Origin of the sequence: Sphingomonas fuzhouensis, from assembly GCF_034659795.1 — a bacterium.
GTDB classification, from domain to species: Bacteria; Pseudomonadota; Alphaproteobacteria; order Sphingomonadales; family Sphingomonadaceae; genus Sphingomonas; species Sphingomonas fuzhouensis.
The window spans coordinates 112958-169387 of record NZ_JAXSQY010000004.1 but is presented as its reverse complement, the minus strand read 5'-3'; the positions used below and the strand labels follow the sequence as shown (position 1 = coordinate 169387).

General features: G+C 66.7%; 54 protein-coding genes (2 of these 54 only partly in view). 28 read left to right on the top strand and 26 right to left on the bottom strand.

The genetic code is table 11. The annotated features are described in order from the left end of the window. The 3 genes from U1H82_RS10780 to U1H82_RS10770 form a co-directional block, all read left to right on the top strand. Positions 1-261, top strand: the end of a protein-coding gene (locus U1H82_RS10780; RefSeq protein WP_322964922.1) for a sulfite exporter TauE/SafE family protein. The gene continues 654 nt to the left of window position 1, outside the view; the window shows 261 of its 915 coding nt (coding positions 655-915); the start codon falls outside the window, past its left edge; the stop codon is at positions 259-261. Between the two features lie 41 nt (positions 262-302). Further along, positions 303-1022 (top strand): TIGR02186 family protein, encoded by a 720-nt coding sequence (locus U1H82_RS10775; protein WP_375339524.1) that lies wholly within the window; start codon positions 303-305, stop codon positions 1020-1022. Positions 1023-1091: 69 nt separating this feature from the next. Then, a complete protein-coding gene (locus tag U1H82_RS10770) occupies positions 1092-2726 on the top strand; it encodes an ATP-binding protein (protein WP_322964920.1) in 1635 nt (544 codons plus the stop codon). A gap of 6 nt (positions 2727-2732) precedes the next feature. Here the strand turns inward: U1H82_RS10770 and U1H82_RS10765 are convergent, their stop codons facing one another. Beyond that, on the bottom strand, positions 2733-4202 hold the full coding sequence (locus U1H82_RS10765; protein ID WP_322964919.1) for a M23 family metallopeptidase: 1470 nt from the start codon (positions 4200-4202) through the stop codon (positions 2733-2735). Positions 4203-4424: 222 nt separating this feature from the next. Between U1H82_RS10765 and U1H82_RS10760 the strand changes: the two genes are divergently transcribed. The 6 genes from U1H82_RS10760 to U1H82_RS10735 all read left to right on the top strand — a co-directional run bounded on the left by U1H82_RS10760 (position 4425) and on the right by U1H82_RS10735 (position 10335). Beyond that, complete coding sequence (locus tag U1H82_RS10760) at positions 4425-6917, top strand: helicase-related protein (RefSeq protein ID WP_322964918.1); 2493 nt, start codon at positions 4425-4427, stop codon at positions 6915-6917. Between the two features lie 214 nt (positions 6918-7131). Further along, positions 7132-7455 (top strand): S4 domain-containing protein, encoded by a 324-nt coding sequence (locus tag U1H82_RS10755; protein ID WP_322964917.1) that lies wholly within the window; start codon positions 7132-7134, stop codon positions 7453-7455. Between the two features lie 29 nt (positions 7456-7484). Then, a complete protein-coding gene (fdxA, locus tag U1H82_RS10750) occupies positions 7485-7826 on the top strand; it encodes a ferredoxin FdxA (RefSeq protein ID WP_125959090.1) in 342 nt (113 codons plus the stop codon). Positions 7827-8198: 372 nt separating this feature from the next. Further along, positions 8199-8732, top strand: a complete 534-nt coding sequence (locus U1H82_RS10745) for a CarD family transcriptional regulator (protein WP_042486954.1) — start codon at positions 8199-8201, stop codon at positions 8730-8732. A 114-nt stretch (positions 8733-8846) separates the two neighbouring features. Further along, on the top strand, positions 8847-9596 hold the full coding sequence (locus U1H82_RS10740) for a head GIN domain-containing protein (protein ID WP_322964916.1): 750 nt from the start codon (positions 8847-8849) through the stop codon (positions 9594-9596). Positions 9597-9651: 55 nt separating this feature from the next. Then, a complete protein-coding gene (locus tag U1H82_RS10735) occupies positions 9652-10335 on the top strand; it encodes a GIN domain-containing protein (protein ID WP_322964915.1) in 684 nt (227 codons plus the stop codon). Here the strand turns inward: U1H82_RS10735 and U1H82_RS10730 are convergent. Then, positions 10298-11275, bottom strand: coding sequence for an alpha/beta fold hydrolase (locus U1H82_RS10730; protein WP_322964914.1), 978 nt, complete (start codon positions 11273-11275; stop codon positions 10298-10300). The genes U1H82_RS10735 and U1H82_RS10730 overlap by 38 nt on opposite strands. A 121-nt stretch (positions 11276-11396) precedes the next feature. Between U1H82_RS10730 and U1H82_RS10725 the strand changes: the two genes are divergently transcribed. Beyond that, positions 11397-13778 (top strand): membrane-bound PQQ-dependent dehydrogenase, glucose/quinate/shikimate family, encoded by a 2382-nt coding sequence (locus tag U1H82_RS10725; RefSeq protein WP_322964913.1) that lies wholly within the window; start codon positions 11397-11399, stop codon positions 13776-13778. Between the two features lie 189 nt (positions 13779-13967). Here the strand turns inward: U1H82_RS10725 and U1H82_RS10720 are convergent, their stop codons facing one another. From U1H82_RS10720 to U1H82_RS10710, 3 genes are read right to left on the bottom strand one after another with little or no spacing between them, the layout of a single operon-like run. Next, positions 13968-15335, bottom strand: a complete 1368-nt coding sequence (locus U1H82_RS10720) for a family 43 glycosylhydrolase (protein WP_322964912.1) — start codon at positions 15333-15335, stop codon at positions 13968-13970. Next, positions 15335-16894: an alpha-N-arabinofuranosidase gene (locus U1H82_RS10715; RefSeq protein WP_322964911.1), complete on the bottom strand. Its 1560-nt coding sequence runs from the start codon at positions 16892-16894 to the stop codon at positions 15335-15337. Before U1H82_RS10715 ends, U1H82_RS10720 begins: the two co-directional genes overlap by 1 nt. A 56-nt stretch (positions 16895-16950) precedes the next feature. Further along, positions 16951-20145, bottom strand: a complete 3195-nt coding sequence (locus tag U1H82_RS10710) for a glycoside hydrolase family 2 TIM barrel-domain containing protein (RefSeq protein ID WP_322964910.1) — start codon at positions 20143-20145, stop codon at positions 16951-16953. 205 nt (positions 20146-20350) lie between these two features. Here U1H82_RS10710 and U1H82_RS10705 point away from each other — a divergent pair, with 205 nt between their 5' ends. Further along, on the top strand, positions 20351-21841 hold the full coding sequence (locus U1H82_RS10705) for a glycoside hydrolase (RefSeq protein ID WP_322964909.1): 1491 nt from the start codon (positions 20351-20353) through the stop codon (positions 21839-21841). A gap of 260 nt (positions 21842-22101) precedes the next feature. Here U1H82_RS10705 and U1H82_RS10700 read toward each other — a convergent pair whose 3' ends face one another. The 11 genes from U1H82_RS10700 to U1H82_RS10650 all read right to left on the bottom strand — a co-directional run bounded on the left by U1H82_RS10700 (position 22102) and on the right by U1H82_RS10650 (position 28962). Further along, the gene (locus U1H82_RS10700) at positions 22102-22590 is read right to left on the bottom strand and encodes an MmcB family DNA repair protein (protein WP_322964908.1); all 489 of its coding nucleotides are present in this window, start codon (positions 22588-22590) and stop codon (positions 22102-22104) included. Between the two features lie 85 nt (positions 22591-22675). Continuing rightward, a complete protein-coding gene (locus tag U1H82_RS10695; protein ID WP_322964907.1) occupies positions 22676-23293 on the bottom strand; it encodes a cell wall hydrolase in 618 nt (205 codons plus the stop codon). A gap of 191 nt (positions 23294-23484) precedes the next feature. Next, positions 23485-23811 carry a DUF1491 family protein gene (locus tag U1H82_RS10690; protein ID WP_322964906.1) on the bottom strand — a complete coding sequence of 109 codons (327 nt, stop codon included), beginning with the start codon at positions 23809-23811 and terminating at the stop codon, positions 23485-23487. Positions 23812-23816: 5 nt separating this feature from the next. Next, positions 23817-24275, bottom strand: coding sequence for a PaaI family thioesterase (locus U1H82_RS10685; RefSeq protein WP_375339516.1), 459 nt, complete (start codon positions 24273-24275; stop codon positions 23817-23819). Then, positions 24259-24729 carry a PTS sugar transporter subunit IIA gene (locus U1H82_RS10680; RefSeq protein ID WP_322964904.1) on the bottom strand — a complete coding sequence of 157 codons (471 nt, stop codon included), beginning with the start codon at positions 24727-24729 and terminating at the stop codon, positions 24259-24261. Before U1H82_RS10680 ends, U1H82_RS10685 begins: the two co-directional genes overlap by 17 nt. Positions 24730-24794: 65 nt before the next feature. Then, the gene (hpf, locus tag U1H82_RS10675) at positions 24795-25385 is read right to left on the bottom strand and encodes a ribosome hibernation-promoting factor, HPF/YfiA family (RefSeq protein WP_322964903.1); all 591 of its coding nucleotides are present in this window, start codon (positions 25383-25385) and stop codon (positions 24795-24797) included. A gap of 55 nt (positions 25386-25440) precedes the next feature. Then, entirely contained in the window at positions 25441-26136 is a 696-nt protein-coding gene (gene dnaQ, locus U1H82_RS10670; protein ID WP_322964902.1) for a DNA polymerase III subunit epsilon, read from the bottom strand. 7 nt (positions 26137-26143) lie between these two features. Then, the gene (gene coaE, locus U1H82_RS10665) at positions 26144-26737 is read right to left on the bottom strand and encodes a dephospho-CoA kinase (RefSeq protein ID WP_322964901.1); all 594 of its coding nucleotides are present in this window, start codon (positions 26735-26737) and stop codon (positions 26144-26146) included. Between the two features lie 10 nt (positions 26738-26747). Beyond that, positions 26748-27560, bottom strand: a complete 813-nt coding sequence (gene aroE / locus U1H82_RS10660; RefSeq protein ID WP_322964900.1) for a shikimate dehydrogenase — start codon at positions 27558-27560, stop codon at positions 26748-26750. Beyond that, complete coding sequence (locus tag U1H82_RS10655) at positions 27560-28147, bottom strand: Maf family protein (protein ID WP_322964899.1); 588 nt, start codon at positions 28145-28147, stop codon at positions 27560-27562. Before U1H82_RS10655 ends, aroE begins: the two co-directional genes overlap by 1 nt. Continuing rightward, the gene (locus tag U1H82_RS10650) at positions 28144-28962 is read right to left on the bottom strand and encodes a pyruvate, water dikinase regulatory protein (RefSeq protein ID WP_322965078.1); all 819 of its coding nucleotides are present in this window, start codon (positions 28960-28962) and stop codon (positions 28144-28146) included. The genes U1H82_RS10655 and U1H82_RS10650 overlap by 4 nt, the downstream gene beginning before the upstream one ends. Positions 28963-29280: 318 nt before the next feature. Here U1H82_RS10650 and hemE point away from each other — a divergent pair, with 318 nt between their 5' ends. The 3 genes from hemE to rho all read left to right on the top strand — a co-directional run bounded on the left by hemE (position 29281) and on the right by rho (position 32218). Next, on the top strand, positions 29281-30303 hold the full coding sequence (hemE, locus tag U1H82_RS10645) for a uroporphyrinogen decarboxylase (RefSeq protein ID WP_322965077.1): 1023 nt from the start codon (positions 29281-29283) through the stop codon (positions 30301-30303). Further along, complete coding sequence (locus U1H82_RS10640; protein WP_322964898.1) at positions 30300-30761, top strand: CopD family protein; 462 nt, start codon at positions 30300-30302, stop codon at positions 30759-30761. The genes hemE and U1H82_RS10640 overlap by 4 nt, the downstream gene beginning before the upstream one ends. A 200-nt stretch (positions 30762-30961) precedes the next feature. After that, positions 30962-32218 (top strand): transcription termination factor Rho, encoded by a 1257-nt coding sequence (gene rho / locus U1H82_RS10635; RefSeq protein WP_042486922.1) that lies wholly within the window; start codon positions 30962-30964, stop codon positions 32216-32218. A 236-nt stretch (positions 32219-32454) separates the two neighbouring features. Here rho and U1H82_RS10630 read toward each other — a convergent pair whose 3' ends face one another. Further along, complete coding sequence (locus U1H82_RS10630; protein ID WP_375339515.1) at positions 32455-32946, bottom strand: outer membrane protein assembly factor BamE; 492 nt, start codon at positions 32944-32946, stop codon at positions 32455-32457. 147 nt (positions 32947-33093) lie between these two features. On the opposite strand from U1H82_RS10630, the gene U1H82_RS10625 reads away from it, so the two are divergent. Together U1H82_RS10625 and U1H82_RS10620 are read left to right on the top strand one after the other, a co-directional pair. After that, complete coding sequence (locus U1H82_RS10625; protein ID WP_322964896.1) at positions 33094-33627, top strand: ubiquinol-cytochrome C chaperone family protein; 534 nt, start codon at positions 33094-33096, stop codon at positions 33625-33627. Further along, complete coding sequence (locus U1H82_RS10620) at positions 33624-34151, top strand: YceD family protein (RefSeq protein WP_322964895.1); 528 nt, start codon at positions 33624-33626, stop codon at positions 34149-34151. The genes U1H82_RS10625 and U1H82_RS10620 overlap by 4 nt, the downstream gene beginning before the upstream one ends. Before the next feature lie 35 nt (positions 34152-34186). Here U1H82_RS10620 and U1H82_RS10615 read toward each other — a convergent pair whose 3' ends face one another. Both U1H82_RS10615 and U1H82_RS10610 read right to left on the bottom strand, forming a co-directional pair. Next, entirely contained in the window at positions 34187-34720 is a 534-nt protein-coding gene (locus U1H82_RS10615) for a SixA phosphatase family protein (protein ID WP_322964894.1), read from the bottom strand. Next, a complete protein-coding gene (locus tag U1H82_RS10610; RefSeq protein WP_322964893.1) occupies positions 34717-37452 on the bottom strand; it encodes an ATP-dependent DNA helicase in 2736 nt (911 codons plus the stop codon). Before U1H82_RS10610 ends, U1H82_RS10615 begins: the two co-directional genes overlap by 4 nt. 218 nt (positions 37453-37670) lie before the next feature. On the opposite strand from U1H82_RS10610, the gene U1H82_RS10605 reads away from it, so the two are divergent. After that, on the top strand, positions 37671-39245 hold the full coding sequence (locus U1H82_RS10605) for a lysine--tRNA ligase (protein ID WP_322964892.1): 1575 nt from the start codon (positions 37671-37673) through the stop codon (positions 39243-39245). 111 nt (positions 39246-39356) lie between these two features. Here U1H82_RS10605 and U1H82_RS10600 read toward each other — a convergent pair whose 3' ends face one another. Next, positions 39357-40058 (bottom strand): dienelactone hydrolase family protein, encoded by a 702-nt coding sequence (locus U1H82_RS10600; RefSeq protein ID WP_322964891.1) that lies wholly within the window; start codon positions 40056-40058, stop codon positions 39357-39359. A gap of 69 nt (positions 40059-40127) precedes the next feature. Between U1H82_RS10600 and U1H82_RS10595 the strand changes: the two genes are divergently transcribed. The 6 genes from U1H82_RS10595 (at position 40128) to U1H82_RS10570 (ending at position 45872) form a co-directional block, all read left to right on the top strand. Further along, positions 40128-40352: a DUF6489 family protein gene (locus U1H82_RS10595; protein WP_322964890.1), complete on the top strand. Its 225-nt coding sequence runs from the start codon at positions 40128-40130 to the stop codon at positions 40350-40352. A 7-nt stretch (positions 40353-40359) separates the two neighbouring features. Further along, positions 40360-41646: a tRNA uridine-5-carboxymethylaminomethyl(34) synthesis GTPase MnmE gene (mnmE, locus tag U1H82_RS10590; protein ID WP_322964889.1), complete on the top strand. Its 1287-nt coding sequence runs from the start codon at positions 40360-40362 to the stop codon at positions 41644-41646. A gap of 68 nt (positions 41647-41714) precedes the next feature. Then, positions 41715-43550 carry a tRNA uridine-5-carboxymethylaminomethyl(34) synthesis enzyme MnmG gene (gene mnmG, locus U1H82_RS10585; RefSeq protein ID WP_322964888.1) on the top strand — a complete coding sequence of 612 codons (1836 nt, stop codon included), beginning with the start codon at positions 41715-41717 and terminating at the stop codon, positions 43548-43550. Then, positions 43547-44161 carry a 16S rRNA (guanine(527)-N(7))-methyltransferase RsmG gene (gene rsmG, locus U1H82_RS10580; protein ID WP_322964887.1) on the top strand — a complete coding sequence of 205 codons (615 nt, stop codon included), beginning with the start codon at positions 43547-43549 and terminating at the stop codon, positions 44159-44161. The genes mnmG and rsmG overlap by 4 nt, the downstream gene beginning before the upstream one ends. After that, a complete protein-coding gene (locus U1H82_RS10575) occupies positions 44158-44949 on the top strand; it encodes a ParA family protein (protein WP_322964886.1) in 792 nt (263 codons plus the stop codon). Before rsmG ends, U1H82_RS10575 begins: the two co-directional genes overlap by 4 nt. Further along, on the top strand, positions 44946-45872 hold the full coding sequence (locus tag U1H82_RS10570; RefSeq protein ID WP_322964885.1) for a ParB/RepB/Spo0J family partition protein: 927 nt from the start codon (positions 44946-44948) through the stop codon (positions 45870-45872). Before U1H82_RS10575 ends, U1H82_RS10570 begins: the two co-directional genes overlap by 4 nt. A 193-nt stretch (positions 45873-46065) precedes the next feature. Here U1H82_RS10570 and U1H82_RS10565 read toward each other — a convergent pair whose 3' ends face one another. Then, the gene (locus tag U1H82_RS10565) at positions 46066-46734 is read right to left on the bottom strand and encodes an HAD family hydrolase (protein ID WP_322964884.1); all 669 of its coding nucleotides are present in this window, start codon (positions 46732-46734) and stop codon (positions 46066-46068) included. Beyond that, complete coding sequence (locus U1H82_RS10560; protein WP_322964883.1) at positions 46731-47390, bottom strand: YggS family pyridoxal phosphate-dependent enzyme; 660 nt, start codon at positions 47388-47390, stop codon at positions 46731-46733. Before U1H82_RS10560 ends, U1H82_RS10565 begins: the two co-directional genes overlap by 4 nt. Positions 47391-47412: 22 nt before the next feature. Between U1H82_RS10560 and U1H82_RS10555 the strand changes: the two genes are divergently transcribed. Beyond that, entirely contained in the window at positions 47413-47916 is a 504-nt protein-coding gene (locus U1H82_RS10555) for a thiamine phosphate synthase (RefSeq protein WP_322964882.1), read from the top strand. Positions 47917-48006: 90 nt separating this feature from the next. Here U1H82_RS10555 and U1H82_RS10550 read toward each other — a convergent pair whose 3' ends face one another. After that, entirely contained in the window at positions 48007-48717 is a 711-nt protein-coding gene (locus U1H82_RS10550) for a porin family protein (RefSeq protein WP_322964881.1), read from the bottom strand. A 219-nt stretch (positions 48718-48936) separates the two neighbouring features. On the opposite strand from U1H82_RS10550, the gene U1H82_RS10545 reads away from it, so the two are divergent. The 4 genes from U1H82_RS10545 to holA are packed head-to-tail and all read left to right on the top strand — an operon-like array spanning position 48937 to position 53440. Then, positions 48937-49371: a DUF3576 domain-containing protein gene (locus U1H82_RS10545; RefSeq protein WP_056439008.1), complete on the top strand. Its 435-nt coding sequence runs from the start codon at positions 48937-48939 to the stop codon at positions 49369-49371. A 12-nt stretch (positions 49372-49383) separates the two neighbouring features. Further along, the gene (gene leuS / locus U1H82_RS10540) at positions 49384-51885 is read left to right on the top strand and encodes a leucine--tRNA ligase (RefSeq protein ID WP_322964880.1); all 2502 of its coding nucleotides are present in this window, start codon (positions 49384-49386) and stop codon (positions 51883-51885) included. After that, on the top strand, positions 51882-52424 hold the full coding sequence (gene lptE / locus U1H82_RS10535; RefSeq protein ID WP_322964879.1) for an LPS assembly lipoprotein LptE: 543 nt from the start codon (positions 51882-51884) through the stop codon (positions 52422-52424). Before leuS ends, lptE begins: the two co-directional genes overlap by 4 nt. Then, positions 52421-53440, top strand: coding sequence for a DNA polymerase III subunit delta (gene holA / locus U1H82_RS10530; protein ID WP_322964878.1), 1020 nt, complete (start codon positions 52421-52423; stop codon positions 53438-53440). The genes lptE and holA overlap by 4 nt, the downstream gene beginning before the upstream one ends. Before the next feature lie 144 nt (positions 53441-53584). Here the strand turns inward: holA and ribA are convergent, their stop codons facing one another. The 3 genes from ribA to U1H82_RS10515 form a co-directional block, all read right to left on the bottom strand. Then, complete coding sequence (ribA, locus tag U1H82_RS10525; RefSeq protein ID WP_322964877.1) at positions 53585-54634, bottom strand: GTP cyclohydrolase II; 1050 nt, start codon at positions 54632-54634, stop codon at positions 53585-53587. Then, positions 54631-55413, bottom strand: a complete 783-nt coding sequence (locus U1H82_RS10520; protein ID WP_322964876.1) for an exodeoxyribonuclease III — start codon at positions 55411-55413, stop codon at positions 54631-54633. The genes ribA and U1H82_RS10520 overlap by 4 nt, the downstream gene beginning before the upstream one ends. 416 nt (positions 55414-55829) lie before the next feature. Then, positions 55830-56430: the 3' portion of a LolA family protein gene (locus U1H82_RS10515; RefSeq protein WP_375339514.1), read on the bottom strand. The gene runs 32 nt beyond the window's last position; 601 of the gene's 633 nt are visible here — the last part of the coding sequence; its start codon lies beyond the right edge, outside the window; the stop codon is at positions 55830-55832.

Genomic DNA, 56430 nt, shown 5'->3' with positions numbered 1-56430 from the left:
TCGCTGTTCCAGACCCTGTTCGTCACCGCCGCCGCCACGATGGTCCATGCGACGACCACCAAGGCGGTCGATATCGTGCTGGCCGGATTGCTTTTGGTGGGATCGGTAACCGGGGCACAGGTCGGCGCGAAGCTCGCCACCAATGCCAAGCCCGAATATCTGCGCCTGGCGTTGGCGGTCATCGTCCTGCTGGTGGGCCTGCGCATCCTGCTGGGGCTGGTGTGGCGGCCTGAGGAAATCTTCACGGTCCAGCCGCTGTGAAGCGCGCCGCCGTCATCCTGGCGTTGTTCGCACCGCTATTGATGGCACAGGCCAAGCCGGTGCTGGTGCCCGACGTGTCGCAACGCGATATCCAGATCGCCTACAGCTTCACCGGTGCCGAACTGCTGCTGTTCGGCGCGATCCTCTATCCCGGTGGCCGCCCGCCCCAGGATGACAAGCCGACCGACATCGTCGTCGTGGTCAAGGGCCCGACCCAGTCGATCCTGATCCGCGAGAAGGAGAAGATCGCCGGACTATGGGTCAATGCCGGGCGCCTGCGCTATCAATCGGCCCCGTCCTTCTACGCCATCGCCTCGTCCCGGCCGATCGCGCGGATCGTCGACGATCGCACCCGCGCCATCTACGAACTCGGGCTGGACAGCCTGCAACTCTCCCCCGCTTCCGCCGCGCCCGCCAATGTCCAGGCCCGGTTCCAGCAGGGGCTGGTCGACCAGCGCCGCCGCAGCGGCCTGTATGTCGAGGCACCGCACGCGGTCGAGATCACCGACGACGTGCTCTACCGTGCCCGCGTCACCATTCCGGCGCGGGTGCCCGTGGGCCGCTTCACCGCCGAGACTTTCCTGATCCGCGACGGCCGTGTGCTGGCCGCCGCCGTGCGCGATATCGATATCCGCAAATCGGGGTTCGAGCGCTTCGTCGCGCGCGCCGCCGACAAGGCCGCCATCCCCTATGGCCTGACGGCGGTCGCCCTGTCGATCCTGCTCGGCTGGACCGCCGGATGGATCGCGCGGCGGGTATAGGGGCGGTAAATCTTAAGGTTCCCGCGCTAGCGTCCGGCCCTCTCCTCCTATGGAATGACGGCGCGCCCCATGTCCTCCCAACCGTCTGCCGACCGCCCCACCATCGACACGCCGGTCATCGGCTGGCTGCTCGCCATTGCCGGATCATCGGGGCGGATCGTGCTGGATCGCGAGGCGCTGGCCGCGCTGGCGGGCGAGGCCGACCCGGTGCTGGCGGCGGCGGGCCAGGTGGCGATGCCGGTCAAGGTGAAGCGCGGCGACCGCTGGATCATCGGTACGGTCCGCTCGCTGACCCTCGACCCCGCCAGCGACGCTGCCGCGCTGACCACCGAGATCGACCTGATGGGCGAGGGGCTATGCCACCCCGAAACAGGCGCGTTGCATGACTTTCGGCGCGGCGTCACCGCCTATCCCCTGCCCGGCGCGACGATCCACCCGATCACCGATGCCGAGCTGGCGGGCATCCATCTCAACCGCGCCGAGGCCACGATCACGATCGGCACCGTCCATCCGGCGCGCACGGTCCCGGCGACGCTGGCGGTCGATGCGCTGCTCGGGCGGCATTTCGCGATCCTGGGATCGACCGGCACCGGCAAGTCGACCGCGACCGCGATGATCCTTCACCGTATCTGCGAATCGGCGCCGCTCGGCCATATCGTGATGATCGACCCGCATGGCGAATATGCCCAGGCCTTTGGCGACACAGGCGCGATCCATGACGTCGGCAATCTGCGCATGCCCTATTGGTTGATGAATTTCGAGGAGCATTGCGAGATCCTGCTCTCCGCCGAGACGGCGCATCGCCGGACCGATGTCGATATCCTCGCCAAATGCCTGCTGGCCGCACGGATGCGCAACCGCGCTGCCACCGATCTGCCGCGCGTCACCGTCGACACGCCCATCCCCTATCTGCTGTCCGACCTGACCGCCCAGCTGACCCAGGAGATGGGCAAGCTGGAACGGGCGGGCGACACCGCGCCCTATCTGCGGATCAAGACCAAGATCGACGAGATGAAGGGCGATCCGCGCTATGCCTTCCTGTTCTCCGGGATGCTGGTCGCCGATACGATGACCGATTTTCTCGGCCGCATCCTGCGCCTACCCGGTGACGGGCGGCCGATCTCGATCATCGACGTGTCGGGCGTACCGTCGGACGTGACCAGCGTCGTCGTCGCAATGCTGGCGCGGATGATCTTCGACCATGCCATCTGGTCGCATCCCGGCGAGCGTCGCCCCGTGCTGATGGTCTGCGAAGAGGCGCATCGCTACATCCCCGCACAGGCCGAACGCGATTCGGCGGTGGGACGCATCCTGTCGCGCATCGCCAAGGAGGGGCGCAAATATGGCGTCTCGCTGGGCCTCGTCACCCAGCGCCCCTCCGACCTGGCCGAGGGGGTGTTGTCGCAATGCGGCACGATCATCGCCATGCGCCTGAACAATGAACGCGATCAGGCGCTGGTCCGCTCGGCAATGCCAGAGGGTGGGCGCGGCCTGCTCGACACCGTCGCCGCGCTGCGCAACCGCGAGGCGATCCTGTGCGGCGAAGGCGTGAGTTTTCCGATGCGCGCGAGCTTCGATTCGCTGGAGGCGGATAAGCGCCCCTCGTCCAACGATCTGTCGATCACCACGCTATGGGCCAATCCGTCGGGCGGCAACCGGGTGTTGAACGAGACGGTCGGCCGCTGGCGCGCGGCGGGGAAGTAAGCGGACTTACCGCCCCGGCCTGACCGCCAGCAGAGCCTGTACTTCGCGCCGGAAGGTCCGCAGCTTCGCGCCCGACAGCACCGCCACGCTCGCCAGGTTCAGCGTGCGCGGATTCACCACCGCGCCGTTCTTCCACACTTCCCAATGGAGGTGTGGGCCGGTCGACATGCCGGTCGATCCGACATAGCCGATCACCTGTCCCTGTTTCACATGCGCGCCAGAGCGGACGGCGAAACGGCTCATATGGCCGTAACCGCTGACGATCCCGCCAGCATGCGCCAGCTTGACGAAATTGCCATAGCCGCCCGACCGCCCCGCGAACCGGACGACCCCGTCCATCATCGCATGGATCGGCGTGCCATAAGGCGCGCCGATATCAGTGCCCTTGTGCATGCGCATCAAGCCCAGGATCGGGTGCATCCGCTTGCCATAGGATGAGGTGATCCGCCCTGCGACCGGCATGCCCATCGTGCCGCGCCGTTCGCTCTGGCCGTTGACGTCATACCATTGGCCGTCCTCGTCCCCGGCCAGCCGGGCGAGTTGGACCTTGCGCCCGCCATGGTCGAGCCCGGCGAACAGCAGCTTGCCGAGCCGCGTCTCGCCGGTCGCGGCGCGCTCACGCTCGATGATGAGGTCGAAACTGTCGGAACGCTTCACGTCACGGCCGACCGACATGCGTGCGGCCAGCGCCTTGATATAGGCCTCAACCGCCTTGGCCGGGGCCCCCGCCGCGCGGACCGAACGGTACAGGCTCGATCCGGCCAGCCCTTGCAGGCGCAGCGGCGTGCGGTCGATCGCGATCGGGGCCTGCGTCATCTCGAACCCCTGCGGCGTCCGGGTCAGCGTGACCGCCAGGTCGAAGCGCGCGCGCAGCTTCATCGTCTCCAGCGGTCGCGCGACCGAGCGGCTGGGTCGCCGTCCCAGGGTCAGCGCGACGCGGGTGCCCGAGGGGATGGCCTCGCCATCCGTCACCGGGGCGATCATATCGGCGGCGGCGCGTGCCTGATCCTTGGCGACCCCGGCGCGTTGCAGCACCCGGTCCAGCCGGTCGCCCGCGCCGACCGTCGCCGACAGCTCGACCATTGGCCGTTCGGGCGCTTCGGCCAGATGCGCGACCATGTCGTTCGCGGCCAGCCGCCGTCCGCTATCCGCCCCCAATGCCAGCGGCGCGATGGCCTGCGCTCGTGCATTGCTCCACGCCTCGCCGGTCAGCGGGGCCGGAGCCTGGCCGATGATCGGGCGGTGAAAGCCGGGCGCCATCGCGATGGTCGCGGCGCAGAGCGCCGAACAGGTCGCCAGTCCGCGCCACCAGCTGCGGCTGCCGATCTGGGTCCCCAGATCGGGCACCCAGTCGATCTCGCGCACCGCCATCCGCCACCGCGCGAGACGTCCCATGGGCAGGCTCGGCACGCCGCCGATCGGCCGCGCGGCGGTTCCGCCGGAAAGGATGAAGGCTTCGTCGGTGGCAAGAAACATGAAGAGCGTCGCGTCCGTAGAAATCGTCGAGCAGCGTCGCCGATCTCCCCCCGGCGCACAGGATTTTGCGGTGTCGGTTCGCCCCCGCAAAGTCAAAGCCGCTGCGCCCCGCCGCCCCGATGCTGCGGCAAGACGTGGCCGGACCGGGCCGAATGTCGAAGATCCGCGCACCTCTTGCTTCATGCCGTTGCAACCGCGCGCACGAAGCCCGATGTAGGGTCCATGACAAGCCGCGTATCGGGCGCCGTGACGGCCGTTCTCGGGCCGACCAACACCGGCAAGACGCACCTCGCGATCGAGCGGATGTGTGCGCATAGCAGCGGCATCATCGGCTTTCCCCTCCGCCTGCTCGCCCGCGAGGTCTATGACCGGGTCGTGGCATTGAAGGGCGCGGACAAGGTCGCGCTGGTGACGGGCGAGGAAAAGATCGTGCCGCCCGATGCGCGCTGGTTCCTGTGCACCGCCGAATCGATGCCCGACCGCGACGTCGCCTTCGTCGCGCTGGACGAGGCGCAGCTGGGCGCCGACCTGGAGCGCGGTCATGTCTTTACCGATCGGTTGCTGCATGTGCGCGGCCGCGACGAGACGATGATACTGGGGTCCGAGGCGCTCAAACCCATGATCCGCGCGCTGGTCCCGGATGCGGAGGTCATCGCGCGGCCCCGCTTCTCCACCCTGACCTATGCGGGCGCCAAGAAGATCAGCCGGTTGCCCAAGCGTTCGGCGATCGTCGCCTTCTCAGCCGAGGAGGTCTATGCGGTGGCCGAGATGCTGCGGCGCCTGCGCGGCGGGGCGGCGGTGGTGATGGGCGCGCTGTCCCCGCGCACCCGCAATGCGCAGGTCGAGATGTTCCAGGCGGGCGAGGTCGATTATCTCGTCGCCACCGATGCGATCGGCATGGGCCTGAACATGGATGTCGCGCATGTCGCCTTCGCCGGGCTGCACAAGTTCGACGGCCGCCGTCACCGTCGCCTGACCGTTGCGGAAATGGCGCAGATCGCCGGGCGTGCCGGGCGACACCACCGCGACGGCACGTTCGGCGCGCTGGCCGAGGAGGGCCCCGATTCCTTCCTGCCCGAGGAAGTTCTGGCGATCGAGGAACATCGCTTCCCCCGGCTCGACCATCTCTACTGGCGTGACGGCGATCCCGATCTGTCGAGCATCGACGCGCTGATCGCCAGCCTGGAGCGCAAGCCCGAACCCGGCGTGCTGCGCGCGGCACCGCTCGCCACCGATTTGCAGGTGCTGAAGCGGCTGGCCGACGAGCCCTGGGTGCGCGACCGGGTGCGGCGGCCCGCCATGGTCGCGCGGCTCTGGGCGGCGTGCGGCATTCCCGATTTCCGCAAGGTCGGCATCGATCCCCATGCCCGCTTCGTCTCGCGCGTGTTCGGCCATCTGTCCGAGGGGCTGGGCCATATCCCCCATCAATGGTTTGCCGACGAGATCGCGCGTCTGGACAGCATGGCGGGCGATGTCGAGACGCTGGCGGGCCGCCTCTCCGCGATCCGCAGCTGGGCCTATATCGCCCAGCGCGCCGACTGGCTGGCCGACCCGCGCCACTGGGCCGAACGCACCCGCGAGATCGAGGAGCGGCTGTCCGACGGCCTCCATGCCAGCCTGACCCAGCGGTTCGTCGACAAGCGCACCACCGCCCTTATCCGCCGCATCGGCGCGGATGCGGGCGCGCTGCCCGTCACCATCGGGCCCGAGGGCGAGGTGCTGGTCGAGGATCACCCGATCGGGCGGCTGGAGGGATTCCGCTTCACCGTCGAGGCGGGCGCGCGGGCCAACGACAAGAAGATGCTGCTCGCCGCCGCCGAAAAGCGGCTGGGCACCGAACGTGCGCGCCGCGCCGAAGCGCTGATCGCCGCCGGGCACGACGCGATCACGCTGGTCGAGGACCGGCTGATCTGGGAGGGGCATGGCGTCGCGCGGCTGGTCGCGGGGCCGTCGCTCGGGCGGCCGGTGGTGCGGCTGGAGCGCGATCTCGACTGTCTGCCCCAGCCATTGCGCGACAAGGTGAAGGCGCGGCTGGAGGCATGGCTGACCCGCTCGCTCGACCGGCAACTGCCCGCGCTCGTCCGGCTGGCGGGGCTGGCGCGCGAGGCCAAGGCGTCCCCGGCGATCCGCGCGGTCGCCGCCGCGCTGGAGGATGCGGGCGGCATCGTGCCGCGCCAGCCACTGCGGCTGATGATCGATGCGCTGTCGCCCGAGGAGCGGCGGCGGTTGCGGGGACTCGGCATCACCATCGGCACGCTGGATGTGTTCGATCCGCGATTGCTCAAGCCGGGTGCCGCGACGTGGCGGCGCACGCTGATGACCCTGTGGGGCCAGACGCCCGACCTCGCCCGGCCCGGCGCCACCATCCTGCGCCGCGACGAGCCGGGGCGCGGTGTCGCGTCGGGCTATCGACCTTTGGGCGAGCAGGCGGTGCGGGTCGACCTGGTCGAACGCATTGCCCGCGCCGCGCATGATGCGCGGGCCGGGCGCGGGCCGTTCACCCCCGACGCGTCGCTGGCGACCTCGATCGGGTTGGAAGCGGCGACGCTCGACCGGCTGATGGGCGATCTGGGGTTCCGCAAGATCCGGGGTGGGGAGAGTGAACCTGTCCGCTGGATCTGGCGGGGCCGTCCGCCCGCCCGGCCTGCGCCGCGTGTCGAAGCACGGCCCGGCAATGCCTTCGCCGCGCTTGCCGACTGGGGTCGGCCTTCGTGACCCCCATCCTCCCCATCTCCGATGGGGAGGGGGACCGCGCCCGGAGGGCGTGGTGGAGGGGCGATGTCCTGCGGCTGGCGCCAAGCCCCGCAGCGCTCCGCCAAGCCCCTGCCCCTCCACCATCCTGCGGATGGTCCCCCTCCCCAAGCACAGCTTGGGGAGGAATGGGAATATGTCCGCCTTCCCTTCCCCACCGAAAGGACCGTCCCGCCCCATGACCACCCGCGCCCCCGCCGCCCTCGAGTCGATGCGGCTCGACCGTTTCCTCTGGTGGGCGCGGATCGCCAAGTCACGCGATACGGCGCAGGCGATGGCGTGCGACGGGCATTTCCGGATGGATGGGCGCGCGATCGACCGGGCCCATGCGCCGGTTCGAGTCGGCAGCATCCTGACCTTCGCGCAATTCGGTCAGGTGCGGGTGCTCCGGGTGGAACAGCTTCCTTCACGCCGTGGTCCGCCCGCCGAGGGGCGCGCGTGTTATTGTGATCTGGTCACTTCCCCGGCTTCGGGCGTTGACGGATCGCCCCATGCGGCATAGCAGCACGCATTCGTACCTTGGGAGTTGTCATGACCTACGTCGTCACCGATGCCTGCATTCGCTGCAAGTATATGGACTGTGTCGAGGTGTGTCCCGTCGACTGCTTCTATGAGGGCGAGAATATGCTCGTCATCAACCCGTCCGAATGCATCGACTGCGGCGTGTGCGAGCCCGAATGCCCGGCCGAGGCGATCCTGCCCGATACCGAGAGCGGGCTGGAACAGTGGCTGGAGCTGAACAACACCTTCTCCGCCCAGTGGCCCAACGTCACCCGCAAGCTGGACCAGACGCCGCCCGACGCCGATGCGATGAAGGGCGTCGAGAACAAATATGAGCAGTTCTTCAGCCCGGAACCCGGCAAGGGCGACTGATCCAAGATCATTCCTCCCCTGTAAGGGGAGGAGGACCATGCGCAGCGAGGGGTATCACCCCTCTCGATAGCGGGACACCCCTCCGTCGCGCTACGTGCGCCACCTTCCCTTACAGGGGAGGAAAAGTGGGAAGTCCGATTGCGCCATGGGCTGCGGTATCTGCCACCCGTGCCATTGGTTCCCCGAAGCCTGCACATATGCTGGTAATTTTGTTGCGACCATGCTATATGGTTCCGTGACGGGCCTAGCTGTTTTCGCGACCGCCCGCCTTTGATGTGTTCGACCCTTCCTTCCCGAGGCCGATGAGAACAGTGGACCCATTTCCGCTCGTCCGGCGCTCGTGCGAAGGCCTTTGACCCGGAAAGGCCCCCAATGGCTGCCAAGGCGCTCCACTTCGACGTCGGTGACTATGTCGTGTATCCCAAGCATGGCGTGGGCCGCGTTATCGAGCTGCAAAAGCAGGAAATCGCAGGGATGCAGCTCGAACTCTATGTGCTGCGGTTCGAAAAGGAGCGCATGACGCTCCGCGTTCCCACCAACAAGGCCGAGTCGGTCGGCATGCGCAAGCTGTCCTCGGACAAGACCATGCGCGAGGCGATGGAAACGCTGAAGGGCAAGCCCAAGGTGAAGCGTACCATGTGGTCGCGCCGTGCCCAGGAATATGAAGCCAAGATCAACTCGGGCGACCTGGTGTCGATCGCCGAAGTGGTCCGCGACCTGTTCCGCGCCGACGACCAGCCCGAGCAGAGCTATTCCGAGCGGCAGATCTTCGAGGCCGCCACCAGCCGCCTCGCCCGCGAACTCGCCGCGATGGAAGAGGTGGACGAGCCGCGCGCCCAGGAAAAGATCCTGGAAATCCTGCGCGCTGCCGCCGCCATCTACAACAAGGAAAAGCCCGCCGCCTGACGCGGTCGGTTCTCCGATACGAACAAGGGGCGGTCCCATCCGGGGCCGCCCCTTTTCATTTGCGCGAAGCCTTGCGGCATGTGTATTATTTAATCAACACACAGGAGGCTGCCCATGACGAAACCCGCCATTCTTCCCTCGCTCCTCGGATTGATCGCGCTGGCCATGCCCACCGCCGCCTGCTCGTTCGAAAGCGACGCCAGGGGACGGGAGATTCCCGCACAGGGTTCGGGCGATGCACGCAGCTATGCCGCACGCGACTTCACCGCCGTCTCCAGCAGCGGCAGCGACCCGGTCGATGTCCGGGTCGGCGGCGCCTTCTCGGTGCGGGCCGAAGGGGCGGCCGCCGATCTCGACCAGCTGCGCATCGCGCGCGACGGCGACACGCTGCTGATCGGCACCAAGAAGGGTATGCATTGGGGCAGTCGCCGCAACGTCCGCGTCCTGGTGACGCTGCCGCGCCTGACCCAGGCGGGCGTCGCGGGATCGGGCCGGATGCGCATCGACCGGGTGGAAGGGGCCAGCTTCAAGGGCGGGATCGCGGGGTCGGGCGATCTGACGATCGGCACGATGCGGGTCGGACAGGCCGATCTGGGCGTGGCGGGCTCCGGCTCGGTCAGTGCCAGCGGTACGGCCGACGCGCTGAAGGTCGGGATCGCCGGGTCGGGCAATGTGCTTGCCACCGGTCTCCACGCCAAGCGCGCCGAGGTCGGGATCAGCGGATCAGGCCGCGTCGCCGTTCAGGTCGATGGCCCGGCCAAGGTGGGGCTCAGTGGCTCGGGCGATGCCGATCTAGGGCCGAACTCGGTCTGCACGGTTCATAAGGCCGGGTCGGGCACCGCGCGCTGCGGGCGTACCCAGTAAGCCGATGGGCGCGGACCGCTTGCGGCGGTGCGGGTGCGGTGCGAGGATGGCAGAGATGTCGATCCGCACCGCCGCCCTTTTCCCGCCCCTGTTGCTGATCGCGGCGGTGGCCCCCGCCGCCGAACGGCGGGTCGATCTGAGCAGCTTCGACAAATTGCGGGTCGAGGGGCCGTTCCGCGTCACGCTGACCACCGCGACATCACCGCGCGGCCGTTTTTCGGGCGATGCCCAGGCGCTGCGGCAGGTCGAGGCGCAGGTGACGGGCACGACCCTTGTCGTGCGACGCGTGGCGGGCGGCAGCGGCGGCGACGCGCCGGTCACCCTGACCCTCGCCGCGCCGCCGATTGCCAGCATCACCGTGATCGGCGGCGCCCAGGTCACCGCGCAGGCGCTGAAGGGCCCCTCGCTCGCCCTCGCGATAACCGGCACCGGCGAGGTGCGGATCGGCCAGGCCGATGGCGATCAGCTGACCGCGACGCTGTTCGGCCCCGCCAGGCTGGCGATCGATGGCGGGCGGGTGGGCAAGGCGCGGCTGTCGGCAAAGGGACCGGCGACCATCGCCGCCGATGCGCTGGAGGCGGGCGATCTGACCGTGATGCTGGATGGACCAGGCGAGATCGGCGCACGGGCCCGTTATAGCGCGGCGGTCGCCAATAGCGGGCTGGGGCGCGTCACGGTGGCGGGCTCACCCAAATGCCGGGTCACGGGTGGCGGTCCGGTGCGCTGCGGGGCGAAATAACCGGCGCCCGCCGATCGAGAAAGGCGGTGATCGCGGCAAAGGCATTGGCGCGGATCGGAGCGGCCTCGCGCAATATCTCATGTGCGCAGCCCCGGCCGAAGGCGACCAGCTCGCCATAGGGCAATCGGTTCGCCACCCGCGCCGCCGCCCGCGCATCGACCAGCCGATCGGCGAGCGCGACCAGCATCAGCACCGGTGTCTCGATCCGCGACAGCGCCGGATCATCGCGCAGCGCCGCCGTCGCGCGAAACGCCTCGGCCACCCAATGCCAGCTCGGCGATCCCAGGCACAGATCGGGCTGCGCCTGACGAAAGGCCTGCTGATCGGCGAAGCGGGCGCGGTCATGGGTCAGCCTTTTCTGCCGGGCGGTCGCCGCAGCCGCGGTTTCCAGCCGTCGCCAGGCAGGACGAAGTGGATCGCCGCGTCCCACCTGCCAGCGCGCGAACCGCGCTCCGGCCCATTGCCCCACCGGCGAGCGCAGCGCGAGCATCGGCGCGACCAGCACCACCGCGTCCGGCGCGATCATACCCGAGGCCAGCGCCGACAGCGTGACAAACCCGCCCATCGAATGGCCCAACACGACATGCGGCCCCTCACCTGGCCGCACCCACCCGGCATAAAAGGCCGCCAGGTCTTCGCTCAGTCGATCGAAGCGGTCGATATGCCCGGTCCCGTCGGTCGTCAGCCGCCCCGATCCACCCTGCCCGCGCCAGTCGAAGGCGGTGACATCCCAGCCCTGCGCCCGGAAATGATCGATCGCGTCGCCATATTTCTCGATCATGTCGGCGCGGCCCGTCTGGAACAGCAACCGCCCGCGCCGCGCCGTACCGGGCCTATGGGGCCGGTCATAGCGACGATGCACCCAGCCATCGGGCGCCGTCCAGCGCGACAGGAAAGGCGCCAGCGCATCGGTCGGTGATCCGGGAGAGGAAGATGCCATGCCAAGTCCTTCCATGCTCATTGCCAAATAATAGCCGCGATCCGGGACGTAAGCGAACCAAGACCGTCCAGGCGCGTTCATCGGAGAGCAATATTTCGTTACAATGATGAGGGGATCGCCTGTGCTGGGTCGCGCCTTGGCGAAGATATTGGGCTGGGCGCTGGCCCTGCTGGGGGGATTTTTCGCGGTCGCGGGCGGCTATCTCGCCCTGCTGGGCGGGTCGCCTTATTATGTCTTGGCCGGGCTGGCGATGATCCTGTCGGGGGCGCTGATCGGCCGCGGCGATCCGCGCGGGCGCTGGCTCTATGTCGCGATCTGGGTCGCGACGGTCATCTGGGCGGTGTGGGAGATCGGTTTCGACCCGTTGCAGCTGGTGCCGCGCGTCGTCGCCCCCAGCGTGCTGCTGATCCTGGTCGCCATGCCCTGGATCATCGCCGGGGTCCGGGCGATGATCCACACGCCCAAGGCCCGGACGCGCGCGATGCCCGCCGCGCTGGGGATCATCGCCCTGGTCTTCGCCATGCCCGTCCTCCGCACCCGCCCGGCCGAGGCGCAGGACCCCGCGATGTCACGCGGCCTGCCGATCGCGGCCCAGGCACCGGTCGGCGACTGGACCGATTATGGCGGCACCCTGTCGGGCCAGCGTTATTCGGCACTGTCGCAGATCACGCCCGCCAATGTCGGCAAGCTGGAACTGGCCTGGACGCAGCGGACCGGCGACCTGCCCGACCGCGCGGAATCGGTCGAGCACAAACGCGAATATCATTCGGAGGCGACACCGATCCAGATCGGCGACACGCTCTATACCTGCACGCCGCATTCGATCGTGCAGGCGATCGACGCGACGACGGGACGGACCAGGTGGAGCTGGAAGGACCAGGTCAGCCGCCAGGGCAACAGCTATCTCGTCTGTCGCGGCGTCGCCTTCTACCAGGCGCCCGAGGGTACGCCCTGCCCGCGTCGCATCTTCGCGCCGACCTTCGACGCGCGGATGATGGCGCTGGACGCCGATACGGGGAAGCCCTGCCCCGGCTTCGGCACCAATGGCGCGATCGACCTGCGGCAGAGCATGGGCGTCTCGGGCCCCGCCGATCAGATCAGCACCTCGCCCCCCGTGGTCGCCAACGGCCGGTTGATCGTCGGTGAACGCATCGTCGACAACGTCAACCGCAACATCCCCAGCGGCGTGGTGCGCGCCTATGATCCGATCACGGGTGCGGGTGTCTGGGCCTGGGACGTCGGCCGCTCACCCGACGCCATCCCGCCGCTGCCCGCGGGCGAGACCTATACGCGCGGCACGCCCAATGTCTGGGGGGCGATGACCGCTGATCCGGCCAATGGCCTGGTCTATCTGGGCACCGGCAATGCCTCGCCCGATTACTGGATCGGCTGGCGGCGGCCGTTCGACGATCGCTTCGGCTCGGCGATCGTCGCGCTCGACATCGCGACGGGCAAGCTGCGCTGGGTGCGCCAGCTGGTCCACCGCGACATGTGGGACATGGATATTCCGATCGGGCCGTCGCTGTTCGATTATCGCGCGCCGAACGGACAGGTGATCCCCGCGCTGATCCAGACGACCAAGATGGGCCAGGTCTATTTCCTCAACCGCCTGACCGGCGCAGCCATTACGCCCATCGTCGAACGCCCCGCGCGGCAGGACGGCGCGACGCCGGGCGTGAAGGTTTCGCCGACCCAGCCCTGGTCGGTCGGCCTGCCCTCCTTCACCCCGCCCGCGCCGACCGAAACATCGACCTGGGGCGCGACGCCGATCGACCAGCTCTTCTGCCGGATCGACATCCGCCGCGCGCAGGGGACGGGCATCTATCAGCCGACCGGCCTGAAGCCGATCATCGGCCACCCGGCGTTCGACGGCGTCACCGACTGGGGCGGCGCGGCGCTCGATCCGGTGCGGCAGGTCTTTACCGTCAACACGATGGAGATGCCGTTCAAGATCTGGCTGATGCGCCGGGACGATCCGCGCGTCAAAAAATACATGGAGAAGAAGGGCGGCGAGAATGCGCGCGCGCCCAATCTCCAGACCCAGTATAACACGCCCTATGTCGCGGTCGTCGCGGCCTGGATCGGTGTCTTCGGCGCACCGTGCAACGCGCCGCCCTGGGGCCATCTGACCGCCGTCGATCTCAACACCCGGAAGGTGGTGTGGAAGAAGGTCCTGGGCACCGCGCAGGATACCGGGCTGTTCGGCAGCCATCTGGGCGTGCCGATCAAGACGGGCGTGCCCAATCTGGGCGGCTCGATCATCACCGCCTCGGGCCTGGTGTTCATCGGCGCGACGACCGACCAGTATCTGCGCGCCTATGATCTGAAGAGCGGCCGAGTGCTGTGGCGCGCGCGACTGCCCGCAGGGGCGCAGGCGACGCCGATGACCTATCGCGGGCGCGACGGGCGGCAATATGTCGTCATCACCGCCGGTGGGCATGGCGCGCTGGGGACGCGGTACGGGGATTATACGATGGCGTTCGCGTTGCCGAAGGGGAGTTAAGGGGACGGAATTGCCTTTGGCTTCGTCCAGGCCGGACGAAATTCAGCGTAACTGAACCTGTCCGCCAGCCACGCCCCTACCGCAGGCGGGAGGGGATGGGGGAGGGCTTTGGCTCTCACCGAGACCATCGCTTGTGGCAGGCCCCCTCCCCAAACCCCTCCCCCCTTCGGGAGGAGGGGCTTTAAAAAGTCAGAAGATCGACCACTCCAAGATCGCTGGTTCCTTCGCTGCTACCGTCATGCGCAGGAACCGCGCCTTGCCCAGATGGCGCAGGGTGATCGGCGAGCCGCTCACCCCCTTCGCCGCTGCGACCTCGTGCCAGCTCTTGCCATCCGCCGACGCCTCGATCCGTACATCCTGTGGCTGGATCACGAAGGCCGGGCGAATCCGGCTTTCCCGCACATCCCGCACCGCCCCCAGATCGGCGGTCAGGACCGGCGGCTGGCCGGGCTCCGGCCGCCAGACGGTCGCATAATTGTCGTCCGCCGCCAGCGCATCCACGCCCTTGCCGGTCCAGCGCAGTCCGCGCGTGCGATGCGCGGCAAAGGCCGGGATCATCGGATCATGGCTGGGCCGCACCTTTTCCAGCGTCCCGTCCGCTTTCACGGTCAGCGGATCGATCGACACCTGCCGCAACACCCGCTCAGCGCCCATGACGAAGGGCAGCGCCTGACGGTGATAGAGGATGTAGGACTTCCCCTTGTCGGCGAAGACCGCATGATGGCCGGGGCTGATGATCTGCCTGGCGGCATCGGTTTCCAGGATCGGGCTGTTCGCCGCCTCGGTAAACGGCCCCATCGGCGACGTACCGACCGCATAGCGGACCTTGTACGTGTCCTTGGTCGTGTTGCCGTCGCTGTACATCAGCAGGTAACGCCCCTTCTCCTTCACCATGAAGGGGCCTTCGAAATAATTGGCGGGGGTCACGTCCCTGGGCTCGCCATCGAAATGGACCATGTCGGGCTTCAGCTTCACGACGAAGCAATGCCCGTTGACCCAGTTCAGCCCCGATCCCCAATAGAGATAGGCCTGACCATCGGTGTCGACGAACGCCTCGGCGTCGATCATGTGATATTTCGGTGCAAAGTCGCGCGCGATCAGCGGCTTGCCGCCATTGGCGTCGGCCCATGGCCCCGCCGGGGACGGGGCCGAGCCGACCCACACTTCGCTGCCGACCGAGACATACATGTACCAGCGGCCGTTCGGCGCCTTCACGACCGAGGGCGCCCAGACCTTGGCATCGCCCGAGGTCGGGCTGGTCGCCGCCTGTTTGGTCGGCCAGTTGGGCTGCGAGAAACGCCAGTCACGGCCATTGTCCGAGGTCCATAGCCCCAGACGGTCATCCCCCCACGGATCGACGGTGGCGAATATATACCAACGCCCCCCATCGCGAACGATGGAGGGGTCGGCGAAATAACCGGGGAGCAGGGGATTGCCCGCTCCCGGTGTATTCCATTGGACATCGCGCCGGGGCGCGGCAGACCCCGCCGACTCCATGACCACCATTGGGGCCAGCAGGACGGCGGCGGCGAGCAGCGCCCCGGCGCGGGCCTTCATCAGCGCAGGTCCAGCATCACGACCGACTTGGCCGGAATCTGCACGGTCAGCGTGCCGCCCGACAGCGTCGCGCCGTTGAACGGCTGCGGCGCGATCTGGTTGGGCGCGTCGAACGTATTGTGCGCATCCATCGTCGCACCGGTCAGGATACGACCCGACACCTGCGCGGCGGTCAGGCCGTCCAGCTTCACGCTCACGGTCGCGGGCTGGTTGGGATCGACATTGGTCAGGCCGACATGGACGACGCCCGCCTTGTCCCGCACCGCCGAGGCGCTGACCGCCTTCATCACCCACTGGTCCTTATTGTACCAGCGCGACTGCACGTCGACCGGCAGGACGGTGGCGTCCTGATAGTCCTTGTACATGTCGAACACCCAATAGGTCGGCGTCTTCACCATGCGCGCACCGTCGGTGAGCAGCATCGCCTGCAGCACATTGACCATCTGCGCGATGTTGGCCCCGCGCACGCGGTCGGCGTGGCGGGCGAAGATGTCGAGGTTGAGGCTCGTCACCATCGCGTCACGCAGGCTGTTCTGCTGGAACAGGAAGCCCGGATTGGTGCCGGGTTCGACATCGAACCAGGTGCCCCATTCGTCGACCAGCAGCGCGACCCGCTTCCTGGGATCGTACTTGTCCATGATCGCCGAGTGACGGGTCAGCAATTCGTCCATCTTCAGCGTCTTGGACAGCGTGCGCGCCCAGGCTTCCTCGTCGAAGCCGGTGGCGGCGCCCTTCTTGTTCCACGGACCGGGGACCGTGTAGTAATGGACGCCGATGCCGTCGAACGCGCTCGACGCGTCCCGCATCATCACTTCGGTCCAGTTATAGTCGTCGCCATTCGCGCCGCTGGCGATCTTCATCAGCGTTTCGCCCGCCGGGACCTTGATGAAGGTCGAATAACGGCGCGTCACGTCGGCGGCATATTCGGGACGCATATTGCCGCCGCAGCCCCACAGTTCGTTGCCGATGCCGAACATGGCGAGCTTCCAGGGCTTGTCGCGACCATTGGCGCGCCGTTCCTCGGCATAGGTCGATTTGGACGGGAAGGTCATATATTCGACCCACTCGGCCATTTCCGACGGCATCGCCGAGCCGACATTGCCCGAGACATAGGCCTCGGCGCCGACCAACTCGCTGTAATTCATGAATTCGTTGGTGCCGAAGCTGTTGTCCTCGGTCACGCCGCCCCAGTTGGTGTTGACCTTGGTCAAGCGCTTCGACTGGGGACCGACACCTTCGCGCCAGTGATATTCGTCGGCGAAGCAGCCGCCCGGCCAGCGGATCACCGGCACCCGGATCGCCTTCAGCGCGTCGAGCACGTCGCGGCGATAGCCGTTGATATTGGGGATCTTGCTGCCCTTGCCGACCCAGATACCGCCATAGATGCCGGTGCCCAGATGCTCGGCGAACTGGCCGAACAGGCGGCGGTTATAGACGGGACCCGGACGGTCGGCATGAACCTCGACCTGGTCGCCGGTGGCGGGCGCTGTTTGCGCCATCGCGGTCCCCGCAAACAGCGTCGCCGCCGCCGTGATCAGAAATTTCGTTGCCCTTTTCATGGATTCTCCTCTGCCTGATGCGGCATGATGGCTTATTGTCCGAGTAAAGAATAGCCCTATTGCATTTCGGTCGCGCGAGCGGGCTTCGCCTGGTCGGGCGTGGTGCCCTCGCCGGTGAAGGGCTCCAGGCGGAAGGCGATGCGGGTCGGCGCCAGCGTGGTGCGATATTTCATATGCGGCTGGCCGACATGGCTCCAGGTCGTATCGCCGCCGATACCCCATTGGGCGGCATCGACGATCAGCGTCGTCTCGCCATGGGGCACGATATCGGTCGATTTCCACGTGCCCGGCGCGCGGCGATACAGATCGGTATAGGGGAAGGCGAGCGCCTGCATCATCAGCGGCTTGGGTGCACGGACGCGAAGCCCCGCCCCCTCGCCCGACAGTTCCATCCAGCGGACATCGGTCTTGTTGCCGGTATCCTGCGGCCGCATGTAATCGTGATTCTGCTCGGCAATCGCCCCACGCCACAGTCCGATCGCGGCCGAGCTTTGACGGTCGACATAGCTTTCATGCGGGCCGCGACCATACCACTCCACCGTCTTGATCGCGGTCGGCATGATGTACCACAGGCCGATGCGAACCGGCGGCGGCAGGTCGGTCTTGAGCGGCACGAACTGCCCGTCGACATCGACCGCGCCGTCCCCCGCCATGGTGTATTTCGTCACGAAACGCGCCGCGCCCGCGCCCATTTCATGATCGACCGTCACGCTTCGGTCGGGACCGACAACGATGCCGCGCACCTGATAGCGGCCGTTCATCGTGAACCAGGGCGACTGCTGCGCGACCGTGCCGTTGGCGGTGTCATTGTCGGTTTCGGCGCGGACGAAATTGGGCTGGCCCCCCTTGGCCAGCAAGCGCCCCCCGGCCGCATAGCGCGTGACCAGCCCGGTCTTGCGATCGATGACCAGTTCGGCGCCATTCGCCGACAGGGTGACGCTGTCGGCGCTATCCGTCACCGCAACCTTGCCTTTCGCCGCCACGGGCATGGCGGGTCCGTCGGTCAGCGCGAATTGCTCCCAGCCGATAACATAATTGGCCGGAACCGCGCGGATCGTGCCGTCCTTGGCATGGGCGCGGACGGTCAGGACATATTCCGCGCCCGGCTCGCGCAGGAATCGGGGGGCGAGCGCGACCGTCTGCACCTGTCCGGCCACCGTGGTCAGCGCAGGCAGATCCCCTTTCGCCACCGCGACGCCGTTCTTTTCCACCACCCAGTCGAAGGTGAAGCCCGACAGATCGATAAAGTCATGACGGTTATGTACAGTGAGGCGTCCGGTCTGGGGATCATAGCCATCGAAGCGGATCGGCGACTGGACCTTCTGCACCTCGTATAGCTGCGGATTGGGCGTCCGGTCGGGTTGGTTCAGCCCGTCGCCGAACTCGATATCGCCGCCCGGATTGGGGCCATATTCGCCGCCGTCACCCCAATAGCGTCGCCCATCCTTGGTATAGCGATACATGGACTGGTCGACCCAGTCCCAGATGAAGCCGCCCTGCAGCTTGCGGTGGGCGTAGATGGTGTCCCAATAATCCTTGAAATTGCCGCCCGAATTGCCCTGCATATGGGCATATTCGCATTGGATCATCGGCTGGGTCCGGGTCGGGTCCTCGGCCCAGTCGACCATCTTTTCGATGTCGTCATACATGGGCGCATAGATGTCGACATAGTTGTTCGGCTGGTGGCTCCAGTCGAGCGTCCCCCAACCCAGATAGGAGATCAGCCGCGCCGGATCGCGCCGCCGGATGGCGGCGGCCGCCTTCTCGAAGTTCGGCCCGATCCCCGCCTCGTTGCCCAGCGACCAGAAGATGATCGAGGGGTGATTCTTGTCCCGCTCGACCATGTTCATCACGCGGGAGACATGCGCGCCTTCCCAGGCGGGGTCGAAACCGATCTGATATTTGCCCCGCTCGGCACCGTGGCGGTTGCCCTGCTCCATATAGGCGTGGCTCTCGATATTGGCCTCATCCATCAGGTAGAAGCCATATTCGTCCGCCAGCGCCAGGAAGCGCGGGTCGTTGGGGTAGTGTGAGGTGCGGATGGCGTTGAAGTTGTTGCGCTTCATCAGCTCCAGATCGCGGCGCATCGACGCCTCGGAGATGACGTGGAAGGTCTCCGGGTCATGCTCGTGGCGGTTGACGCCGCGGATCATGATGCGGCGGCCATTGACCATGACCTGCCCGTCCTTGATCTCGACGGTGCGGAAACCGATGCGCTGCGGCGTGGCCTGGACTAGCTGGCCGTTCGCATCGACCAGTTCGACCAGCAGCGTGTAGAGGTTGGGCGTCTCCGCCGACCAGGCGCGCACGCCGGGCACCGCCGCGTCGAGCTTGGCCGAGGTCGCGCCCTTGGCCAGCGCCACGTCGCGGCTCACCATCGGACGGTCGCCATCGAGCAGGGTCATCCGCGCGGTCATCGCCTGCGGAAGCGCGGGCAGCGTCAGTTCGGTCGACAGCGTGCCGTCGCGGTAATTCCTGTCGAGGCCCGCATGGACGAAGAGGTCATCGATCCGCGCCTTGGGCACCGCGCGCAGATACACCGATCGCTCGATCCCCGATACGCGCCAGAAATCCTGATCCTCCAGATAGCTGCCGTCCGACCAGCGATGGACGCGGATCGCCACGACATTGCGGCCGGGCTTCAGGAACCGGGTGACGTCATATTCGGTCGGAAGCTTGGAGTCCTCCGAATAACCGACCTCCTGCCCGTTGATCCACACGCGATAGGCCGAGCCCGCCGCGCCGATCTGAAGGATCACATCCTGGCCGCGCCACCCCTCGGGCAGGGTAAAGTCGCGGCGATAGGACCCCGTCTCGTTATCGTCATGCGGCACCAGCGGCCGGTTGGCCGGGAAGGGATAGGTGATGTTGTTGTATTTGGGCTGGCCATAGCCCTCGGCCTGCCACATCGCGGGGACCTTTATCGTCTTCCACTTCGACACGTCGTAATCGGGCCGCTCGAACCCCTTGGGCGCGGCGTCGACCGAGGGGGAGAAGGCGAAAGACCAGTCTCCGTCGAGGCTCATATAGCGGCTCGACTTGGCCCGATCGCCCGTCAGCGCCAGGTCGCGGCTTTCATAGGGGAAGGCGGTGGCGCTGGCGGGGCGTGTGCCGCGTGCGTTGACGGCGGGGTTCTCCCAATCGGGACGGCTGGGATCGACCTGGACCGGTGCCACCTGCGGGCCATTCTGGGCCAAGGCCGGGCTCGTCAGAGCCACCACGGCCGCACCGGCCGCCAAATGCCATTTCATCGCACTCCCCTTTGTTATCCCTGCGATTCCCTGACCGGATCGCTCTTATATTTGTCTGATTTTTATGGTGGGTTTTGCCGAACGACAAGGGAAAAGCATGGGGGTAAACCCGTCTTCTTGCGGATAGCGCAACGGATTGACGGACCCATTGGCGGTGCGGCTATAGTCTGACGTTTGATGCCGATCGCGCGGGGGATATGCCGGAATGACACAGGGGACGATCCGTCGCAAAGGCCGTCTGGCCGCCGCCGCGCTGATGCTGCTCCTGGGGGCCGGTACGGCGCACGCCCAGGTCGCCCCGCCTGTCGCCGACCGCCCGGTCCCCGTGACGCTGCGTCCCGCGATCGACCGTCCCTCGACGCTATTCGAGGGCTGGGGCACCGCGCTCGCCTGGTTCGCGCATGTCACCGGCGGCTGGCCCGAGGCGGAGCGGACGCGGCTGGCCGATCTGTTCTATGGCTCCAAGGGGCTGGGCTGGACGATCGCGCGCTACAATATCGGCGGCGGCAATGCGGCCGACACGCCCCCCTATATGAAGGTCGGACGCGCGGTGCCGGGCTTCTGGCGACAACCGGCGGGCGTGACCGGCAAGGACTGGTGGCACGCCGACGATCCCGTCATGTGGGACTGGGGACAGGATGCCAACCAACGCTGGTGGCTGGATGCGATCACCGCCCGCGTGAAGCAGCCGATCTTCGAGGCCTTCTCCAACTCGCCGCCCTGGTTCATGACGGTCAGCGGCCGGGTGTCGGGTGCCGAAAAAGGCACGGATGACAATCTCCGCCCCGGTCAGGAAGCCGCCTTCGCCAGCTATCTGGTGCGCGTCACCGACGAGTTGCAGCGGCGGCACCATCTGACCTTCCGCACCCTGTCGCCGGTCAACGAGCCCAATACCAATTACTGGTTCGCCGCCAATACGCAGGAGGGCGCGCATTGGAGCCCCGCGCGGCAGGCGCAGATGATCGACGCCACCGCCGCCGCGCTGAAGGCCAAGCACCTGTCCACCGTCGTCGCCGCGCCCGACGAGACCGCCTCCAACCTGTTCGTGGCAGATTGGGCCGCCTATCCCCCCGCCACCCGCGCGGCGATCGGGCAGCTCAACGTCCACAGCTATGGCACCGTCCACCAGACCGCCGTGCGGGACATTGCCCGCGCCTCGGGCATCAGATTGTGGATGAGCGAGAACGACACGCCGCTGTCGGGCGATCCCGAAGACCTGACCGGCATGGCGACGCCCCTGGCCTTTGCCGAGCATGTCGTCGGCGACCTCAAGCGGCTGGAGCCCGCCGCCTGGGTCTTCTGGCAAGCGGTCGAGGATTTGAGCACCCGCAAGGGCGAGAAGGGATCGAACTGGGGTATCGTCAAGGCCGACCTGATGGGTGCGCCCGACCAGCCCCATGCGATCCATGTCACGGGAAAATACTGGGCGATGGCGCAGTTCAGCCGCTATATCCGACCCGGCGATCGGCTGATCCCGGTGGACGATATGGATACGGTGGGCGCATTGTCGGCGGATGGGCGGCGGCTGGTGCTGGTCCATGTCAATCCGGGATTGTCGCCCCGCCCCTTGAGCGTCGCGGTGCCGGGGCGGTGGCAGCGGCGGATGATCCTGACCGATGCGGGGCACAAGGCGGTGGAGGTGGCGGGGGATGTGGCGCCGCCTCAGTCGATCGTGACACTGATTTTGACGCGGTGAGGGTGGGACGTGGCCTTCGACTTCGCTCAGGCGGAACGGAGGCGGGCCTTTAAAAAATGCCCTCACCCTTCCGGCGCTTCGCGCCTCCCTCCCTCTCCCGCCGGGAGAGGGAAGGGGCCCGCCCGCGATAGCGGGTGGGAAGGGTGAGGGCGGTCCATCCCAAACCTCCGTTCCGCCTGAGCGTAATCGAAGGCCAAGGGGCACCCTCACCAAACTACGCCGCTAGGTTGCGGGTTCGAGTCCTGCCGGGTCCACCACCCTCACATCCCGGCATCCGGATCGGTCAGCCCGATCATCCGCCGCCCCGCCCTTCGCGCGAAGTTCAGCGTCGTCTTCTTCCGGATATGCGCTGGCAAGGGCACGCTATGCGCCTCGCGCACGATCGCGGCGTCATAGCGATCGGCGACGATGATCCCGGTCCGCTCCGGCAGGAAGGCCGCGTTTTCCAGCGGCGACCAGTCGAACCCGGCGGGCACCGCCCAATAGAAACGGTCGCAATGCGCCAGATAGTCCGGCCATTTGCCGTCCCCCAGCATATCGGCGCGCGACACCTTGATCTCCACCACCACGACATTTCCCCGCGCATCGAGCGCCATCAGGTCGGCGCGGCGGCCGCCCTCCAGCGGGACTTCGGGAATGGTGATAAGGTCGTGGCGGAGCAGCATCCGGGTCACGCCGCGCGCGACGTCAGCGGCGCAAAGCGGCGATAGCGGATCGTCGACGCACGAAGCGGGCGGCATGTCCAACATGCCACCCGCCTAGAACATTTGACGAACAAATGCAAAGCCCCTGAGGACTTCGTCATGTTTAAGGCCCCAGATCAGGGCCTTGGCGTCAACGATAGAAGATGTGGTTGCCGATCGCGGCGACCTTCTGCACCCGCACGCCCGGACGGTTGCCGGGGGTGTTGAAGTACAGCGCCTTGCCCGCGCTGCTGTCCCAGGCCTGGGCCAGCGCGACCTTGGCGACCGCGACGGCGGTGCGATAGGCACTGCGCGACGGGCTGACCGAGGGGATCTCGCCGCGACGGACGAAGCTGAACTGGCCGCGCTGCTTGATGACGTCGCAGACGTCGGTGGGGAAGCGACCCGACTTGGTGCGGTTCAGGATGACCTGCGCCACGGCGAGCTGGCCCGCCAGCGGTTCACCGCGACCTTCGAAATAGATGGCGCCAGCCAGACAGCGGAGCTCTTCGCTCGACGCAATATCGTCCTGATCGGCTACGGCCTCGGCCAGCGAGTCATAGTCGCTGTCCTCATCCGCTTCGGAAACCTGGGAAAAATCGGGGAGCGCGGACATGGTGGCCCGGGCGCTCTGGGGAACCATCGCCAGATCGGCGGCGTTGATCCCGGAAACAGTCATCGCACTGACTGGAGTAGCAGCCGCACCGGCAACGTTGGTCGCGAGGCTGGGGGTGCTGGTGGCGAGAAGACCCGCCAGAGATAGAGCCATGGCCGCAGACGCCGCGACTCGCTTGAAAACGGTCATTCATTCAAACAGACATGCGGTTGGATCACGGACCCGAGCATTGCCCAAAGGCGCTCGTCCGGGCTTCCCCCCGACTGCGTAACCCACCGGATCGCACCCGATAAGCACAACGCGAAATTACGATGGCTCGCTCGTGGCCGATCCGGCCGGGTTCGTCAATGTTGCAGGATCGTTTCAGCGGTGAACCGTTCCGCCGCAGCGCCGTTCAGTTCGATCACCCACAGGTCGGGATCGCGGGCGCGCCGACGCTGCCAATAGCTTAAAATATCGTTTGCAGGCGTCGAGTCGATCAGCGCGGTCCGACCATCGGGGCCTAGACCACGCTCCAGCACCCGTTCGCGCCGGTCGGCATCGATCACGATCACCAGGATGCCACCGCCCTGTGGATCGCCCTTGGCCAGCACCATACCTATGCCGCCGCTGTCGTTCATCCGACGCAGCAGCGCCGTGACCAGCATTCCGCTCGGCAGGCGGCCGTCCATCGCGGTCAGACGGTCCGATAGCCGGGCAGGCCCGCCAGCGCGATCTGCGAGCGCATGAAGGTGCCGGTGCCGCGCGCCACCTCCTCACCCTGCGCATCGATCAACCGCGCATCCGCCACGAACACCCGCCGCCGCCCGCTGACCCAGCGTCCCTCCGCCATGACCTCCCCCGCCTTGATCGGGCGGGTCAGCAGCAGGTTGAACTGCGTGGTCAGCAGGAAACGGTCGGTGACCAGGCTGTTGCACGCATAAAAGGCCGCGTCGTCGAGCATCTTGAAATAGCTCGTGCCGTGCGCCGCACCAGCCGCGTGATAATGGCGCTGATCGACGAGGAAGCGGATGCGGGCCACGCCGGGTTCGGGGATTTCCAGCGTGGAATCGAACAACTGGTTGATCGGGGCCTCGGCATAGAGCGTCTCGAGCGCCCGGAAATGCGCGGCCTCGCCCTCAGGCCGCGGCGTCACGCGCCTCATCCTGGGTCAGCAGCGCCCAGATCGCATCGGGCGACCCCGCCCCGCGCAGCTTGGCGACGAACCCCTTGTCGCGCAGCCGCCGCGAGACACGCGCCAGCGCCTTCAGGTGCGCCGACCCCGCATCGGCGGGCGAGAACATGGCAAAGACAAGGTCGACCGGCATGTCGTCGACCGCCTGGAAATCGACCGGCTGGGCCAGCCGGGCAAAGACGCCGACGATCTGGGTAAGCCCGGCGACCTTGCCATGCGGAATGGCGACGCCGCCGCCGAACCCGGTCGATCCCAGCTTTTCGCGTTCGAGCAGGACATCGGTCAGCAGCTTGGCATCCTGACCCGCAGGCCCCGCCGCCGCTCCGGCCAAGGCCTGGAACAGGGTCTTCTTATTGGCGGCGGTAACACCCGCCAGCACCGTGTCATGGCGCAACAGATCGCTGAAATCGTTCATGGTCTCGTCCGGTGCGCCCCCGCGCGGCCCGCCTATTAGCGGGCCACGCGGAAGAACGATAGAGCTTATCCGGCCGCAGTGCCGCGTTGCGGTTCGACCCAGCCGATGGTTCCGTCACCCCGACGATAGACCATGTTATACGAACCCGTACCCGAATTCTTGAACAACAAGGCCGCAGTATTGCGCAGATCGAGCATCATCACGGCATCAGACACGCTGGCATCGGGAATATCGACACGCGTTTCGGCGATGATCAGGGGTGCATCGCCCGCCTCGTCCTCGTCCACCTGTTCGGCAAACAGGGTATAGCCCGCATCATAGGCCCCCGCCTCGGCCAGTTCGATCGCCTGGCCCGCATTGCGGTCCTTCAGGCGGCGCGAATAGCGGCGGAGCTGTTTTTCGATCTTGGTCGCGGCCCCGTCAAAGGCGAGATGCGCATCCTGCGCATCGTGGCGGCCCTTCAGCACCAGGCCACGGGTGACGTGCATCACGATATCGCATTTGAAGCCGACGTCATGCGGCCCCTTGCCGAAGGTCACCTCGGACGAGATGGCGCGGGCGAAATATTTCTCGGCGATACCCTGAAGCCGGTCCGTCACATGGGTCCGCAGCGCGTCGCCCGTTTCGACCTGATGACCAGAAATCCGGATATCCATCGTCTTCTCCTTGACTTACACGACTGGGACGGTCCTTTTGGCCTATCCCCTAGCGTCAACCGGACGCCCCGGCCCCCCAAATCGGATCAGTGATCCCCTTTAGAAACGCGGCATGCGCGGCAAGTTCCGCGTCGCTGGGACGGAATATACGTGGCGGGCGCACTTTGGCGGGAGCGCGGGCGACGATCGTCGGCCCCGTCTCGACAGCCGTGTCGGCGAGCAGACCCAGGCCGATCTGCCGCCCGCCCATCAGCTCGACATAGACCTGCGCCAGCAGCTGCGCATCGAGCAATGCGCCGTGCAGCACGCGGTGCGAGCGGTCGATGCCATAGCGCGAACAGAGCGCGTCGAGCGTGTGCTTGGCGCCGGGATGCTTGCTGCGCGCGATGGCCAGCGTGTCGACCATCCGCGTCTTTTCACAGACATGCGGGAAGCCCAGCGCCCCCAGCTCGCCATTGATGAAGCCGAAGTCGAAGGTGGCGTTATGCGCGATCAGCGGCGCGTCACCGATAAAATCCAGAAACTCGGCCACGCCCTCGGCAAAGACCGGCTTGTCCTTCAAGAACGCGTCGGACAGTCCATGGACCGCCTGCGCCTCGGCAGGCATCGATCGTTCCGGGTTGAAATAGGCGTGATAGGTGCGTCCCGTCTCGACCCGGTTGACCAGTTCGACACAGCCGATTTCCACCAGCCGGTCGCCTTCCGAAAATTTGAACCCGGTCGTTTCGGTGTCGAAAACGATCTCTCTCATGAACCGACTATCGGCCTTCGGATGCGGTGATGCAAGCGATCAACGCCCGCACATTTTCGCGGGTTTCGGCCAGCGGAATGTCGGTTGCGATGACGTGATCGGCGCGCGCACGCTTGTCCGTATCAGGCAACTGACGGCTTAGAATCGCGTCGAATTTCGCTTTTGTCATACCCGGCCTTGCCAACACCCGCCCCTCCTGCACTGCCGGTTCTGCCGATACGACCAACACCTTATCCACAGCCTGATCCCCACCTGTTTCGAACAGGAGCGGCACGTCGATCACGACCAGGGGAGAATCGCCGTGAGCCGTCAGAAAGGCCGCCCGTTCGGCCTGGACCGCGGGGTGGACGATCGCCTCCAGTCGGCGCATCGCGGCGTCATCGCCCAGCACTGCCTGGCCCAGCGCGGCGCGATTCACCCCCTCCGGCCCGGTCGTACCGGGAAAGGCCAATTCGATCGCGGCCACCAGCGGTCCGCCCGGTCCTTGCAGCCTATGCACACAGGCATCGGCATCGAACACCGGCACGCCCTCGTCGCGAAACATCTGCGCGACGGTCGACTTGCCCATGCCGATCGAACCGGTCAGCCCCAAGACGATCATATCGGCACGATCATCGCAGCAGGATAGCGCGCAGTTCGGCGTCGCGGTCGCGCGGCGGGGCGGCGCCGAAAAACCGCTCGAACGCGACGGCCGCCTGGCCGATCAGCATCTCCAGCCCGTCGATCGTGACCAGCCCCCGCGCCCGCGCCGCCGCCAGCAGGCCGGTTTCGAGTGGCGCATAGACGATGTCATAGACGACCGCGTCCTGCGGCAAGGCCGACAGATCCAGGTCGAGCGGCGGCTGGCCGGTCATGCCCAGGCTGGTCGCATTGACCACCAAAGCACTGGGCGGCACCGCTTCACCGATCGACAGGGCCTGCCCCTCCAGCCCGAAAGCGGACAGCAAAGCCGCCCCTTTTTCCACATCGCGGTTGAACAGCGTCACCGGGCCGACACCGATCCCCGCCAGCGCATACAGCACCGCGCGCCCCGCGCCCCCTGCCCCGATCACCGTCACCGGCTTGCCCGCCAGATCGAAGGGCTTGAGCGGCGCGGCAAAGCCCGCCGCATCGGTGTTGGTGCCGACCAGCGCGCCATCCGCATCGCGAAAGGCGGTGTTGGTCGCCCCGATCGCGGCCCGCACACCCTCGCGATCCTCGACATGATCGAGCGCGGCGATCTTGTGCGGCACGGTGATGTTGCACCCGCGCCAGTTCGGGTCGGTCTTTCGCGCGGCGAAATAGCCCGGCAGCGATTCCGGCAGAACAAGGGTGGCGTAATAGTCCGCCTCGATCCCCAGCGCCTTCAGCCAGAAACCGTGGATCAGTGGCGATTTGCTATGGCCGATCGGGTCGCCGATCACCTCCGCATAGGGCCTGGTCATCAGGCCGCCATCCAGCCGCGCTCGCGCAAATAGCCCAGCACCGGCAGCAACGGCATGCCGAGAATCGTGAAATGGCTTCCCTCGATCCGCGAAAAGAGCTGCACGCCCGGCCCCTCGATCCGGAAACAGCCGACACAGCCCGCGATGGCGGGCCATTCCTGATCGAGATAGGAATCAATGAACGCCGGCGAGAGCGGCCGGACATGGAGTTTCGCCCGCTCGACATGCCGCCAGACCGGGCGGCCATGTTCGGCGATGACGGCCGCGCTCCACAATTCGTGGCTGCCGCCGCTCATCCGGGTCAGATGCTCGGCCGCCTCGTCACGGCTCTCCGGCTTGTCGAGCAAAGTGCCGTCGGCGAGCGCCACGATCGAATCCGACCCCAGCACCGGGACCGGTCCGGCATTGGCGGACACCTTCACCGCCTTCATCTCGGCCAGCGCATCGGACAGGTCGCGCGGGGACGCGCCCGCCATCGCCGCCTTGACGCCCGCTTCGTCGACGCGGGCGGGCAGGGCTTCATAGGCAACCCCGGCGGCGTCGAGCATCGCCCGGCGCGAGGCGCTTTGCGAGGCGAGGATGATCATGCGTCGGACTTTCGTTGATTGACGAGGGAGATGATCGCGGCCGCCGTCTCCTCGATCGAGCGGCGGGTAACGTCGATCACTGGCCAGTCATTGTCGGCGAACATCCGCCGGGCAAAGGTCAGTTCGCGGTTGACCGCCTCCTGCTCGACATAATCGGTGTCGGGTGCCTGGTTGAGCGAGAGCAGCCGGTTGCGCCGGATCGCGATCAGCCGGTCGGCACTGGTGGTCAGCCCCACGACCAGCGGCTTTTTCAAGCTGAACAGGAACGGGGGCGGGGGGCTTTCGACCACGATCGGGATGTTGGCGGTCTTGTACCCGCGATTGGCGAGATAGATCGAGGTCGGCGTCTTGGACGAGCGGCTGACCCCCGCCAGCACGATATCGGCCTCCTCCCATTCTTCCCAGGCGATGCCGTCGTCATGCGCGATGGTGAACTGAATCGCATCGACCCGCGCGAAATAGGCCGCGTCCAGGACGTGCTGGCGACCCGGCCGCATCTTGGCCTGCACGCCCAACAGCCCCGACAGCGCGGCATTGACCGGATCGAGCGGCGCGACGGTGGGCAGCCCCAGCGCATGGCACCGGCTTTCCAGCACCCGCCGGGTCACCGGATTGACCAGGGTGAAGATCACCAGCCCCGGATTCTGCGCGATCTCCTGAAGGATGCGTTCCAGATGGCTTTCGGTGCGGACCATCGGCCAGAAATGCCGGACAGTCTCCACATCGTCATATTGGGCCAGCGCCGCCTTCGCGATGTTCTCCAGCGTCTCGCCGGTGGAATCGGACAGAAGGTGCAGGTGGAGCCGTGTCGTCATCGGCACGGGAATGACTCTGTGGATAACATGACGAGAATCGGTAGCGTAACTCGGCAACGCGGCCAAGCCGGTCGGCGGCGGTGGATAAGCGATGATTCGTTCACATCGAATCCCACAGGCCGGATTCTTTTCCACAGCCTGTGGGTTATGGGGGCGATGAATCCGAATCCCGTTGAATCGGCGACTCCCATCGAGTCAACGTGTTGGCATATCGGGGAGAGCCGAATAATCCCGACAACCAACGTGCCAACCACTTCAACAATCCAATCTTAGAATCTTCTTTAATAGAAGAAGGGGGGTCTTCTGACCGACGTTCCGATTCGAAAAACCCTGCTCGCCGTGTTGAAGGGTGAGCGGCAAGCGACACCGCCCATGTGGCTCATGCGCCAGGCCGGACGCTATCTGCCCGAGTATCGCGAATTGCGGGCGGAGAAGGGCGGCTTCCTGGCGCTCGCCACCGATCCGCAGGCCGCGGCCGAGGTGACGGTGCAGCCGATCCGCCGGTTCGGCTTTGACGGGGCGATCCTGTTTTCCGACATCCTGATGGTCCCCTGGGCGCTGGGCCAGGATCTCAGCTTCGGGGCGGGGGAGGGACCGCGTCTGGCCCCCGCGCTGGTCGATCATGCGCTGTCGTCGCTTCAGAGCGTCCCTGAGCGTCTCGACCCGGTTTACGCCACCGTGGCGCGGGTGGCGGCGCAATTGCCGCCACAGACCAGCTTTCTGGGCTTTGCGGGCTCTCCCTGGACGGTGGCGACCTATATGGTGGCAGGTGCCGGGTCGAAGGATCAGGGCGAGACGCGGCGTTTCGCCTATGCCGATCCGACAGGCTTCGGCGCGATCATCGATGCGATCGCGGCGATGACCATCGACTATCTGGCGGGGCAGGTCGCCCATGGGGTGGAGGCGGTGCAGCTGTTCGACAGCTGGGCGGGCTCGCTGTCCCCGGCGCAGTTCGAACGCTGGGTGATCGCGCCCAATGCGGCGATCGTGGCTGGTTTCCGCCAGCGCTGTCCGGGGGTGCCGGTGATCGGCTTCCCCAAGGGGGCAGGGGGCAAGCTGCCCGCTTATGCGCGTGAAACCGGGGTGGATGCGATCGGGCTGGACGAGACGGTCGATCCGGTCTGGGCCGACACCTATCTGCCGAAGGATTTGCCGGTGCAGGGCAATCTCGATCCGCTGGCGCTGATCGCCGGGGGCGAGGCGCTGGACGGGGCGGTGGATCGCATCCTGGCGGCCTTCACCGACCGGCCACATATCTTCAATCTGGGCCATGGCATATTGCCCGACACGCCGATCGCACATGTCGAGCGGCTGATCGCCCGTGTGAGGAACCGCCTATGATCGGACTATTGGGCCCCGCCTATGAATGGGTGAAGGCCGCGCATATCATCTTCGTGATCTTCTGGATGGCGGGGCTGTTCATGATGCCGCGCTATCTGGTCTATCATCAGGAGGCCCTGGTCGCCGGCGACGCGACCGATGCGGCACGCTGGGTCGAGCGGGAAAACAAGCTGCGTTCGATCATCCTGACCCCGGCGATGATCGCGGTATGGGTGTTGGGCTTGCTGCTGGCGGCGTCGCTGGGGCTGTTCTCGGGCGTGCCGGGGCTGGGCTGGTTGCATGCCAAGCTCGCCTTCGTGCTGCTGCTCTCGGGCTATCATGGCTGGATGGTCGGCTATTCGAAGCGGCTGGCGTGCGGGCAGATGAAGCTCAGCGGCAAGCAGCTGCGCATGATCAACGAGGTGCCCGCGCTGGCGGCGACGATCATCGTCGTGCTGGTGGTCATCAAGCCGTTCTGAACCATCTTGCTCCCCTCCCGCAAGCGGGAGGGGCGTGAGACTCAAGCAGCGATGGGCTTTCCCCATTGACTTGGGCGCCTCCGAATCCTAACTCGCCATACTGTACGGCGCGGTCCTCGCGTCGGGTACGCTTCCTTATCGACAGCCTCGTTTCGCCGCGATCATCGCCGACCGACGCCCTCCGACCATCCGGACCGATCATGCATCTGAAAGACCTCAAGAAGAAAACCCCCGCCGACCTTGTGCAGCTGGCCGAGGAATTGGGGGTCGAGAGCGCGTCGACGCTGCGCAAGCAGGACCTGCTGTTCGCCATCCTGAAGGAGCAGGCGGAGAAGGGCGACCAGATCATGGGGCTGGGCACGATCGAGGTGCTGCCCGACGGCTTCGGCTTCTTGCGTTCGCCGGAAGCGAATTATCTGGCGGGGCCCGACGACATCTATGTCTCGCCCAACCAGGTCCGCAAGCATGGCCTGCGCACCGGCGATACGGTGGAAGGCGAAATCCGCGCGCCCAAGGATGGCGAGCGCTATTTCGCGCTGACCAAGCTGACCAGCGTCAATTTCGACGACCCGGAGGCGGTGCGTCACCGCGTCAATTTCGACAATCTGACGCCGCTCTACCCCGAGCAGAAGCTGATCCTCGACCCCGCCGACCCGACTCAGAAGGACAAGTCGGCGCGTGTGATCGACATCGTTTCCCCACAGGGCAAGGGCCAGCGCACGCTGATCGTCGCGCCCCCGCGCGTGGGTAAGACGGTGATGCTACAGAACATCGCCAAGGCGATCACCGACAACCACCCCGAAGTCTTCCTGATCGTCCTGCTGATCGACGAGCGTCCGGAAGAAGTGACCGACATGCAGCGCTCGGTGCGCGGCGAGGTCGTGTCCTCGACCTTCGACGAACCGGCGCAGCGCCACGTCCAGGTCGCCGAGATGGTAATCGAAAAGGCCAAGCGCCTGGTCGAGCACAAGAAGGATGTCGTCATCCTGCTCGACTCGATCACCCGTCTGGGCCGCGCCTACAACACCGTGGTCCCGTCCTCGGGCAAGGTGCTGACCGGCGGCGTCGACGCCAACGCGCTCCAGCGGCCGAAGCGCTTCTTCGGCGCGGCGCGCAATATCGAGGAGGGCGGCTCGCTCTCGATCATCGCCACCGCGCTGATCGACACGGGCAGCCGCATGGACGAAGTGATCTTCGAAGAGTTCAAGGGCACCGGCAACTCGGAAATCGTCCTCGACCGCAAGGTGGCGGACAAGCGCATCTTCCCGGCGATGGATGTCGGCAAGTCGGGCACCCGCAAGGAAGAGCTGTTGGTCGAGAAGGACAAGCTGTCCAAGATGTGGGTGCTGCGTCGCATCCTGATGCAGATGGGCACGATCGACTCGATGGAGTTCCTGCTCGACAAGATGAAGAACTCGAAGACCAACGAGGATTTCTTCGACTCGATGAATCAGTAAGGGGCTCGGCGGGGCTTGGGCTCCGCCGACGCTACGGTTTCGTGGGTTCGTTGGCGGGAAATAGGCCCGCTTGCGAACCCATTTTCGTTTTGGGGCGTTAGCAGGCCCGATCCCACCCCCTTTCGGGATCGTGCCGGTCCAAGCACGGCACGGCCGCGTCGTTGCTTAACACGCGACGCGGCCAAACGGGGTGGGCGCCAGGCGCCCGTAACAGTCTTGGGGAATAGGCCCGGCCTTTACGGCCGGGTGCGACCGCCGCCCATGCCGCCGCCCTGACCGCCACCGGCACCCGGCGCACCCACGGCGCCGATATTGCCGAACAGATCCTGGAAGAAGCCGCGCTCGCGACCCAGGGTCGGCGTGGTCTTGCCATAGGGCGAGATGTCGGCGACCTGATCGATGCCCGCGCGGCGGATCGTCGTGACGTTGCCCGCCTTGTCGAAGCTGATCTGCAGCGTGATCTGCGACACCGGATGGGGCAGGGTATAGCCCAGGTTGCGGCTGTCGCGCGCGACATAATACCAGTCGCCGCCACCGAACTGGCTGGTGATCGTCGGCGTACCCAGCGTCTGGAGCACCGACTGGCGATTGTCGACGCCCGGCTGGATCGAGTTGACGAGATCGGTGTCGACCACATAGCCCTGATGCGACCGCAGCGGCGTACAGGCGCCCACGGCCAGAACCAGGCCGAGCCCGAGGGCGGCGAGCCGGGTGGAAGAAACGCTCATCATCATCTCCGGGCCGGGTGGTCGGCCGCACTACGCGGGGTCAGCACTGGCGATCGATCCGCTCGACCGTCGCCCCCTCGATATGCCAAGGGAAGGGCGCGCACAAGCATGGCGCGGTGATGATCGTGCACACAAAGGGAGGGGCGGGTGGCCTCAGGCTGGCTCAAGCGGACAATCGCGCGGTATTTCGGGCGTGACGGCGATGCGGCGTTGCCGTTGTACAACGCCGTGGTGCTGCGCGCGCGCGAACCGCACTGGTATCTGGACGGCGCGGTGCCCGATACGGTCGATGGCCGGTTCGACATGATCGCCGCCGTCCTGTCATTGGTCCTGCTCCGCCTGGAGGCCGAGCCCGAGGGGGCGGCGATGGCGGCGCGGCTGACCGAGCGTTTCGTCACCGACATGGATGGGCAACTGCGCGAACTCGGCATCGGCGACATCGTGGTCGGCAAGCATATCGGCCGGATGATGGCGATGCTGGGTGGCCGCCTGACCGCCTATCGCGAAGGGCTGGCGGGGGAGGGGGCGGTGATGGATGCCGCTCTGGTCCGCAACCTCTATCGGGGCGAGGCGCCTGCCGATCCACAGGCGGTTGCCCATGTTCGGAAGGCGCTTCGCACCCTACATGAGCAACTGGCGGCCGTTTCGCTCGCTCGCCTCACCCTTGGAGAATTGCCGTGAACCCCGAATGGAGCCGCCCCGAAAAGATCGATACGATCGGCGAGCGTGAAAAGCCGGTGTCGATCGACACCACGCCCGACGAACGCCGCGCTTTGGCCGGGCGGTTCGGGCTGTTGTCGGTGGATAGGCTGTCCGCCGATCTGGTCGTGCGGCGCGATGCGGCGGGCATCCTCGTCACCGGCTCGGTGCGCGGCGCGGTGGTGCAGCCCTGTTCGGTGACGGGCGACCCGGTGCCCGCCAAGGTCGACGAGCCGGTGGCACTGCGCTTCGTCGAACCGTCGGGCCACGGCGCGGACGAGGAGATCGAGCTGTCCGAGGATTCGCTCGACACGATCGAGATCGAAGGCGGCACGATCGATCTGGGCGAAGCGGCGGCCGAAACCATGGCGCTGTCGCTCGATCCCTTCCCACGCAGCCCCGATGCGGCCGCGACGCTGAAGGAAGCGGGCGTCATCAGCGAGGATGAAGCCGGGCCGTTCGGTGCGCTGTCGGGGCTGAAGGCCATGCTCGAAGGGAAGAAGTGAGCATGGCGTCCCGATTTTTGTCCGGGAAGGGATAGTCAGGGCGTATCCGGCCCCAGCGTCGGGTCCAGGTCGCGGGGCCGGATGAAGGCCACCAGCGTCGCGCTATGCGCCCGCGCCTCGGCCCAGCGATCGATCGGCAAGGTCATCTGCGCCACCGTCGCGGTCGGATATTTATCCTCCACCCGCTCGCGCAATTCGCCGTCCAGCGTCAGATCGAGGACCAGATCCTCCAGCCCCGGATTATGCCCGACCATCAGCACATGGTCCGCCGCGTCGGGCAGGGCCTGCACCAGATCGAGCAGGCTGGCGGCGGAGGCAAGGTAGAGCGTTCGGTCCCAGACCGGCTCCAGCGTGCGGCCATAACCGCTCCACACCTCGTCCAGCGTCTCGATCACACGGACGGCGGGCGAGGCGAGGATATGGTCGAATTCCAGGTTCAGCGCCTTCAGCTGCCGCCCGATCATCACCGCCGCGCGCCGCCCCTTGGCATTGAGCGGACGATCGAAATCACGGGCGACCGGATCGTCCCAGCTCGACTTGGCATGGCGAAGCAGCGTCAGCGTCTTCATCGGATCGGATTCTCCGTCGCGGCGGCTGGCAGGGTTTCGCCATTGCCATGCCCTATCGGCGCGTCGGAGGAAAGCCGCCCCGCGACCCGCGCGACCGCTTCGTCCAGCGTGACGCGCGAAATCGAGACACCCGTCGGAAAGGCGTCGAGCAGCCGCGACGGCATGGCGGCGGACAGCAGGACGAACGCGCCGCGATCGTCGGCGCGTCGGATCAGCCGCCCAAACGCCTGCGCCAGCCGCGCGCGCACGATCCGGTCGTCATAGGCACTGCCGCCCCCCGCCAGCTTGCGCGCGGCGTGCAGCACGGTCGGCTTGGGCCAGGGCACACCCTCCATCACGACCAGCCGTAGCGAGGAGCCGGGCACGTCCACCCCGTCGCGAAGCGCATCGGTGCCGAGCAGCGAGGCGGACGGATCGTCGCGGAAGATATCCACCAGCGTCCCCGTATCGATCGGATCGACATGCTGGGCGTGCAGCGCCAGTCCATCGCGCGCCAGCCGGTCGGCGATCCGGCCATGCACGCCGCGCAACCGCCGGATCGCGGTGAACAGCCCCAGCGTCCCGCCCTTGGCCGCCGCGATCAGACGCGCATAGGCATTGGCGAGCTGGGGGATATCGCCGCGCTTCACATCGGTGACGATCAGCACCTCGGCGCGCTCCGGATAATCGAACGGGCTTTCCGCCACGAAATGGGCGGGGCCGCGCGTCAGATGCGGCGCGCCGGTCCGCGCCTCGGCGACGTCCCAGTCGCCCCCGGCACGCAAGGTGGCCGAGGTGACGATGGCACCATGGGCAGGCTTCAGCACGATCTCGGCAAAGGGGCGGGTCGGGTCGAGCCAGTGGCGATGCAAGCCAATGTCATATTCGCGTCCCTCGACCCGGTCGACCGCCAGCCAGTCGACAAAATCGGGATCGACCGGCCCGCCGATCCGGGCGAGCAGCGACAGCCACGCCGCCACCGTCTCTGCCCGCCAGTTGAGCGAGGCGATCGCCCCCTCCACCCGCGCGCGCGCCTGACCGTCGAGCCAGTCGGGCGCTTCCTGCAACACCGCCTCCAGCCGCTGACCCAGTGTCACCAGCGGTCGCAGCAGCGCGTCGAGCGCATGGGCGGCGGGACCGGCGGCCTCGATCAGTGCGGGGGAGGGATCGGCGAGTTCGGTCTCCAGGCCATAGCCTGCATCGCCGGTCTGCTCGGCACGCGCAAAGGCCAGACCGCGCACCGCCGCCAACAACGTCTCGATCGGGCCGAAGGGCTGGCCTTCCGCCAATCGACCCAGCCAGCCTTCGCTCGCCAAGGCGTGCGCGGCCTGCACCGCATCGCCGATCGCGCGGTTGCCGCCCTCGTCATAGCTGGCGACATCGGACAGCCGCGCAGCCAGCCCCCGGCGGCGTCCGCGCGACCCGGCCTCGGGACCGAGAATCCAGCGGCGCAACTCGATCGTCTCCGATCCGGTCAGCGCAGTGGCGAACATCGAGTCCGCCGCGTCGAACAGGTGATGCCCCTCGTCGAAGACGTACCGTGTCGGTCGCGTCTGCGTCTCCCGCCCGCGTGCGGCGTTGACCATGACCAGTGCGTGATTGGCGATGACGATATCGGCCTGCACCGAGGCGCGCGCCGCCCGCTCGATGAAGCATTTCCGATAATGCGGGCAACCCGCATAGACGCACTCGCCACGCCGATCGGTCAGCGCGGCCGAACCGTTGCGGCGAAAGAGCGTTGTCAGCCAGCCGGGCAGGTCGCCACCGACCATATCGCCGTCGCTGCTATAGGCCGCCCAGCGCGCGACCAGTTGCGCCAGCACCGCCGCGCGTCCCGCGAACCCGCCTTGCAGCGCATCCTCCAGATTGAGCAGGCATAGATAATTCTCGCGCCCCTTGCGGGTGACGACGCGTTCCTTGCGCAGCACGGGGTCGGGGAAGATACGCGCGGTCTCACCGCTCAACTGGCGTTGCAGCGCCTTGGTATAGGTGGATATCCACACCGCCCCGCCCGCGCGCTCCGCCCAGAGGCTGGCGGGGGCGAGATAGCCGAGCGTCTTGCCGATGCCCGTACCCGCTTCCGCCAACACCATGTTCGGCGTGTCGCGCACCGCACGCGGCGCGAAGGCGGCGGTGACGGCGGCGGCATAGGCGCGCTGGCCGGGGCGTTCCTCCGCCCCCTCGCCGGTCAGGTGGCGCAGGCGATCCTCGGCATCGGCGGGCGGCAGGTCGATGGTGCGCGGGGCGGGGCGGGGGGCGTCCTCCTCCCATTCGGGCAGCGCGCTGAACAACCAGCGCTCGTTCCGCTCGGGCCGGGTGAGGCGCGGCCCGATCAGCGGTGCCCAGGGCCAGCGAAGCCGGGCCAGGCTTTGTGCGGCGGTCCAAGCCCCCTCACGCTCGGGCCAGGCACCATCGGGCGTGGCGAGCAAACTCTCCGTGGCTTGGAGGAGGAAGGCCGCAACCTCTGCGTCATTTTCGGGCGGCGTCAGGCCGCAGGCCCGCGCCAGGCCATGCGGTGTCGGGACCGCGAACCGGGCCGGGCGAAGGAAGGCGAAGAGCTCGAGGATGTCGAGCCCCGACAATTCGGCATAGCCCAGCCGCTGGCCGATCAGCGGCGCATTGAGCAGGATGACCGGCGTTTCCGATGCCAGCCCGATCGCCTCACCCCGCGACACCGCGCGGGTCTGTCCACCGGTGGAAATCCACACGCCGCTATGGCTGGCATGCAGGGCGGGGTGGGGAAGCGCGGTCACAAGCCAGGATATCGGGGAGCGGGAACAGGATGGCAACGGGGCTTGGCGGTTTTAATCGCCTCGCCTGGGATACGCCTAAGCTGTTCCACGTGGAACATATAGCGTTGTGGATAAGTCTGTGGATAATATGCGAGAAAAAGGCGGATGACTCGGGGATAATCCGTGGATCGTGTAAAATGCATTTGTGCATCGCGCCTCGTCTTGCCAGAGGCAAATCCATGACAGACGAACTCCGCTCCACCGCTCTCGAGTCCAAGGCCTGGCCCTATGAGGAGGCTCGCAAGCTCCTCAAACGCTATCCTGATGGCAAGCCGGGCGGTGCGCCGATCCTGTTCGAGACGGGCTATGGTCCGTCGGGCCTGCCGCATATCGGCACGTTCAACGAAGTGCTGCGCACCACCATGGTCCGCAATGCCTTCCACGCGCTGTCGGATCAGAAGACCCGGTTGATCGCCTTTTCGGACGATATGGACGGCCTGCGCAAGGTGCCGGACAATGTGCCGAACCAGGATATGCTGCGCGCGCATCTGGGCAAGCCGCTGACCCAGGTGCCCGACCCGTTCGAGAAGTTCGACAGCTTTGCCGCGCACAATAATGCGCTGCTGCGTCAGTTTCTCGACCGCTATGGCTTCGACTATGAGTTCGCCTCGTCGACGGAGTATTACACTTCGGGTCGCTTCGACGATGCGTTGCGGCTGGTGCTCAAGCATTTCCAGGGCATCCAGGATGTGATGCTCCCCACCCTGCGCGCCGAGCGTCGCGCGACCTATTCGCCGGTCCTGCCGATCAGCCCCAAGTCGGGCATCGTCCTGCAGGTGCCGGTCGAGGTGATCGACGCCGAAGCCGGTCTGATCGCGTTCGAGGACGAGGGCGAGCGGATCGTCCAGTCGGCGCTGGGCGGCCTGTCCAAGCTGCAATGGAAGGTCGACTGGGCGATGCGCTGGGTCGCGCTGGGCGTGGATTATGAGATGGCGGGCAAGGACCTGATCGACTCGGTCACCCAGTCGTCCAAGATCGCGCGCGTGCTGGGCGGCCGTCCGCCTGAAGGCTTTAACTATGAGATGTTCCTCGACGAGCATGGCGAGAAAATCTCCAAGTCCAAGGGCAATGGCCTAAGCCTCGACCAGTGGCTGACCTATGGGCCGGAGGAGAGCCTGGCCTTTTTCGCCTATCGCGAGCCGAAGAAAGCCAAGCAGCTGCACATGGGCGTCATCCCGCGTGCGGTGGATGAATATTGGCAGTTCCGCGCGAACTATCCCAACCAGTCGCTCAAGGAGCAGCTGGGCAATCCGGTGCACCATATCCATGACGGCAAGCTGCCCGAAGGCGAGCTGCCGGTGACGTTCGGGCTGTTGCTCAACCTGGTCGGCGTGATGGGCGAGGCGACCAAGGAGCAGGTCTGGGGCTATCTCGCCAACTATGTGCCGGAAGCCTCGGCCGAGAAATACCCCGAACTCGACCGGCTGATCGACCATGCGCTGGCCTATGCCCGCGATTTCGTTGCGCCAACGCTCCAGCGGCGTGCGCCCGAGCCGCATGAGGCCGAAGCCTTGCGCCAGCTCGATGCACAACTTGCCGCGCTACCGGCGGGGGCGACGGCCGAGGACATCCAGAACATCGTTTATGAGATCGGCAAGACCGACGCCTTCCCGTCGCTGCGCGACTGGTTCAAGGCGCTGTACGAAACGCTGCTGGGATCGGCGCAAGGGCCGCGCATGGGCAGCTTTATCGCGCTCTATGGCGTGGATAACAATCGCAAGCTGATCGCCGAGGCACTGGCCAAGGCGGTGTAACCAAGGCTGCCCTCACCCTTCCGGCGCTTCGCGCCTCCCTCCCTCTCCCATGGGGAGAGGGAAGGGGCCCGCCCGCCAAAGACGGGTGGGAAGGGTGAGGGTAGGTTCTACTTAGCGGAGATGCTCCGCAAAAAATGCCATGGTGCGTTCGTCTGCCAGCTTGGCCGACTCCTCAGACCGGCGTTGACCGAATTCGGTCGCGAAGCCGTGATCCTCTCCGGCATAATCGTACAGCGTGACCTTGGGATGGTCGTCCAGGCCTTCGTGCATCCGCTGCTGCGCGGCCTTGTCGACGAAATGATCCTCCTCCGGAATGTGGAGCAGCACCGGCTTGGCGATGGCGTGCTTCTCGCCGAGCAGACCGTCGATGCCGACGCCATAATAGCCGACACTGGCATCCACATCGGTCCGCGCCGCGGTCATGAAGGCCAGCCGTCCGCCCAGGCAGTAACCAACGACGCCGACCTTGAAGTCCGCGCCATGCTCGGCGCGGATCGCCTGGATCGTCGCCTCGATATCGCGAATGCCGCCGTCCTGGTCGAACTGGCCCATCAGATCGAGCGCCTGTTGCATCTCGTTGGGCACGTCGGGGTCCAGCTCGATTCCGGGGGCGATCTTGTGGAAAAGATCGGGGGCGACGGCCAGATAGCCTGCCTCGGCCAGCGTGTCGCATTTGCGGCGGATGCCCGCATTCACGCCGAAGATTTCCTGGATGACGATGATCGCGGCGGTCGGCTGACCCTCCGGTTCGGCATAATAGGCGTTGAACGAGGCCTCGCCGTTCGCTGCGGCGATGGTCTTGGTAGCGGTCATGCGGGTCTCCTGTGGTCGTCGCGACGATAACGCCTTATGCCTCAGTTGGTCGCGCGAGGAGAATGGCCTGTGAAAGTGAATGTGGAAATCGACTGCACGCCCGAAGAAGCACGCCGCGCCATGGGGCTGCCCGATCTGACGCCGATCCATGAACGCTATGTCCAGATGATGCTGGACACGATGGAGTCGGGGGTGAAGCCCGAGATGATCGAGGCGATGATGCGCAACTGGGCGCCGATGGGGGAGGCGAGCATGACCATGTGGCGCCGCATGTTCGAGGGGCAGAAGGGCTGAGCCTCGCATGACCGATACGATCTTCGCCGTCTCCAGCGGACAGCCGCCCGCCGCGATCGCGGTGATCCGGGTCAGTGGCCCGGCGGCCTTCGCGGCGGCCGAGCGGCTGGGCGGACGTCTGCCCGCGCCGCGTCGAGCGAGTTTGCGGACGCTGAAGGATGCGGACGGTGCGGTGCTGGATTCGGCGCTGCTGCTCTGCTTTCCCGGTCCGGCGACGGCGACGGGTGAGGATCTGGTCGAACTGCATTGCCATGGCGGACGCGCGGTCGTCGCGGCGGTGGAGGGGGCGCTGGCGGCCCTGCCGGGTGTCCGCCGGGCCGAGCCGGGCGAGTTCACCCGTCGTGCTTTGCTCAACGGCCGGATCGATCTCGCCGAGGCGGAGGGGCTGGCGGACCTGCTCGAAGCGCAGACCGAACGCCAGCGCCGCGCCGCGATCAGCGCGGTCGAGGGGCAGGTCAGCCAGGCGGTGCGCGGCTGGATGGACCGGCTGGCGACATTGTCCGCGATGATCGAGGCGATGCTCGATTTCGCCGAAGAGGATGACGTGCCGCTCGATGCGGCGGCGGTGGCGCGGATCAAGGGCGAGATGCACGACCTTGCCATCGCCATGCTGGAGGTGGTCGAGCGGCCGCCGGTCGATCGCCTACATGACGGCATCCGCGTCGTGCTGGCGGGACCACCGAACAGCGGCAAGTCGACCTTGCTCAACCTGCTGGTCGAGCGCGAGGCGGCGATCGTCTCGCCGATCGCGGGCACGACCCGCGACCGGATCGAGGCGAGCGTGCTGCGGGGTGGGGTCGCCTATGTGCTGACCGACACCGCCGGTCTGGCCGAGGATACCGATGATGTGATCGAGGCGATCGGCGTCACCCGCGCGCAGGAGGCGATCCTTCAGGCGGATATTTTGTTGTGGATGGCGGACACGCCACCGCCACGCGGCGACGCGATCTGGCTGCATAGCCGCGCCGATCTGGCGGGGCGGGAAAAACTGCCCGAGGGGCGGCGGCTGGCGGTGCGGCGTGATGACGGCACCAGTGTCGCCCGCGTCTGGGATGCGATTGCGGAGGCGGCCACCGTGCTGCTTCCCCGCGAAGATGCGATCGGATTCAAGCGGCATCAACAGGACCAGTGCCGTCGCGCCGCCAATGCGCTGATCGCCGCGCCGTCCGACGATATCCTGTTGGTAGCCGAGGAGTTGCGGGTTGCTCGTCAGGCCTTGGCGGAAGTGCTGGGTGTCAGCGCGACCGAGACGATGCTGGATGCACTCTTCGGACGCTTCTGCCTGGGCAAATGATTGTTCCACGTGGAACGTTGACACCGGATCGCTTTGACGCTGCCCGCCCGTTCCGGTAGGGCGGAGCCATGTTTGATGTCGTAGTGATCGGTGGCGGTCACGCGGGAACCGAGGCCGCTGCGGCGGCTGCGCGCCGGGGTGCGCGGACGGCCCTCTTGTCCTTTGATCGTCATGGCCTGGGCGCCATGTCCTGCAATCCGGCGATCGGCGGATTGGGGAAGGGCCATATCGTGCGTGAGGTCGACGCTTTTGACGGGCTGATTGCCTGCGCAGCGGACCAGGGCGCGATCCACTATCGGATGCTCAATCGCAGCAAGGGCACGGCCGTTCAGGGCCCAAGGGTCCAGGCCGATCGGCGACGCTATGCCGCGGCGATCCAGGCGATGCTGGCGGCTCAACCGAACCTGACCATCATCGAGGGGGAGGCCGAGGCGCTGGTCCTTGATGGCGACCGGGTTGAGGGTGTCCAACTGGGCGACGGTACGATCCTGTCGGCGCGGGCGGTGGTGCTGGCGACCGGGACCTTCCTTGGCGGGCGGCTGTTCCGGGGCGAGGAGCGGCATCTCGGCGGCCGGATCGGCGAGCGCGCCGCGACCCGCATGGCGGAACAGCTACGTGCGCTGGGCTTGCCCATGGCGCGGATGAAGACCGGCACACCGCCACGTCTCGACGGTCGTACCATCGACTGGGCGAAGCTGGACGAGCAGCCCAGCGATAGTGATCCCTGGACCATGTCGCCGATGACGGCGGCCCGGCCCTTGCCGCAGATCGCCTGCGCGATCACCCGGACGACCGAAGAGACTCATGCGATCATCGCGGCGGCCTTCCACCGCTCGCCGCTATTTACCGGTGCGATCGAGGCGAATGGGCCGCGCTATTGCCCGTCGATCGAGGACAAGATCAAGCGCTTCGCCGACCGCGACAGCCATCAGATCTTCCTGGAGCCGGAAGGACTGGACGACCCCTTGGTCTATCCCAACGGGCTGTCGACCTCGCTGCCGACCGATGTGCAGGAAGCGATGATCGCCTCCATGCCGGGGCTGGAGCGGGCGGTCATCACGCTGCCTGGTTATGCGGTCGAATATGACCATATCGACCCGCGCGCGCTCGATGCCCGGCTGGCGCTGGGTGCGCTGGCGGGCGTGTTCTGTGCGGGGCAGATCAACGGCACGACCGGCTATGAGGAAGCGGCGGGGCAGGGGCTGATCGCCGGGCTCAATGCCGCCGCCCATGGCTGTGACCTGTCGCCGGTGATCCTCGACCGCGCGTCGAGCTATCTCGGGGTGATGATCGACGACCTGGTCTTGCAGGGCGTGACCGAACCCTATCGCATGCTGACCGCGCGCGCAGAGTACCGCCTGTCGCTGCGGGCCGACAATGCCGAGACGCGGCTGGGCGACATGGCCGAGGCGGCAGGATGTCTGTCGCCCGCAAGGCTGGCGCATCGGCGGCGGCGGCAGGCGCAGCAGGCCGTCTTGCGGAAGCGGCTGGCAATCGTGCGGACCGCGTCCGATCTGGCACGCGCCGGGGCGGCGATCGCCCAGGATGGCGCACGACGCTCGGCCTATGAATGGCTGCGCTTCGATGGCGTCACGCTGGCGCATGTTGCCCCTGAGGCGGCCGAGGGTTGTGATCCAGCGATCGTTGCCGAGACGCTCGAGGATGCGCGCTACGCCCCCTATGTCGAGCGACAGGCCGAAGAGGTTGCACGGCTGCGGGCCGACGAACAGATTCTGTTGTCGCCCGCGATCGACTATGCCGCCATTCCCGGACTGTCGCAGGAGATGATCGACCGGCTCAGCCTGGCCCGGCCCGCCACGCTGGCGGCCGCATCGCGAATCCGTGGCATTACGCCCGCTGCGCTGTCGGCGGTCCTCCTTCACGCACGAAAGATGGCGGCATGACCGAAGAGCAAGCCCGTGACTGGGCCGTCGAGCGTTTCGGCGAAGAGGCCGCAGCGAAGATCGACTGGTTCCTGAATCTGGTCATCGTCGAGAATGACCAGCAGAATCTGATCGCGCCCTCGACCATCGCGACCATCTGGGCCCGCCATGCGCTCGACTCGTTGCAGTTGATTCCGCTCGCCGATCGCCCTGACGGGCAATGGATCGATATCGGCACCGGCGGCGGCTTTCCCGGCATGGTGGTCGCGCTGGCCTGGCCGGGCCAGGTTGCACTCGTCGAGCCGCGCAAACGCCGCGCCGACTTCCTGCGCGACTGTGCCGAGACGCTCGGCATCGCCGACCGCGTCACTGTCCATGCCTCCAAAATCGAGGCGGTGCAGCTAAAGGCCGATATTATTTCGGCGCGCGCGGTGGCCACGGTGGAAAATCTTTTGCACGCAGCCGCCCACTGCGGCAAACAGGACACGCGGTGGTTGCTCCCGCGCGGCCGCCTGGACGAGCGCGAAATCAAGACCCTCAAGCGGCAATGGCGCTTTGTGTTTCACGTGGAACATAGCATCACCTCGGCGGACTCGTCGATCGTGATCCTCGACCGAGTAGGGGCCCGATGATCTGCGTTGCTATCGCGAACCAGAAGGGCGGGGTGGGCAAGACCACCAGCGCCATCAATCTCGCCACCGCCTTGGCGGCGACGGGGCTCAATGTTCTGCTGATCGACCTCGATCCCCAGGGTAACGCCTCGACGGGGCTGGGCATTCCCAACAGCCAGCGGCTATTCTCCAGCTATCATGTCCTGCTGGGGGAGGCGCGGATCGACGATGCGGTGATCCATAGCCAGGTGCCACGTCTCGACGTCGTGCCCGCCACGGTCGATCTGTCCGGGGCCGAGCTGGAGCTGGTCGATTTCGAGAATCGGACGCACCGCCTCGACCATGCGTTGCGGCGGACCCAGGGCAATTGGGACATCGTGCTGGTCGACTGTCCGCCCTCGCTGGGGCTGCTGACGATCAACGCGATGGTGGCGTCCGACTCGCTGTTCGTGCCGCTGCAATGCGAATTCTTTGCGTTGGAGGGGCTGTCGCAGCTTTTGACCACGGTCGAGCGGATTCGGGCGCGGTTCAATCCGGGCCTTGCGATCCTGGGCGTGGCCTTGACGATGTATGACCGGCGCAACCGGCTGACCGATCAGGTGTCGGCCGATGTGCGCGCGGTTTTGGGAGGTGTGGTGTTCGATACGGTGATTCCGCGCAACGTCCGGCTGTCGGAGGCGCCCAGCCATGGCCTGCCCGCCTTGATCTATGACCATCGCTGCGTCGGCAGCCAGGCCTATATCGCGCTCGCCCGTGAGCTGATCGCGCGGCTGCCGCTCGGCACCCAGCCGGGAGCGGCGGCGGCATGAGCGGGGAAACGACGGCCAAGCGCCCGCGTCCCGGCCTGGGTCGCGGACTGGGGGCATTGCTCGGCGACATGGCGCGCGAGGCGCCGATCCGGCCGGGGGATCAGCCGACGCCGGGCGGGGTGCGCATGCTGCCTGTCGGTTCGCTGTCGCCGCATCCCGATCAGCCGCGCCGCCATTTCGAGGAAGCCGCGCTCGACGAACTCGCCGCCTCGATCGCGGCGCGCGGACTGATCCAGCCGATCGTCGTGCGCCCGCACGGCAAGGACTATCAGATCGTCGCGGGCGAGCGTCGCTGGCGGGCTGCCCAGCGCGCGCGGCTGCATGAGGTGCCGGTCGTCGTCCGGGACTTCGACGATGCCCAGACGCTCGAAGTCGCGCTGATCGAGAATATCCAGCGCCAGGACCTGAACGCGATCGAAGAGGCGCAGGCCTATCAGCGGCTGGCGGGCGAGTTCGGCCATACCCAGGAGGCGCTGGCCAAGATCGTCCACAAGTCGCGCAGCCATGTCGCCAATCTGCTGCGCCTGCTCGAACTGCCCGACACAGTGCAGGGGCAGGTGGTCAGCGGTGCCTTGTCGATGGGCCATGCCCGCGCACTGCTGGGCGCCGATGAGGTCGAGGCGCTCGCCGATCAGGTCATCGCACGGGGCCTGAGCGTTCGTGAAACCGAGAAACTGACCCGCGAGGCCAAGGGCGGTGGGCGCAAGGGTTCGGATGGGGGCGAGAAGAGCAGCTCTAAGGGATCGGGGGGGCAGGATGCGCCCGACGCCGATATCGCCGCGCTGGAAGGCCAACTCGCCGATCTGCTTGGCCTGTCGGTGCGGATCGCGCATGGCGAGAAGGGCGGTACGCTGACCCTCAGCTATTCGACGCTCGATCAGCTCGACATGGTGTGCCAGCGTCTGACCGGTGAAGGTATTTGAAAGGGGCACGCCGGTTTCCGTCGGAGACCGGCGCAGCTGACCTTTGATTTTTAGAGCGCGATGACGTCAGTTGACCCGATCCGTCACCCGCGAGCGCAGCGAAGCAATCCAGTGTCCGGGCAAGACACCCTGGATTGCTTCGCTACGCTCGCAATGACGAATCCAGCTTCGCTAGATGCTGGGGCGCGAGGGATCAGAGTCCCAGTTCGCGCCGCACATCCGCATAATCCTGCGCGATCGCCGCGACACCGATGTCGCGCAGCCGCTGGTCATGGCCGATCGCGCAGTGGGTGCCCATGCACATGCCGATAACATGCCCGCCGCTCGCCACCGCGCCGGTCGCACCGACGGGCGAGTCCTCCAGGATCGCGCAATCCGCGATGGGCACGCCGAGTTGCTCGGCCGCATAGAGATAGAGGTCAGGGGCGGGCTTGCCGCGGGTGACATGCTCGCGGCCGCTATAGATATGCTCGCCGAACAACTCGCGCAGGCCGATATGGCGCAAATGCTGGTCGATCCAGACGGTCGGGCTGGACGACACGATCGCCTTGGGGAAATCGGCGGGGAGCGACTTCACGAACGCCACCGCACCGCCGATCGCGGCAACGCCCTCGGCCATGGCGCGGACATCCTCGTCACGGCGGGCATCGTAGAAACGCTCGGGCAAGGTGTGACCGATCCGGCCCTCGATCGCCGCGATGAAGTCCTTGCCCGCCAGCCCCATATAATGGTGCATCGCCTCTTCGGGCGTATGCGGATGGCCGTTGGCGGTCAGCCATTCGGCGAGGTGGCGATTGCCCTCATATTCGCTGTCGATCAGGACGCCGTCGAAATCGAACAGCAGCGCGGCGAAGCGACTCATGCCCGTGCCCCGAACAAGGCGCTGCCGACGCGGACATGGCTGGCGCCCAGCATCGCGGCGACCTCATAATCCTCGGACATGCCCATGCTGAGCTGGGCCAGCCCCATCTCGCGCGCCATCTTGGCGAGCAGCGCGAAATAGGGGGCGGCGTCCACCCCGTGCGGCGGGATCGCCATCAACCCGATGACGGGCAGCCCGGCGGCGCGGGCCTGTTCGAGCATCGCGGGCGCCTCGGCAATGGCGCAGCCGCCCTTCTGATCCTCCTCGCCGATATTGACCTGCAGGAAGCAATCGGGGCGCCGCCCGGCCTTCGCCATCGCTTCGGCCAGCGCGGCGATCAGCGAGGGGCGGTCGACGGTGTGGATCACGTCGAACAACGCGACGGCGTCGGCGGCCTTGTTCGACTGAAGCTGGCCGATCAGATGGAGTTCGACGCCGGGATAGGCTTCGCGGAGCGCGGGCCATTTGGCGGCAGCCTCCTGCACGCGATTCTCGCCGAACACGCGGTGCCCCGCCTCCAGCAGCGGGCGGATCGTGTCGGCGTCATGGGTCTTCGACACCGCGATCAAGGTCGGGGTCGCGTGACGCCCGAGCTTTGCGGCATGCTGAAGCTGGGCGGAGACGGTGGCAAGGCGGGAAACGCTGTCGTCGGTCATGCCCCGCGCTATAGTCGCCATGATGGCCGACCGATACCCCGTGACATGGCTGATGACCGACGAGCGGCTGGGCGAGGGGCTCTGGGCGGCGTTGCGCAAGCTGCCGCCGGGATCGGGGGTGGTGTTTCGCCACCATGCGACGCCGCCGTGCGAACGGCGGGCGACTCACCGCCGGGTGTGGCGGATCGCGAAGGCGCGCCGGTTGGTGTTGCTGGTCGCAGGGGGCGGCTTGCCGGGGGACGGGGTGCACAAGTGGGGCAGGGGCCCAGGTTTGCGGAGCTGGCCCGCGCATAGCCAGGCCGAAGCGGTCGCGGGATGGAAGGCGGGGGCCGACCTGTTGTTCGTCTCGCCGGTCTTTTCGACGCGGTCGCATCCGGGGGCGCCGTCGCTGGGGGCGACACGCGCGGCGCGAATCGGGCGCGGGCTCGGATTGCCACGGATCTCCTTGGGGGGGATGAACAAGGTCCGCTTTCGCCGGTTGCGGGGGCGGTTCGACGGTTGGGCCGCGATCGATGCCTGGCGATAGGCTTACGACCCTGGGATGGAGGGGCAGAGAAGGGCAAGACCGTCATCCCAGCCGTGCCATAAAGCACCCGACTCGGCGCATAGGCCAGGTTTAGAAGCGGAAGGCCGTGCCCAGATAGACCGCCTGGCTGTTGACGCGATCGTCATCGATCCGCGCCAGACGTTCGCGATCCGAGCGATAGCGGACCCCCGCCGTCACATCGAGATTGCGAGTGAGCGAATAGGAGCCGCCCATATCCAGCGAATAGCTGGACGGCATGTCGATCATCTTGGGCGCGCCGTCGATCGGACGATCGGACGATGCCTTTACGCGGCCGGTAAAGCGATTCGCGGTATAGCTGACCGCGACATCGGCGCTTTCGCGGCTACCCGGCATACCGGCCAGATCGACCCGCGCGATATCACCCGACAGCGCGACGCGCTTCCAACCGACCGCGACGCCCAGATTATAGGAGATTGGCGCGAGGCCGACGGTCGGCGCGGTGTTGGCGGCGACTCGTTCGTCGGTGGTCCGGCTACTCCGGGCGCGTAGCGCGACGGTGACGGCCCGGTTCGCGCCACGCTGGCTTTCGGCCGGGGTGAAGCGCAGGTCGCCCGCATCGAGTCCGGCCTTGGCAAAGATCGCCGCCAGCCGCGGATCGGCGGCAGCGGGCGTGAAGCCCCCACGGCTGAGCAGGTTGAGGCCGCTCTGCTTGACGGGGCGCTTGCCTTGCTCGACCGCGCCGATGGCGGGCGCGACCATCGCCGTCGTGGCGGCAAGCGCCCCGATTGCGATTCCGATCACCACACGCCCGAACGACACGGTCCACCCCTTTTTTTGAGACCCTTTTGCAGGACTGCTCCTAACATGGAATCGGGCGTGAGCGATCCCATTGTTACGCCTGCAATCGCGAATCTTGTCCGAGTGTTGCGCAACTTCCACAGAATCGGTCGCATCGCCCATGATGTCCCGGCGCTTGCCGGGGTGGCGGGGCCCCTGTAGAGGCATAGGCAACCCTTATTCCCAGTCAGGATCATGCCGATGCTTCGCCGTTCCGCCACCGCGTTTGCGGTTATCGCCGCCCTGTCGCTTGGGGCCTGTGCCGGCAAGAAGGAGCGCCCGCAGGGCGACCTGGCCGCATCGAAGATCACCACGATCGGCGTCAATTCCTATCTGTGGCGCGCCAGCCTCGACACGCTCAGCTTCATGCCGCTGGCCGAGACCGACTCCAATGGCGGCGTCATCGTCACCGACTGGTACGTCAATCCGCAGGTTCCGACCGAGCGGATGAAGGTCACCGTCACGATCCTCGACCAGGATCTGCGCGCCGATGCGCTGCGCGTCACCGCGCTGCGTGAAGTCAATCGCGGCGGTCAGTGGGTGGAGGCGCCGGTGCAGGCGGCGACCATCCAGAAGCTGGAAGACATCATCCTCACCAAGGCGCGCGACCTGCGCCGTGCCTCGATCACGAAGTAAAAGACGAGAAGAATGGCCTCGCGTTACAATGCCCTGAAATCGGATTCGACCTGGCAGCGGATCTGGGAGGAACGGCGCACCTTTGCCGCCGACGACCACAGCACCAAGCCCCGGTCCTATGTCCTTGAGATGTTCCCCTATCCGTCGGGGCGCATCCATATGGGGCATGTCCGCAACTATACGATGGGCGACGTGCTGGCGCGCTATCGGCGGATGATCGGGCATGAGGTGCTCCACCCGATGGGCTGGGACGCGTTCGGCATGCCCGCCGAGAATGCCGCGATGGAAAAGGGCGTCCATCCGGGCGGCTGGACCCGCGACAATATCGCGACGATGAAGGCGCAGCTGAAGCGGCTGGGCTTCGCGCTCGACTGGACGCGTGAGATCGCGACCTGCGAGCCCGATTATTACGGGCATGAGCAGGCGCTGTTCCTCGACCTGTACGCAGGCGGCCTGGTCTATCGCAAGGAATCGGCGGTCAACTGGGACCCGGTCGACATGACCGTGCTGGCCAATGAGCAGGTGATCGACGGGCGCGGCTGGCGCTCGGGCGCGCTGGTCGAGAAGCGCAAGCTGAACCAGTGGTTCCTGAAGATCACCGACTTCGCCGACGAGCTGCTGGAGGGTCTGACGACGCTCGAGCATTGGCCGGACAAGGTGAAGCTGATGCAGGAAAACTGGATCGGCCGCAGCAAGGGCCTCCAGTTCCGCTTCGCGCCGCTCACGCCGTTGAGCGAGGCCATCGAAGTCTATTCGACTCGTCCCGACACGATCTTTGGAGCAAGCTTCGTCGCGATCGCTGCGGATCACCCGATCGCGCGCGAGGTAGCCCAGTGGAATCCCGATGCTGCCGCCTTTATCGAGCGTTGCAAGGCGGGCGGGACCACGGCGGCCGAGTTGGAAACCCAGGAAAAGCTGGGCTTCAACACGGGTTACGAGGTGCTGCACCCGTTCGACTCGGGTTGGACCTTGCCCGTCTATATCGCGAACTTCGTGCTGATGGATTACGGCACGGGTGCCGTCATGGGTGTGCCCGCGCATGACCAGCGCGACCTGGATTTCGCGCGCAAATACGGCCTCTCCGTCACCCGCGTCGTCGCGGACGGCGATGTCACCGCGCCGGTGTTCGAGGGCGACACCGCCTATACTGGTACCGGCCGTCTGGTGAACTCGGGGCCGCTCGACGGCATGGATGTCGAGGTCGCCAAGGCCGCCGTCATCGCCCGCGCCGAGGGCGAAGGCTGGGGCCAGGGGCAGACCGTGTACCGCCTGCGCGACTGGGGCGTCAGCCGCCAGCGTTACTGGGGCACGCCGATCCCGATCATCCACTGCGAGACTTGCGGCGCGGTGCCGGTGCCCAAGGATCAGTTGCCGGTCACGCTGCCCGAGGACGTGACCTTCGACGTTCCCGGCAACCCGCTCGACCGCCACGCGACGTGGAAGCATGTCGACTGTCCGACTTGCGGCAAGCCCGCCCGGCGCGAAACCGACACGCTCGACACCTTCGTCGATTCGTCCTGGTATTTCATCCGCTTCGCCAGCCAGCCCAAGGATCGCCCGTTCGATCCCGAGGTCGTCAAGAAGTGGCTGCCCGTCGGCCAGTATATCGGCGGCGTCGAGCATGCGATCCTGCACCTGCTCTATGCCCGCTTCTGGACGCGTGCCTTGAAGCATATCGGCCTGATCGACGTGGCGGAGCCCTTTGCGGGCCTGTTCACGCAGGGCATGGTCACGCATGAGAGCTACAAGTCCTCGGACGGCCGCTGGCTGGCGCCGGGCGAAATCCGCGACGGCATCGAGATCGCGACGGGTCAGCCGATCACCGTCGGCCGCGTCGAGAAGATGTCCAAGTCCAAGAAGAACACCGTCGATCCCGAGCCCATCGTGGATCAATATGGTGCGGACGCGGTACGCTGGTTCATGCTGTCCGACAGCCCGCCCGAGCGCGATCTGCCCTGGTCGGAATCGGGCATCGAAGGCTCGTGGCGCTTCGTCCAGCGCCTGTGGCGTCTGTTCGACGGTTCGGAAGCCGCCGAGGGCGAGGACAAGGCGCTTTCGCGGAAACTGCACCAGACCATCGCGGGCGTCGCGGCCGACATCGAGGCGCTGGCCTTCAACAAGGCGGTCGCCAAGCTGTACGAACTGGTCAACGCCATCGAAAAGGCCAAGCCGTCGGCCGCGCGCAATGAAGCCATCCGCACCACCATGCTGCTGGTCGCGCCGATGGTCCCGCACATGGCCGAGGAAGCCTGGGCGGGCATGGGGCAAGAGGGGCTGATCGCCGACGCCGCCTGGCCGGTGGTCGACGAAAGCCTGCTCGTCGAGGACGAGGTCACCGTCGCGGTGCAGGTCAACGGCAAGCTGCGCGACACGCTGACCGTCGCCAAGGGGCTGCCCAAGGACCAGTTGGAGGCGACCGCGCTGGCGTCGGACAAGATCGTCCGCGCTCTGGACGGTGCAACGCCGAAAAAGGTGATCGTGGTGCCCGACCGTCTGGTGAACATCGTCGCATGAGCCGCGCTCTTCCCCTGCCACTCTTCTGTCAAATCGCTGTCGGTCTGGCGCTGACACTGGGTCTTTCCGGCTGTGGGCTGCATCCGCTTTATGCGGGGGGCAGCTCCGGCCCGGTCGCCACCGCGCTGTCGCAGATCGAGGTCGCGCCGATTCAGGGGAAGGCGGGCTGGCTGATGGCCAATGCGCTGAACGACCGACTGGGCGGCAAGAGCGGCAATGCGCGTTACCGTCTGGACGTGAAGCTGGACGACCAGATTCGCGGGCTTGGCGTGCGGCGCGACGACTCGGTGGTGCGGGAACGGCGAATCCTGCGCGCGCGCTATCAGCTGGTCGACCAGACGAGCAATGCGGTGCTGGTCGATGCCACCGCCGGATCGGATGCCGGGATCGACGTGGTCCGGTCCGAATATGCGACCATCGCGGCGGAAAACACCGCGCTGGAGCGGCTGTCGGTGATCGTCGCGGACGAGATCGTCGCGCGGCTGGCCACCTATGCCCGGTCGCGGCCCGGCGAGGCGATGGTGCCCGCTCGGCCGTGAAGGCTAGTGCCAACCAGATTCGTCAGGCGCTGGGCCGCCCCTCCGCCGACATCCGCCTCTATCTGCTCCACGGTCCCGACGAGGCGGGGGCGAGCGAGCTGGCGCGAATCCTGGCGAATGCCATGGGGCCGGAGGCCGAGCGGATCGACCTAGATTCGGCGACGTTGAAGAGCGATCCCGCGCGCCTGACCGACGAGGCGGCGTCCATGTCGCTGTTCGGCGGGCCGCGTCATATCCGCATCGCCAGCGTCGGCGAGGAGGGGGTGGCGGCGTTCACCGCGCTGCTGGAGGCGGAGTCGGCGGGCAATCCGGTCGTCGCCATCGCGCCCACGGTTAAGACGACCGCCAAGATCGTGAAACTGGCGCTCGATTCGCCGCGCGCGATGGCGTTCGGTTGCTATGCGCCGACCGCCGCCGATGCCGAGCGGCTGGCGACGACCATCGGCGGCGAGATGGGACTGCGGCTGGCGGCGGGAGTTCCGGCGAGGCTGGTCGAGGCGGCGGCGGCCGATAGGTCGGTGATGATGCGCGAGCTGGAAAAGCTGGCGCTGTACCTCGACGCCGCGCCGGATCGTCCGCGCGAGGTGGACCATGCCGCGATGGATGCGATCGGCGCCGATCTGGGCGAGGTCGAGATGGGCGACGCGGTCGAAGCGGTGGTCGAAGGGCGCGTAAGTGATCTGGGCGGCGAGTTGGCGCTGCTCGACGAGGGCGGGGCCTCGCCCATTCCTTGGCTCCGCGCGCTGGCCCGGCGGCTGGTCGCGCTGGCCGAGATGCGCGCCGATATGGATGCGGGCGAGCCGGTCGAGGCGGTGATGAAGCGCCACCGCGTCTTCTTCCGCGACGAGGCGAAGACGGCGCGCGCGCTGCGCCGCTGGACCCCCGCCATGCTGGCCCGCGCGATGGCGCGAATCCGGGCGGCCGAGCGCGCGGTGATGGCGCCGGGCAATGCCGGAGCGGTGCTGGCCGAGTCGGAAGCGACGATCATCGCGCAAGGGATCGCGCGGCGGGGGTAACCCCATTCCTCCCCTGCAAGGGGAGGGGGACCAGCGAAGCTGGTGGAGGGGTGTCCCCGCTTGCGAGAACAGCCTGCTCTCGCCGATGGTGACACCCCTCCGTCAGGCCTGCGGCCTGCCACCTCCCCTTGCAGGGGAGGAAAATTAAAGCTGATGCCCCGTCCGGTCGCGCTTGGTCGCGAGATAGCGTTCGTTATGCGGATTGGGTGGCAGGCTGTGTGCGACCCGTTCGATCACCTGCACCCCCGCCGCGTTCAGCCCCGCCACCTTGGCCGGATTGTTGGTCAGCAGCCGCACCGTGTCCTGCCCCATCAGCGTCAGCATCCGCGCCGCCACCCCGAAATCGCGCGCATCGATCGCGAAGCCCAGCCGCGTATTGGCGTCGACCGTGTCGAACCCCTGATCCTGAAGCTGGTACGCGCGCAGCTTGTTGACCAGGCCGATGCCGCGCCCTTCCTGCCGCAGATAGAGCAATATGCCCCAGCCCGACTCGGCGATCGCATGGATCGCGGCATGAAGCTGCGGCCCGCAATCGCATTTCAGGCTGCCCAGCACATCGCCGGTCAGGCACTCGCTGTGCAGCCGCACCAGCGGCGGTTGGCCATTCGGCTGACCGATCAGCAGCGCGACATGCTCGCCCGCCGCATGGGGCGAGCGGAAGGCGACGATCTCGGCATCCTCCGCCCCCGCCACGGGCAGGCGCGCACGGGTGGCGATGGCGAGCGCCTCGGCATTTTCATGCGCGGCGATGTCGGCGAGCGAAATCTCCGCCTCGACGCCGGTCCCACCGACGAAGAAGGCGGGCAGCATCCCTGCGATCCGCGCAAACCGGATCGCCGCCGCCGCGACCGCCGGATCGGGTAGGGGGAGCGCACGGAACGGGCCTTTCAGCGGCGTGGCGAGGTCGAATTGCGGGTCGGCCAGCGCGGTGGCGGCGGCGAAGTCGATCCACGGCGCGCGCTCGACCAGCACGGCGGCGTCGGGATCGGCCGCCTCGATCTGGTTGGTCAGCTTCAGCGTCGCGGCACGCCCGGCCGAGATCAGGACGGGCGCGCGGGCCTTAGGGTCGAAGGCGGCCAGACGCAGCGGATCGGCCGTCTCGACCGCGAGCAGTGGCTGCCCCGCAATCGCGATCGGCCAGCCCCGACGCAGCGCGTCGATCGCGCGCGCGGCTGCCTTCGGATCGGGGCTCAAAAATCGAATTCCGTCATGATCGGGATATGGTCGGAGGGCTTCAGCCAGCTGCGGCATCCCTCGAACACCTGATGCGACACGGCTTTTTCAGCCACGTCGCGCGTCGCCCACATATGGTCTAGCCGCCGTCCGCGATCCGACGCCGCCCAGTCCTTCGCGCGGTAGCTCCACCAGGTATAGAGACGCTCAGGCGCGGGGATGAAATGGCGGCCCAGATCGACCCAGTCGTTCGACGCCTGCAACTTCGCCAGCGTCTCGACCTCGATAGGGGTATGGCTGACCACGTCGAGCAACTGCTTGTGGCTCCACACATCGGCTTCGAGCGGCGCGATGTTGAAGTCGCCGGTCAGGATGGTCGGGCAATCCAGTTTCCCCGACCAGTCGATCATGCGGCCGAGGAAATCCAGCTTCTGGCCGAATTTTGGGTTCACCTCACGGTCGGGCACGTCGCCGCCCGCCGGGATATAGACATTCTCCAGCCGCACACCGTTCGGCAGGCGGATGCCGACATGCCGCGCCTCGGCATTGGCCTGCCAGTCGAGGCGGTCGTCCTCGGTGATCGGCACCTTCGACACGATGGCGACGCCGTGGTGCATCCGCTGGCCATGGATGATGATGTGCTCGTAACCCAGCGCGCGGAACAGGTCGAAGGGGAAGTCGTCGTCGACCACCTTCGTCTCCTGAAGACACAGCACATCGGGCGCGGCCTCCGTCAGGAATTGCTCGACGATCGCGGCGCGGAAACGCACCGAATTGATGTTCCAGGAGGCGATTTTCACGAGGGCCGATGTAGCGGGGGCAGGGGGGTGAGACAAGATTACACCGGCCACGCAATTCCTCCCCTGTAAGGGGAGGGGGACCATGCGTAGCATGGTGGAGGGGTGTCCCGCTCTCGATAGGGAGCGGCAGGTCGGATTGCCCCCGGCAATCCTCGAACCTGCGGGGCAGGTTCGACCTGCCACTCCCCTCCGTCAGGGCTTCGCCCTGCCACCCCCCCCTTGCAGGGGAGGAATGGAAAAAAGGAAAGGCCCCCGCTCCGGGGGCATGGAGCGAGGGCCGACCTAGCGTTCGTCACGCAGGCGGGATGAGGGTGCTCGTTCAAGCAACAGGGGGGAATCTCAAACGCCCCTCAACCGCAACGCCTTGATAGGGCAGCAAACCTGTCGCCCGGATGAATGAAACGGCCCGCCGGCGTTCAGTTACGCGCCGCCGACCTCCGGGGATCGTTGAATCGGAACGCTTTATCGTCCACCGGCACGCCAAAGCGCTGGTTGGACAGGCGAATCGTGGTCCGGTTGTTCTGGCTGTCGAGCGCGACCCAGCCCTGCATCATCAGCCCGCCCGGCGCGGCGGCGTCGCGGGCGAAGACCAGGGTGATCTTGCCGTACTCGGGATGCTTGGGATCGTTCGCCTCGACCGAGAGCAGCCGCGGATCGGCGCTTGGCACCACCTTGGCATAACGGCCGATGTCACGGCTGGGGTCGAGCAGCACGCCCAGCGGCGAGTTCTTTATCGGCCAGCGCTGCACTTGGCGGACCGAATAATCGATGAAGGTCAGCGCGCCGCCGTCCGCGACGATCAGCAGGGGCACGCCCTTCTCATACTGAAACCGGATCTTGCCCGGCTTCTTCATGGTCAGCGTGCCGGTCAGTACCTTGCCCGCGCGGTCGGTCTGGGTGAAGTCGGCGGTCATCGTCTGCACCGATTGCAGGTGGCGCTGCACCGCCGCCAAGTCGCCATTGGCTTGGGCGAAGGCGGGCACAGGCGCGGCGACCATCGCCATGGCGGTCGGCGCC

Excerpts from the sequence above, each read along its gene's own strand:
- U1H82_RS10690 (WP_322964906.1), bottom strand. The coding sequence starts at position 23,811 with ATGGACGGCCGCCTGCCGAGCGGAATGCTGGTCACGGCGCTGCTGCGT.
- U1H82_RS10715 (WP_322964911.1), bottom strand. The coding sequence starts at position 16,894 with ATGAAAAGGGCAACGAAATTTCTGATCACGGCGGCGGCGACGCTGTTT.
- U1H82_RS10605 (WP_322964892.1), top strand. The coding sequence starts at position 37,671 with ATGACAGACGAACTCCGCTCCACCGCTCTCGAGTCCAAGGCCTGGCCC.
- coaE (WP_322964901.1), bottom strand. The coding sequence starts at position 26,737 with ATGATCGTCTTGGGGCTGACCGGTTCGATCGGCATGGGCAAGTCGACC.
- U1H82_RS10735 (WP_322964915.1), top strand. The coding sequence starts at position 9,652 with ATGTCGATCCGCACCGCCGCCCTTTTCCCGCCCCTGTTGCTGATCGCG.
- mnmE (WP_322964889.1), top strand. The coding sequence starts at position 40,360 with ATGACCGATACGATCTTCGCCGTCTCCAGCGGACAGCCGCCCGCCGCG.
- U1H82_RS10630 (WP_375339515.1), bottom strand. The coding sequence starts at position 32,946 with ATGAGCGTTTCTTCCACCCGGCTCGCCGCCCTCGGGCTCGGCCTGGTT.
- U1H82_RS10710 (WP_322964910.1), bottom strand. The coding sequence starts at position 20,145 with ATGAAATGGCATTTGGCGGCCGGTGCGGCCGTGGTGGCTCTGACGAGC.
- fdxA (WP_125959090.1), top strand. The coding sequence starts at position 7,485 with ATGACCTACGTCGTCACCGATGCCTGCATTCGCTGCAAGTATATGGAC.
- U1H82_RS10600 (WP_322964891.1), bottom strand. The coding sequence starts at position 40,058 with ATGACCGCTACCAAGACCATCGCCGCAGCGAACGGCGAGGCCTCGTTC.
- U1H82_RS10615 (WP_322964894.1), bottom strand. The coding sequence starts at position 34,720 with ATGAAGACGCTGACGCTGCTTCGCCATGCCAAGTCGAGCTGGGACGAT.
- rho (WP_042486922.1), top strand. The coding sequence starts at position 30,962 with ATGCATCTGAAAGACCTCAAGAAGAAAACCCCCGCCGACCTTGTGCAG.
- leuS (WP_322964880.1), top strand. The coding sequence starts at position 49,384 with ATGGCCTCGCGTTACAATGCCCTGAAATCGGATTCGACCTGGCAGCGG.
- U1H82_RS10640 (WP_322964898.1), top strand. The coding sequence starts at position 30,300 with ATGATCGGACTATTGGGCCCCGCCTATGAATGGGTGAAGGCCGCGCAT.
- U1H82_RS10770 (WP_322964920.1), top strand. The coding sequence starts at position 1,092 with ATGTCCTCCCAACCGTCTGCCGACCGCCCCACCATCGACACGCCGGTC.
- U1H82_RS10740 (WP_322964916.1), top strand. The coding sequence starts at position 8,847 with ATGACGAAACCCGCCATTCTTCCCTCGCTCCTCGGATTGATCGCGCTG.
- U1H82_RS10565 (WP_322964884.1), bottom strand. The coding sequence starts at position 46,734 with ATGAGTCGCTTCGCCGCGCTGCTGTTCGATTTCGACGGCGTCCTGATC.
- U1H82_RS10765 (WP_322964919.1), bottom strand. The coding sequence starts at position 4,202 with ATGTTTCTTGCCACCGACGAAGCCTTCATCCTTTCCGGCGGAACCGCC.
- U1H82_RS10775 (WP_375339524.1), top strand. The coding sequence starts at position 303 with ATGGCACAGGCCAAGCCGGTGCTGGTGCCCGACGTGTCGCAACGCGAT.
- U1H82_RS10545 (WP_056439008.1), top strand. The coding sequence starts at position 48,937 with ATGCTTCGCCGTTCCGCCACCGCGTTTGCGGTTATCGCCGCCCTGTCG.
- U1H82_RS10575 (WP_322964886.1), top strand. The coding sequence starts at position 44,158 with ATGATCTGCGTTGCTATCGCGAACCAGAAGGGCGGGGTGGGCAAGACC.
- U1H82_RS10700 (WP_322964908.1), bottom strand. The coding sequence starts at position 22,590 with ATGTTGGACATGCCGCCCGCTTCGTGCGTCGACGATCCGCTATCGCCG.
- U1H82_RS10695 (WP_322964907.1), bottom strand. The coding sequence starts at position 23,293 with ATGGCTCTATCTCTGGCGGGTCTTCTCGCCACCAGCACCCCCAGCCTC.
- U1H82_RS10680 (WP_322964904.1), bottom strand. The coding sequence starts at position 24,729 with ATGAACGATTTCAGCGATCTGTTGCGCCATGACACGGTGCTGGCGGGT.
- U1H82_RS10755 (WP_322964917.1), top strand. The coding sequence starts at position 7,132 with ATGACCACCCGCGCCCCCGCCGCCCTCGAGTCGATGCGGCTCGACCGT.
- rsmG (WP_322964887.1), top strand. The coding sequence starts at position 43,547 with ATGACCGAAGAGCAAGCCCGTGACTGGGCCGTCGAGCGTTTCGGCGAA.
- hpf (WP_322964903.1), bottom strand. The coding sequence starts at position 25,385 with ATGGATATCCGGATTTCTGGTCATCAGGTCGAAACGGGCGACGCGCTG.
- mnmG (WP_322964888.1), top strand. The coding sequence starts at position 41,715 with ATGTTTGATGTCGTAGTGATCGGTGGCGGTCACGCGGGAACCGAGGCC.
- lptE (WP_322964879.1), top strand. The coding sequence starts at position 51,882 with ATGAGCCGCGCTCTTCCCCTGCCACTCTTCTGTCAAATCGCTGTCGGT.
- U1H82_RS10560 (WP_322964883.1), bottom strand. The coding sequence starts at position 47,390 with ATGACCGACGACAGCGTTTCCCGCCTTGCCACCGTCTCCGCCCAGCTT.
- U1H82_RS10655 (WP_322964899.1), bottom strand. The coding sequence starts at position 28,147 with ATGATCATCCTCGCCTCGCAAAGCGCCTCGCGCCGGGCGATGCTCGAC.
- U1H82_RS10555 (WP_322964882.1), top strand. The coding sequence starts at position 47,413 with ATGGCCGACCGATACCCCGTGACATGGCTGATGACCGACGAGCGGCTG.
- U1H82_RS10720 (WP_322964912.1), bottom strand. The coding sequence starts at position 15,335 with ATGAAGGCCCGCGCCGGGGCGCTGCTCGCCGCCGCCGTCCTGCTGGCC.
- aroE (WP_322964900.1), bottom strand. The coding sequence starts at position 27,560 with ATGACCAGGCCCTATGCGGAGGTGATCGGCGACCCGATCGGCCATAGC.
- U1H82_RS10705 (WP_322964909.1), top strand. The coding sequence starts at position 20,351 with ATGACACAGGGGACGATCCGTCGCAAAGGCCGTCTGGCCGCCGCCGCG.
- U1H82_RS10730 (WP_322964914.1), bottom strand. The coding sequence starts at position 11,275 with ATGGCATCTTCCTCTCCCGGATCACCGACCGATGCGCTGGCGCCTTTC.
- U1H82_RS10760 (WP_322964918.1), top strand. The coding sequence starts at position 4,425 with ATGACAAGCCGCGTATCGGGCGCCGTGACGGCCGTTCTCGGGCCGACC.
- U1H82_RS10650 (WP_322965078.1), bottom strand. The coding sequence starts at position 28,962 with ATGACGACACGGCTCCACCTGCACCTTCTGTCCGATTCCACCGGCGAG.
- U1H82_RS10745 (WP_042486954.1), top strand. The coding sequence starts at position 8,199 with ATGGCTGCCAAGGCGCTCCACTTCGACGTCGGTGACTATGTCGTGTAT.
- U1H82_RS10570 (WP_322964885.1), top strand. The coding sequence starts at position 44,946 with ATGAGCGGGGAAACGACGGCCAAGCGCCCGCGTCCCGGCCTGGGTCGC.
- dnaQ (WP_322964902.1), bottom strand. The coding sequence starts at position 26,136 with ATGAGAGAGATCGTTTTCGACACCGAAACGACCGGGTTCAAATTTTCG.